Source organism: Streptomyces sp. NPDC007205, from assembly GCF_040634095.1.
Classification (GTDB): domain Bacteria; phylum Actinomycetota; class Actinomycetes; order Streptomycetales; family Streptomycetaceae; genus Streptomyces.
Genome location: NZ_JBEYEW010000016.1, coordinates 95,510 through 152,710, shown reverse-complemented (window position 1 = coordinate 152,710; position 57,201 = coordinate 95,510). Strand labels below are relative to the sequence as shown.

Annotated in this window: 51 protein-coding genes, 2 pseudogenes and 1 riboswitch; of the genes and pseudogenes, 30 read left to right on the top strand and 23 right to left on the bottom strand. The window is 72.3% G+C overall.

The annotated features are described in order from the left end of the window. Positions 1–97: 97 nt before the first annotated feature. Genes ABZ624_RS25565 through ABZ624_RS25545 form a run of 5 tightly spaced genes read right to left on the bottom strand, consistent with a single transcriptional unit; the run spans position 98 to position 5,061 of the window. Entirely contained in the window at positions 98–808 is a 711-nt protein-coding gene (locus ABZ624_RS25565) for a VIT family protein (protein WP_360093322.1), read from the bottom strand. 25 nt (positions 809–833) lie between these two features. Beyond that, the gene (locus ABZ624_RS25560; protein WP_360093319.1) at positions 834–2,063 is read right to left on the bottom strand and encodes an amidohydrolase family protein; all 1,230 of its coding nucleotides are present in this window, start codon (positions 2,061–2,063) and stop codon (positions 834–836) included. After that, positions 2,060–3,346, bottom strand: coding sequence for an amidohydrolase family protein (locus tag ABZ624_RS25555; RefSeq protein ID WP_360093316.1), 1,287 nt, complete (start codon positions 3,344–3,346; stop codon positions 2,060–2,062). Before ABZ624_RS25555 ends, ABZ624_RS25560 begins: the two co-directional genes overlap by 4 nt. 12 nt (positions 3,347–3,358) lie before the next feature. Next, complete coding sequence (locus tag ABZ624_RS25550) at positions 3,359–4,243, bottom strand: SDR family NAD(P)-dependent oxidoreductase (RefSeq protein ID WP_360093313.1); 885 nt, start codon at positions 4,241–4,243, stop codon at positions 3,359–3,361. Between the two features lie 5 nt (positions 4,244–4,248). Beyond that, complete coding sequence (locus ABZ624_RS25545) at positions 4,249–5,061, bottom strand: acetoacetate decarboxylase family protein (RefSeq protein ID WP_360093310.1); 813 nt, start codon at positions 5,059–5,061, stop codon at positions 4,249–4,251. A 114-nt stretch (positions 5,062–5,175) separates the two neighbouring features. On the opposite strand from ABZ624_RS25545, the gene ABZ624_RS25540 reads away from it, so the two are divergent. The 6 genes from ABZ624_RS25540 to ABZ624_RS25515 all read left to right on the top strand — a co-directional run bounded on the left by ABZ624_RS25540 (position 5,176) and on the right by ABZ624_RS25515 (position 10,770). Beyond that, positions 5,176–5,835, top strand: a complete 660-nt coding sequence (locus ABZ624_RS25540; protein ID WP_360093307.1) for a TetR family transcriptional regulator — start codon at positions 5,176–5,178, stop codon at positions 5,833–5,835. A gap of 157 nt (positions 5,836–5,992) precedes the next feature. Continuing rightward, a complete protein-coding gene (locus ABZ624_RS25535; RefSeq protein ID WP_360093304.1) occupies positions 5,993–6,985 on the top strand; it encodes a DEDDh family exonuclease in 993 nt (330 codons plus the stop codon). 79 nt (positions 6,986–7,064) lie between these two features. Beyond that, positions 7,065–7,298, top strand: coding sequence for a hypothetical protein (locus tag ABZ624_RS25530; RefSeq protein ID WP_360093301.1), 234 nt, complete (start codon positions 7,065–7,067; stop codon positions 7,296–7,298). 49 nt (positions 7,299–7,347) lie between these two features. Beyond that, complete coding sequence (locus tag ABZ624_RS25525; RefSeq protein ID WP_360093299.1) at positions 7,348–8,145, top strand: SURF1 family protein; 798 nt, start codon at positions 7,348–7,350, stop codon at positions 8,143–8,145. 79 nt (positions 8,146–8,224) lie between these two features. Further along, positions 8,225–10,009, top strand: coding sequence for a glycoside hydrolase family 15 protein (locus tag ABZ624_RS25520; protein WP_360093296.1), 1,785 nt, complete (start codon positions 8,225–8,227; stop codon positions 10,007–10,009). Between the two features lie 5 nt (positions 10,010–10,014). Beyond that, positions 10,015–10,770: an SDR family oxidoreductase gene (locus ABZ624_RS25515; RefSeq protein WP_360093294.1), complete on the top strand. Its 756-nt coding sequence runs from the start codon at positions 10,015–10,017 to the stop codon at positions 10,768–10,770. A gap of 354 nt (positions 10,771–11,124) precedes the next feature. Here ABZ624_RS25515 and ABZ624_RS25510 read toward each other — a convergent pair. After that, positions 11,125–11,403, bottom strand: a pseudogene (locus tag ABZ624_RS25510) (Asp23/Gls24 family envelope stress response protein); the annotation flags it as partial. A gap of 54 nt (positions 11,404–11,457) precedes the next feature. Here ABZ624_RS25510 and ABZ624_RS25505 point away from each other — a divergent pair. Then, a complete protein-coding gene (locus ABZ624_RS25505; RefSeq protein WP_360093291.1) occupies positions 11,458–11,589 on the top strand; it encodes a hypothetical protein in 132 nt (43 codons plus the stop codon). Between the two features lies 1 nt (position 11,590). Here the strand turns inward: ABZ624_RS25505 and ABZ624_RS25500 are convergent, their stop codons facing one another. The 3 genes from ABZ624_RS25500 to ABZ624_RS25490 form a co-directional block, all read right to left on the bottom strand. Beyond that, complete coding sequence (locus ABZ624_RS25500; RefSeq protein WP_360093288.1) at positions 11,591–12,394, bottom strand: enoyl-CoA hydratase/isomerase family protein; 804 nt, start codon at positions 12,392–12,394, stop codon at positions 11,591–11,593. 129 nt (positions 12,395–12,523) lie between these two features. Then, complete coding sequence (locus ABZ624_RS25495) at positions 12,524–12,745, bottom strand: helix-turn-helix domain-containing protein (RefSeq protein ID WP_004002281.1); 222 nt, start codon at positions 12,743–12,745, stop codon at positions 12,524–12,526. A gap of 323 nt (positions 12,746–13,068) precedes the next feature. Then, positions 13,069–14,667 carry an ABC-F family ATP-binding cassette domain-containing protein gene (locus tag ABZ624_RS25490; protein WP_360093285.1) on the bottom strand — a complete coding sequence of 533 codons (1,599 nt, stop codon included), beginning with the start codon at positions 14,665–14,667 and terminating at the stop codon, positions 13,069–13,071. A 592-nt stretch (positions 14,668–15,259) separates the two neighbouring features. Here ABZ624_RS25490 and ABZ624_RS25485 point away from each other — a divergent pair. Next, positions 15,260–15,673, top strand: coding sequence for a VOC family protein (locus tag ABZ624_RS25485; protein WP_360093282.1), 414 nt, complete (start codon positions 15,260–15,262; stop codon positions 15,671–15,673). 13 nt (positions 15,674–15,686) lie between these two features. On the opposite strand, the gene ABZ624_RS25480 is transcribed toward ABZ624_RS25485, so the two are convergent. From ABZ624_RS25480 to ABZ624_RS25470, 3 genes are all read right to left on the bottom strand, one after another. Then, entirely contained in the window at positions 15,687–17,039 is a 1,353-nt protein-coding gene (locus ABZ624_RS25480; RefSeq protein ID WP_360093279.1) for a hypothetical protein, read from the bottom strand. A 329-nt stretch (positions 17,040–17,368) separates the two neighbouring features. Continuing rightward, a complete protein-coding gene (locus ABZ624_RS25475; RefSeq protein WP_360093436.1) occupies positions 17,369–18,496 on the bottom strand; it encodes an alpha/beta fold hydrolase in 1,128 nt (375 codons plus the stop codon). A 157-nt stretch (positions 18,497–18,653) separates the two neighbouring features. Continuing rightward, positions 18,654–19,316 (bottom strand): class II aldolase/adducin family protein, encoded by a 663-nt coding sequence (locus ABZ624_RS25470; protein ID WP_360093276.1) that lies wholly within the window; start codon positions 19,314–19,316, stop codon positions 18,654–18,656. A gap of 189 nt (positions 19,317–19,505) precedes the next feature. On the opposite strand from ABZ624_RS25470, the gene ABZ624_RS25465 reads away from it, so the two are divergent. The 10 genes from ABZ624_RS25465 to cobI all read left to right on the top strand — a co-directional run bounded on the left by ABZ624_RS25465 (position 19,506) and on the right by cobI (position 33,130). Next, a complete protein-coding gene (locus ABZ624_RS25465; protein WP_360093273.1) occupies positions 19,506–20,258 on the top strand; it encodes a lysozyme in 753 nt (250 codons plus the stop codon). A 143-nt stretch (positions 20,259–20,401) separates the two neighbouring features. Next, positions 20,402–21,652, top strand: coding sequence for an inorganic phosphate transporter (locus ABZ624_RS25460; protein ID WP_360093270.1), 1,251 nt, complete (start codon positions 20,402–20,404; stop codon positions 21,650–21,652). A 30-nt stretch (positions 21,653–21,682) separates the two neighbouring features. After that, entirely contained in the window at positions 21,683–21,910 is a 228-nt protein-coding gene (locus tag ABZ624_RS25455; RefSeq protein ID WP_360093267.1) for a hypothetical protein, read from the top strand. A 121-nt stretch (positions 21,911–22,031) separates the two neighbouring features. Continuing rightward, positions 22,032–22,173, top strand: a riboswitch (cobalamin riboswitch). Between the two features lie 103 nt (positions 22,174–22,276). Continuing rightward, positions 22,277–23,242: a cobalamin biosynthesis protein gene (locus ABZ624_RS25450; RefSeq protein WP_360093264.1), complete on the top strand. Its 966-nt coding sequence runs from the start codon at positions 22,277–22,279 to the stop codon at positions 23,240–23,242. Then, positions 23,239–24,771: a cobyric acid synthase gene (locus ABZ624_RS25445; RefSeq protein ID WP_360093261.1), complete on the top strand. Its 1,533-nt coding sequence runs from the start codon at positions 23,239–23,241 to the stop codon at positions 24,769–24,771. The genes ABZ624_RS25450 and ABZ624_RS25445 overlap by 4 nt, the downstream gene beginning before the upstream one ends. Next, positions 24,768–28,421: a cobaltochelatase subunit CobN gene (gene cobN, locus ABZ624_RS25440; protein WP_360093258.1), complete on the top strand. Its 3,654-nt coding sequence runs from the start codon at positions 24,768–24,770 to the stop codon at positions 28,419–28,421. Before ABZ624_RS25445 ends, cobN begins: the two co-directional genes overlap by 4 nt. Further along, entirely contained in the window at positions 28,418–30,421 is a 2,004-nt protein-coding gene (locus tag ABZ624_RS25435) for a putative cobaltochelatase (RefSeq protein ID WP_360093255.1), read from the top strand. The genes cobN and ABZ624_RS25435 overlap by 4 nt, the downstream gene beginning before the upstream one ends. Further along, positions 30,421–31,029, top strand: coding sequence for a cob(I)yrinic acid a,c-diamide adenosyltransferase (gene cobO, locus ABZ624_RS25430; RefSeq protein ID WP_360093252.1), 609 nt, complete (start codon positions 30,421–30,423; stop codon positions 31,027–31,029). Before ABZ624_RS25435 ends, cobO begins: the two co-directional genes overlap by 1 nt. Next, positions 31,026–32,402, top strand: a complete 1,377-nt coding sequence (locus ABZ624_RS25425; RefSeq protein ID WP_360093249.1) for a cobyrinate a,c-diamide synthase — start codon at positions 31,026–31,028, stop codon at positions 32,400–32,402. The genes cobO and ABZ624_RS25425 overlap by 4 nt, the downstream gene beginning before the upstream one ends. Continuing rightward, positions 32,399–33,130, top strand: a complete 732-nt coding sequence (cobI, locus tag ABZ624_RS25420) for a precorrin-2 C(20)-methyltransferase (RefSeq protein ID WP_360093246.1) — start codon at positions 32,399–32,401, stop codon at positions 33,128–33,130. Before ABZ624_RS25425 ends, cobI begins: the two co-directional genes overlap by 4 nt. A gap of 23 nt (positions 33,131–33,153) precedes the next feature. On the opposite strand, the gene ABZ624_RS25415 is transcribed toward cobI, so the two are convergent. Further along, the gene (locus ABZ624_RS25415) at positions 33,154–33,888 is read right to left on the bottom strand and encodes a ZIP family metal transporter (RefSeq protein ID WP_360093243.1); all 735 of its coding nucleotides are present in this window, start codon (positions 33,886–33,888) and stop codon (positions 33,154–33,156) included. Positions 33,889–34,005: 117 nt separating this feature from the next. On the opposite strand from ABZ624_RS25415, the gene cobM reads away from it, so the two are divergent. From cobM to cobC, 6 genes are read left to right on the top strand one after another with little or no spacing between them, the layout of a single operon-like run. Further along, the gene (gene cobM / locus ABZ624_RS25410; RefSeq protein WP_360093240.1) at positions 34,006–34,824 is read left to right on the top strand and encodes a precorrin-4 C(11)-methyltransferase; all 819 of its coding nucleotides are present in this window, start codon (positions 34,006–34,008) and stop codon (positions 34,822–34,824) included. Beyond that, positions 34,821–36,476, top strand: a complete 1,656-nt coding sequence (gene cbiE, locus ABZ624_RS25405) for a precorrin-6y C5,15-methyltransferase (decarboxylating) subunit CbiE (RefSeq protein ID WP_360093237.1) — start codon at positions 34,821–34,823, stop codon at positions 36,474–36,476. The genes cobM and cbiE overlap by 4 nt, the downstream gene beginning before the upstream one ends. Then, on the top strand, positions 36,473–38,155 hold the full coding sequence (cobJ, locus tag ABZ624_RS25400; RefSeq protein WP_360093234.1) for a precorrin-3B C(17)-methyltransferase: 1,683 nt from the start codon (positions 36,473–36,475) through the stop codon (positions 38,153–38,155). The genes cbiE and cobJ overlap by 4 nt, the downstream gene beginning before the upstream one ends. Next, entirely contained in the window at positions 38,152–38,748 is a 597-nt protein-coding gene (locus tag ABZ624_RS25395; protein ID WP_360093231.1) for a precorrin-8X methylmutase, read from the top strand. Before cobJ ends, ABZ624_RS25395 begins: the two co-directional genes overlap by 4 nt. After that, on the top strand, positions 38,745–39,668 hold the full coding sequence (locus tag ABZ624_RS25390; RefSeq protein WP_360093228.1) for a sirohydrochlorin chelatase: 924 nt from the start codon (positions 38,745–38,747) through the stop codon (positions 39,666–39,668). The genes ABZ624_RS25395 and ABZ624_RS25390 overlap by 4 nt, the downstream gene beginning before the upstream one ends. Next, on the top strand, positions 39,658–40,722 hold the full coding sequence (cobC, locus tag ABZ624_RS25385; RefSeq protein ID WP_360093225.1) for an Rv2231c family pyridoxal phosphate-dependent protein CobC: 1,065 nt from the start codon (positions 39,658–39,660) through the stop codon (positions 40,720–40,722). Before ABZ624_RS25390 ends, cobC begins: the two co-directional genes overlap by 11 nt. A 50-nt stretch (positions 40,723–40,772) precedes the next feature. Here cobC and ABZ624_RS25380 read toward each other — a convergent pair whose 3' ends face one another. From ABZ624_RS25380 to ABZ624_RS25360, 5 genes are all read right to left on the bottom strand, one after another. Next, complete coding sequence (locus ABZ624_RS25380) at positions 40,773–41,666, bottom strand: SCO1860 family LAETG-anchored protein (protein WP_360093222.1); 894 nt, start codon at positions 41,664–41,666, stop codon at positions 40,773–40,775. 143 nt (positions 41,667–41,809) lie between these two features. Then, positions 41,810–42,901: an amidohydrolase family protein gene (locus ABZ624_RS25375; RefSeq protein ID WP_360093219.1), complete on the bottom strand. Its 1,092-nt coding sequence runs from the start codon at positions 42,899–42,901 to the stop codon at positions 41,810–41,812. 18 nt (positions 42,902–42,919) lie between these two features. Further along, complete coding sequence (locus ABZ624_RS25370; RefSeq protein WP_360093216.1) at positions 42,920–43,714, bottom strand: amino acid ABC transporter ATP-binding protein; 795 nt, start codon at positions 43,712–43,714, stop codon at positions 42,920–42,922. Next, on the bottom strand, positions 43,711–44,544 hold the full coding sequence (locus tag ABZ624_RS25365; protein ID WP_360093213.1) for an amino acid ABC transporter permease: 834 nt from the start codon (positions 44,542–44,544) through the stop codon (positions 43,711–43,713). Before ABZ624_RS25365 ends, ABZ624_RS25370 begins: the two co-directional genes overlap by 4 nt. Beyond that, positions 44,541–45,389, bottom strand: a complete 849-nt coding sequence (locus ABZ624_RS25360) for a transporter substrate-binding domain-containing protein (RefSeq protein ID WP_360093210.1) — start codon at positions 45,387–45,389, stop codon at positions 44,541–44,543. The genes ABZ624_RS25365 and ABZ624_RS25360 overlap by 4 nt, the downstream gene beginning before the upstream one ends. A 139-nt stretch (positions 45,390–45,528) precedes the next feature. On the opposite strand from ABZ624_RS25360, the gene ABZ624_RS25355 reads away from it, so the two are divergent. The 6 genes from ABZ624_RS25355 to thpD all read left to right on the top strand — a co-directional run bounded on the left by ABZ624_RS25355 (position 45,529) and on the right by thpD (position 50,602). Further along, positions 45,529–46,578 carry an aminotransferase class V-fold PLP-dependent enzyme gene (locus ABZ624_RS25355; protein WP_360093433.1) on the top strand — a complete coding sequence of 350 codons (1,050 nt, stop codon included), beginning with the start codon at positions 45,529–45,531 and terminating at the stop codon, positions 46,576–46,578. Between the two features lie 72 nt (positions 46,579–46,650). Continuing rightward, complete coding sequence (locus ABZ624_RS25350; RefSeq protein ID WP_360093207.1) at positions 46,651–47,199, top strand: DinB family protein; 549 nt, start codon at positions 46,651–46,653, stop codon at positions 47,197–47,199. Between the two features lie 255 nt (positions 47,200–47,454). Then, positions 47,455–47,973 carry a diaminobutyrate acetyltransferase gene (gene ectA / locus ABZ624_RS25345; RefSeq protein ID WP_360093204.1) on the top strand — a complete coding sequence of 173 codons (519 nt, stop codon included), beginning with the start codon at positions 47,455–47,457 and terminating at the stop codon, positions 47,971–47,973. Between the two features lie 13 nt (positions 47,974–47,986). Beyond that, the gene (ectB, locus tag ABZ624_RS25340; protein WP_360093201.1) at positions 47,987–49,258 is read left to right on the top strand and encodes a diaminobutyrate--2-oxoglutarate transaminase; all 1,272 of its coding nucleotides are present in this window, start codon (positions 47,987–47,989) and stop codon (positions 49,256–49,258) included. Between the two features lie 39 nt (positions 49,259–49,297). Continuing rightward, positions 49,298–49,702: an ectoine synthase gene (locus ABZ624_RS25335; RefSeq protein WP_360093198.1), complete on the top strand. Its 405-nt coding sequence runs from the start codon at positions 49,298–49,300 to the stop codon at positions 49,700–49,702. Positions 49,703–49,708: 6 nt separating this feature from the next. After that, positions 49,709–50,602 (top strand): ectoine hydroxylase, encoded by an 894-nt coding sequence (gene thpD, locus ABZ624_RS25330; protein ID WP_360093195.1) that lies wholly within the window; start codon positions 49,709–49,711, stop codon positions 50,600–50,602. Between the two features lie 145 nt (positions 50,603–50,747). On the opposite strand, the gene ABZ624_RS25325 is transcribed toward thpD, so the two are convergent. The 5 genes and pseudogenes from ABZ624_RS25325 to ABZ624_RS25305 form a co-directional block, all read right to left on the bottom strand. Then, positions 50,748–51,788 (bottom strand): ketoacyl-ACP synthase III family protein, encoded by a 1,041-nt coding sequence (locus ABZ624_RS25325; RefSeq protein ID WP_360093192.1) that lies wholly within the window; start codon positions 51,786–51,788, stop codon positions 50,748–50,750. 194 nt (positions 51,789–51,982) lie between these two features. Continuing rightward, a complete protein-coding gene (locus ABZ624_RS25320; RefSeq protein ID WP_360093189.1) occupies positions 51,983–53,362 on the bottom strand; it encodes a cytochrome P450 in 1,380 nt (459 codons plus the stop codon). 76 nt (positions 53,363–53,438) lie between these two features. Next, positions 53,439–54,211, bottom strand: a pseudogene (locus ABZ624_RS25315) (alpha/beta fold hydrolase). A gap of 70 nt (positions 54,212–54,281) precedes the next feature. Continuing rightward, complete coding sequence (locus ABZ624_RS25310; RefSeq protein WP_360093186.1) at positions 54,282–55,361, bottom strand: alpha/beta fold hydrolase; 1,080 nt, start codon at positions 55,359–55,361, stop codon at positions 54,282–54,284. After that, positions 55,361–57,201 (bottom strand): thioester reductase domain-containing protein (locus ABZ624_RS25305; protein ID WP_360093183.1); only part of this gene is annotated, 1,841 nt, incomplete at its 5' end. The genes ABZ624_RS25310 and ABZ624_RS25305, both read right to left, overlap by 1 nt.

Here is a 57,201-nt window from a genome sequence, read left to right as displayed (position 1 = left end):
TCTCGTGCGGGATCGTGCGGTGCGCCCAGGGGGTGGTCGAGCGCACCTCACGGTACGCCGTCGCCGCCGCGGGCCGCGCGGCCAGGGTGCCGGACCGCTACACCCCCGCCGCCCCCAGCAGGGTCCCCGCCGCGTACGTCACCCCCATCGCGAGCGCCCCGCCCAGCACGTTCCGGAGCACCGCGCGCCTGGGGGCGGCCGCTCCCAGCCGGGCGCTGCTCCACCCGGTGAGGACCAGCGCGGCCAGTACGGACGCCACGGTGACCGGGAGCCGCCAGGCGGCCGGGGGCAGCACGATGGCGAGCAGGGGCAGCAGCGCGCCCACGGTGAAGGCGAGGAAACTCGCCCAGGCCGCGTGCCACGGGTTGGCCAGCTCGTCCGGGTCGATACCGAGCTCCACGCGCGCGTGGGCCCTCAGCGCGTCCCGCGCGGTGAGCTGCTCGGCGGCTTCCCGGGCGACCTCCTGGGACAGCCCGCGCTGCCGAAGCAGCTCGGTCAGCTCCTCCAGCTCCAGTTCGGGCTGCTCGCGCAGCTCACGCCGCTCCACGGCCAGCGCGGCCATCTCCGAGTCCCGCTGGCTCGACACGGACACGTACTCCCCCGCCGCCATCGACATGGACCCGGCGAGCAGGCCGGACAGACCGGCCGTGAGCAGGGCGGCGCGGGAGTCCGTCGCACCGGCCACGCCGACGACGAGTCCGGCGGTGGACACGATGCCGTCGTTCGCCCCGAGGACGGCCGCCCGCAGCCAGTTCAGGCGGGAGCCCAGCGCACCGCCGTGCGCCTCGTCATGGGTTGGTTCCGTCACAGCAGGGAGGATCGCACCCCTGCCCTCACCACACCCGCACCGACGCCCCCCTCGCGAACACCGGACTGGTCGCGTCCGCCGGGGGTTCCGTCAGCGGTTCGGCGATCTCCGCCACCGTCGGGCCGACCTTGGCCGCGACCGAGTCCAGCAGGTCGAGGTCGAAGCCGTAGACGCGGGCTGCGTTGCCGCCGAGCATGGCGGCGAGCTCGTCGTGGGGGACGCCCGCGCAGGCGAAGCGGAGGGCCTCGCGGGTGTAGGGGTGGGTGCCCTCGTCGTGCGGGTAGTCGCTGCCCCACATGATCTTGTCGACGCCGATGCGGTCGCGCAGGAGCACCTCGTGCGGGCGCATGAAGCTGGCGCCGACGAAGCAGTTGTCCCGCCAGACCCGGGAGGGCGGCGCGCCCATGCCGTCGGCGAGTCCGGTGCCGAACTTGGCCTCCGCCGTGTCCGCCTGCGCGGACGCGGCGACCAGGCGGCCGTGGTAGTAGTCCAGCATGCCGAGCACTCCGGGGATCCAGCCGGACCCCTGTTCGGTGAGGACGAGTCTCAGGTCCGGGTGACGGCGGAAGGCGCCGCCGAACACCAGGTGCCACAGGGCGCGGTGGGAGAACCACGTCGTCTCCACCATGAACACCGCGCGGGCGGCCGGTTCCTCGCCGAGCGGCGGGGAGGCCGAGCCGGCGTGGTGGTTGACGGGGACGCCGAGTTCCGCGCAGGTGGCCCAGATCGGGTCGTAGGTGCGCGAGTACAGCTCGGGCAGTCCGGAGCCGGGCGGGGTTCCGGGCAGCATCAGGCCGCCCTTGAGGCCCGCCGACGCGGCCCACCGGATCTCCTTGACGGCCTCCTCGACGTCCCCGAGCAGGATCTGGAAGACGCCGGCCCGGCGGCCCGGCGTGGCCGCGCAGAAGTCCGCGAGCCAGCGGTTGTGGGCGCGCAGTCCGGCCCAGCGCCGCGCGAAGTCCTCGGCGCCCGGCGGCGGGGCCATGAGCGAGCCGGACGGGAAGAACGGCGGGATGGTGTTGGGGAAGATCACCTCCGCCACGATCCCGTCCGCCTCCAGCTCCGCGAGGCGACGCTCGGAGTTCCAGTTGCGGTCGGCGGAGTCGGCGAGCAGGTCCTCGTAAGGATTGACGTAGGTGGCCGCCCAGACGTCGAAGTCGTCGTGGTGGCGCTTCTCCAGATACGGCTTGTAGTCCAGGAGGTCGGCTCCCGCGTGGCAGTCGGCGGAGATCACCGTGTAGCGGTCGTCGTTCACCGGGTCACCCCCAGAACCGGGAAGTCCTCGTCGGTCAGCCAGTGCCGGCCCGTCTCGCGCGAGCGCGCCCAGGACGCCTCCACGGACGCCTGGTCGGCCGGCTGGCCGAGTTCGGCGGGGGTCGGGCCGATGCGTCGGGCGAGCGGCGTCAGCTTCTCGACGTCGAAGCCGAAGACGTCAGCCGCCGCGAGGCCCAGCATCCGGCGGGTCTCGCCCACCGGGATGTCGTGGAAGGTACGGCGCAGCCACGCGCGCGTGTCGGGCCAGGTGCCCTCGGGGTGCGGGAAGTCGCTGCCCCAGAGGATGTTGTCGACGCCGATCTCGTACCGCTGGGCCAGCTCGCGCCGCTTGGTGTTGGTGGCGCAGACGAACACCTGCCGGTCGAGGTACTCGTGCGGCGGGCGCTTCAGCCCCTCGAACGGGGAGAGCTTCTTGCCGCCGTGCGCACCGAGGTAGAGGCGGTCCATGAACCACAGCAGGTTCGGCAGCCACCAGCAGCCGGACTCGGCGACGCCGAAGCGCAGGCCCGGGTGGCGTTCGAAGACGCCGGACCAGAGCAGGAACCACAGCGGCCGGGCCGGCCACCAGGTCACCTCGCTCACAAAGATGCCCAGGTGGTCGCCGTACTCCTCGCGGGGGGCGGCGCCGGAGTGGGTGAGCACCGGCATCCGGCACTCGGCGGCGGCCGCCCACACCGGGTCATAACGGCGGTCGTGGTACGGCTCCTTGCCGGCCCACATCGCCGGGATCATCAGCGCGCCGAGGCCGGATTCCCTGGCCCGGTGGATCTCGACGACGGCCTCGGACACCTCGCCGGTGACCGGCACCAGGGCGACCCCGCAGTGCCGTTCGGGGTGCTCCGAGACGAACTCCGCGAGCCAGCGGTTGTGTGCCCGCGCGCCCGCCATGCCCAGTTCGGGGTCCTGGTCGCCGGTCAGGCCGAGGCCCACGCCGAAGGGCGCGGCGGTGCGGCTGTCGACCGCGTCGGCGTCGGGGAAGACCACCTCCGCCACCACGCCGTCCCCGTCCAGCTCCTTCAGGCGCTGTGCGGTGTCCCAGCCGCCGCGCAGGCCCTCCTCGTTGTCGCGGAACCACTGGTCGGCGAAGGCCTCGTTGCGGATGCCGAGCCGGGTCATCTCCTCGCGGCGCCGTTCACGGCCCGCGAGGAACTCGTCGAAGTCCCGGTGGAAACGGCTCTCCAGATAGGGCCGGTACTCCTCGGTGGGGAGCCCGGCGTGGCAGTCGGAGGAGATGACCAGATAGGGGGCGTCGTCTGTGCTCACCAGGGTCTCCGCTCAGTCCAGGACGAAGCTTTCGAGGTACGACGGGTTCGCCCGGTCCAGCATCGACCGGGCCCGCGCGCGGATCCGGTCGTCGCTGTGCTCGCTCGCCGGAAGCAGCCAGAAGCGGTTGGCCCGGATGCCGGTCACGACGAGGTCGGCGACCTCCTCGACGGGCGTGAAGCGGACCTCCCGGCCGGCGGCGCGCATGGCCGCCTCCCACTGGTCGAGGCTGCGGTACGGGGTTCTGCGCGGGCGCTGCTTGGCGTAGCGGGCGGGGCGGTTGCGGTGCGACTCCCACAGACCGGTGCGCAGCATGTGCGGGCCCGGGAAGAGCACTGAGGCGCCCACGCGCGCGTGCTCGGCCTTCAGATGTGCGTACAGGGACTCGGTCAGGGTGACGACGGCCGCCTTGGTGACCGCGTACACGGAGGCCGTCGGCAGCGGTGCTATGCCGCCGTCGCTGGAGGATGTATTGACCACATGACCGGGTTGACCCGACTTGATCATCCTGGGCACGAACGCCTGGACACCGTGGAAGACTCCCCACATGTTGACGGCGAAGGCCCACCGCCAGTCGTTCGGGTCGTGTTCCCACATCCGGCCCTCGGCGCCCGAGCCGACGCCCGCGTTGTTGCACAGGACGTGCACGGCGCCGTAGGTGTCGTACGCCGCCTCGGCCAGCTCCATGACCTGGGCGCGTTCGCCGACGTCGACCACGCGCGCGTGCACGTCGGCGCCCTCGGCGCGCAGGCCGGCCGCGGCCTTGTCGAGGGCGGCCTCCTCCACGTCGGCGAGGACCACCTTCAGGCCCTCGGCGGCGAACCGGCGGGCCATGGCGAGCCCGGTCCCGCTCGCCGCCCCGGTGACGACGGCGACCTGTCCGGCGTGCAGATCCATGCGGCTCAGCTCCTTCCGGGCGGTGCGTCGAGGATCTGCAGCGGATCGTCGTAGCGCTGGTGGACGTACGGCAGCAGCGCCTGGGCGTCGACCCGTTCGACGACCCGTCCGCTCTGGTCGCTGCTCTTCTCGCCGAGGGTGATCTCGCGCAGGCGCAGCACCGGAAGGTCGGCCACGGGGTCGTACGCCGACTCGCGCAGGACGACCTCCCCGGTGACGCGCTCCAGCCTGCGCACCGTCTCGTGGCGCACGCAGTGCACCAGCACCGGGTCGGTGTCGAAGCCCGCACCGTCCACGGCGGGGAGGAACTTGAAGTAGAAGTCGGTCCGGCGGCCCGGCTCCGGCAGGGGCAGCTCGCCGCCGACCGTGCCGCGCACCTCGACGAACGCGATGCCGTGCCGGGCCAGAGCCGCCCGTACGCCCCCGCCGTCGCGCTCGACCGTCACCTCGCCGAGCTTCTTGGGCTCGCCGAAGACCTCGCGCCCGCCGGTGAGGGCACGCTCGTGGGTCATCGGCATGACCAGCGGGTACCAGCCCTCGGCCGTGCCGTGCGCGGCGGCGACCGCGAACGAGCCCGCGCCAAGGGGGTATCCCGGGAGGTCGACCTTGCTGATGGTCACCCGAACGAGTGGGCTGCCGGTGGGTTTCAGGGGTGGTGGCAGGACGGCGGCGACCGCGTCCGGGTCGGTCTCCCAGACGGCCACCACGCCGGTGGACCAGATGTCCGCAAGCCGCGCGCCCGCGCTGCGCGTCGCGGCGATCTCCCGCTCGGTCCGTGCGCCGTAGCGTACGCGTGCGTGTTCGCGTGCGCGTGCCATACGCCGTACCGCCCTTCTGCTGGCCGGTGTTTCTGACGAACCGTCACCTGTAACACAGTTACAGCAGACCCGGCGCGGGGTAAAGACACGCGGACGAACGGGAGTTGGGGGATCATGGCGAGCGGCCCGAGAGGTGCGCTGAGCCGGGAGGCGGTGCTGGACGCCGCCGCGGGGCTGGTGCGGCAGCACGGCCCGGACGCCCTGACCATGCGCAAGCTGGCCGCCGAGCTGGGCACCGCCGTGACGTCGATCTACTGGCACGTCGGCGGCCGTGAGGCGCTGGTCGACGCGCTCGTGGAGCGGACCGTGGCCGAGCTGGGCGAGATCCGCCCGTCCGGACGCACACCGGAGCAGCGCGTGGTCGGCGTCGCGTGCGCCCTGCGCCGGCAACTGCGCGACCGTCCGCATCTGGTGGCCCTGGTGCACGAGCGCGGGCTCACCGAGCGGATGTTCCTGCCCGCCCAGCAGGTCCTGGTGCGCGAGGCGCACGCCGCCGGGCTGCGCGGCGCCCGGGCCGCCGAGTTCGTGCGCGCCGTGCAGTTCCAGGTGGTCGGGCATGTGCTGGTGGAGCGCAACCGCGAGCGGGCGCCGGAGCAACGGCCCGGCGAGCAGGAGCTGTGGGGCGCCGAGGCCGCGGGGGACGACCCCGCGCTGGCGCGTGCGCTGGCCCGCCCGGTGGACACCGAGCAGTTGTTCGTGACGGCCGTGAGCGCGCTGGTACGGTCACTGCTGGCACCCGGTGTGCGCACCCGGCCGCCCGACCCGGTCGGCTGAGAGGCACAGGAGCTTTCCAGCGGTCCGGGACCGGACGGGCGCGAGGGCAGGGTGCACGCACGCGCGTGCGAGGGCCGAGCGGCTGGGCGGGGACCCGGCGGCGCCACCGGCACCTGTGGGACCCCGCTGTCAGTCGTGGCCCGTATCCTCATTGACCATGCTCGAAGACCGTGCGACCGCAGTGTCCTCCCCCACCCAGTGGCCGGCCGCGTATCCGAAGGGATACGCGGTCGTTGACGTGGAGACCACCGGCCTGGCCCGGGACGACCGAATCATCTCGGCGGCCGTCTACCGGCTGGACCAGAGCGGCGAGGTCGAGGACCACTGGTACACGCTGGTCAACCCGGAGCGCGATCCGGGACCCGTGTGGATACACGGTCTGACGAGCGAGGTGCTCGAAGGGGCGCCGCTCTTCGCGGACATCGCCGAGGAGTTCGCGGCCCGGCTGGACGGCCGGGTGCTGGTCGCGCACAACGCCGTCTTCGACTGGCAGATGATCGCGCGCGAGTACGCGCGCGCGGAGCGGGAGGCACCGGTGCGTCAGCGGCTGTGCACCATCGCGCTTTCGAAGGAGCTGGGGCTGCCGCTGCCCAACTTCAAGCTGGAGTCGCTGGCGGCGCACTACGGGGTCGTACAGCAGCGGGCGCACCACGCGCTGGACGACGCGCGTGTGCTGGCGGAGGCCTTCCGGCCCAGTCTGCGGGCCGCGGCGGCGGGCGGCGTACGGTTGCCGCTGCTGGAGTGCCGCCCGCTGACGGAGTGGTCGGACCGTCCGGTGCCCCGGCAGTCGTCCGGCGGATACGGGGGCTACGGCGGTTCCCGGTCCGCCAGTTGGCGCCCCACCCGCAAAAGGCCCGCATGCCCCTATCCCAACCCAGGGCGCTACGAAGACGGCAAACGCCTCAAACAGGGCATGCGGGTGGCGTTCTCCGGAGACACGTCCGTCGAGCGGGACCTGCTGGAGGACCGGGCCACCGAGGCCGGTCTGCACGTGGCGTCCAGCATCTCCCGGCTGACCAGCCTGCTGGTGACCAACGATCCCGACTCGGGCACGTCCAAGGTGGTCAAGGCGCGCCAGTTCGGCACGCCGATCGTCGACGAGGCCGCGTTCGGGCAGCTGCTGCGGGATGTCGAACCCGCCGACGGGTGATCGTACGGATGAGTGATTGGCACACGACTCACCCGGGACCCGCTCGCCCTGGCCGCGGCGACGACTCACTCTGTGGCGCATGGCGAAATGTGAAGTCTGCGGCAATGACTACGGCATGACCTTCGAGGTCCACGCACAGGGATCAGTGCATGTGTTCGACTGCTTCTCCTGTGCCATCCATCGCATGGCTCCCCTCTGCGAGCACTGCCGGGTGCAGATCATCGGCCAGGGTGTGGAGGCCGACGGCAAGTGGTACTGCGGCGCGCACTGTGCCAGGGCCGAGGGGAAGACGGGCATCGTCGACCGGGTGTGACCCGGTACCCGCCTGATTGCACCCCACGGCTCGGAGGTACCGTCGTGGGGTGCACCGCTACCGCTTCCTGTTGTCCCGCCAGTGGGTCATCCTCACGCTCGTCGCGATCGCGCTGATCCCGACGATGATCAGGCTGGGCTTCTGGCAGCAGCACCGGTACCAGGAGCGCACCGCGCGGAACAACCTGGTGTCCTCGGCGCTGCATGCCAGGCCGGTCCCGGTCGAGCGGCTGACCTCCCCCGGGCACACCGTGACCCGCACCGAGAGGTACCGCACGGTCACCGCGACCGGCACCTTCGACACCTCCAGGGAGGTCGTGGTCCGGCGCCGGACCAGCTCCGACGGCGAGGTCGGCTTCCATGTGCTCACCCCGTTCGTCCTGACCGACGGCAAGGTGCTGCTCGTCAACCGCGGCTGGATCCCCGCCACCGGAGTCCAGACCGCCTTCCCGAAGATCCCCGCCCCGCCGTCCGGCCGTACCACCGTCACCGGACGGCTGATGGCCGACGAGACGACCGCGGCCAGCGGCATCAAGAACGTCAAGGGCCTCCCCGACCGGCAGATCATGCTGATCAACAGCGCGGAGGAGGCGCACCGGCTCGGCGCGCAGGTGCTCGGCGGCTATGTCGAGCAGACGGCGCCCACCGCCAAGGGCGGCTCCCCGGAGCAGATCTCCGACCCCGGCAGCGAGGACGCCCCACTGAACTACGCGTACATGCTCCAGTGGTGGCTGTTCGCCGCGGCCGTCCCATTCGGCTGGTGGTCCTTGGTCCGGCGGGAGATCCGCGACCAGGAGGAGGCCTCGGCGGAGGCGAAGCCGGAGGAGACGGAACCGGCCGCGGTGTGACTCCGGCTTCCGCAGGACGGCTTCACTCCCCCGGCGCACCCCCTGATTGGCTCCCTGGCCCGCCGGGAAGCCGCATCCCGTGGACGCGCGCATCGAGGACTACGCCCTCATCGGGGACGAGCAGACCGCCGCGCTGGTCGGCAGGAACGGCTCGATCGACTGGCTGTGCCTGCCCCGCTTCGACTCCGGCGCCTGCTTCGCGAAACTGCTGGGCGACGAGAACCACGGCTGCTGGCGGATCGCCCCCGTGGGAGCGGACACCTGCACGCGCCGCGCCTACCGCTCCGACACCCTCGTCCTCGACACCGAGTGGGAGACCGCCGACGGCACGGTCCGCGTCACCGACCTGATGCCCCAGCGCGACCGCGCCCCGGACGTCGTACGCATCGTCGAGGGGGTCAGCGGCCGGGTCACCGTCCGCAGCACCCTCCGCCTGCGCTTCGACTACGGCTCGATCACACCGTGGGTGCGCCGCTCGGACGGACACCGGGTGGCCGTCGCCGGGCCGGACTCCGCCTGGCTGCGCTCCGAGCCGGCCGTACGCACCTGGGGCGAGGACTACGGCACCCATTCCGAGTGCGCGGTCGGTGAGGGCGACCGGGTCGCGTTCGTGCTCACCTGGCACCCCTCGCACGAGCGCCGGCCGCCGCTAGTCGACCCCTACGAGGCGCTGAAGAGCAGCGTCACCGACTGGCGGCGCTGGGCCCGGCAGTGCCGTTACGACGGCCCCTACCGGGATCTGGTCGTCCGGTCCCTGATCACTCTGAAGGCCCTCACCTACGCCCCGACCGGCGGGATCGTCGCCGCGGCCACCACCTCACTGCCCGAGCAGCCCGGCGGCGTGCGCAACTGGGACTACCGGTACTGCTGGCTGCGCGACTCCACCCTCACCCTCGGCGCGCTGCTCACCGCCGGCTACCACCAGGAGGCCGAGGCCTGGCGCAACTGGCTGCTGCGCGCGGTCGCGGGCGACCCGGCCGACCTGCAGATCATGTACGGCGTCGCGGGCGAGCGGCGGCTGCCGGAGACGGAACTGCCCTGGCTGCCCGGCCTGGCCGGCTCCTCTCCCGTACGCATCGGCAACGGCGCCGTCGACCAGCTCCAGCTCGACGTGTACGGCGAGGTGATGGACTCGCTGTCGCTGGCCCGCGCGTCGGGCCTGCCGACCCGCCCGCACATGTGGGCCATACAGCGCTCGCTGATGCAGTTCCTGGAGTCGGCGTGGCGGCAGCCGGACGAGGGCCTGTGGGAGGTGCGTGGCGGCCGGCGCCAGTTCGTGCACTCCAAGGTGATGGTGTGGGTGGCCGCCGACCGGGCCGTGAAGACGCTGGAGCGGCACAAGGAGCTGGACGGCGACCTGGACGGCTGGCGCAGACTCCGCGACGAGGTCCACCGTGAGGTGTGCGAGAGGGGCTTCGACCCCGAGCGCACCACCTTCACGCAGTACTACGGCTCCCGCGAACTCGACGCGGCGCTGCTGCTCATCCCGCGGGTCGGCTTCCTGCCGGCCGACGACCCGCGGGTGGTCGGCACGGTCGACGCGATCCGCGACGACCTCGGGCACGGCGGCTTCCTGCGCCGTTACGACACCGAGGACTCGACGGTCGACGGGCTGCCGAGCGGCGAGGGCGCCTTCCTGGCCTGCTCGTTCTGGCTGGCCGACGCACTGCACATGACCGGCCGGACGAAGGAGGCACGGGAGCTGTTCGACCGGCTGGTGGGCCTGGTCAACGACGTGGGGCTGCTGGCCGAGGAGTACGACCCCGTCCACGGCTGCCAGCTGGGCAACTTCCCGCAGGCCTTCAGCCACATCGGGCTGGTGAACACCGCGCTCACGCTGTTCGGCGACGACCGGGCAGGATAGGGACCATGGATCTTGGACTGAAGGACCGGGTGTACGTCGTCACCGGGGCGACCCGCGGGCTGGGCAATGCCGTCGCGCGGGAACTCGTCGCCGACGGGGCGAAGGTCGTGATCAGCGGCCGGGACGAGAAGCGGGTGGCCGACGCCGCCGCCGAACTGGGCCCGAACGCGGTCGGCGTGGCCGTGGGCAACGCCGACCCGCAGGCTCCGGAGCGGCTGATCGAGGCCGCCCGTGAGCACTTCGGCGCGTTCCACGGCGTGCTGGTGAGCGTGGGCGGGCCGGCACCGGGCTTCGTCGCGGACAACACCGACGAGCAGTGGCGGGACGCGTTCGAGTCGGTGTTCCTCGGTGCGGTGCGGCTGGCTCGCGCGGCGTCAGCGGAACTGGAGCCGGGCGGGGTCATCGGGTTCGTGCTGTCGGCGTCGGTGCACGAGCCCATTCCGGGGCTGACCATCTCCAACGGGCTGCGGCCGGGGCTCGCCGGGTTCGCCAAGTCGCTTGCCGACGAGCTGGGGCCGCGGGGGATCCGGGTGCTGGGGCTGCTGCCGTCGCGTATCGACACGGATCGCGTGCGGGAGCTTGACGCACTGTCTGCCGACCCTGAGGCCACGCGGGCCGCGAACGAGTCCCGGATCCCGTTGCGGCGGTACGGGGCGCCGGAGGAGTTCGGGCGGGTGGCGGCGTTTGTGCTGTCCCCGGCCGCGTCCTACTTGAGTGGGATCATGTTGCCGGTGGACGGGGGCATGCGGCACGGGTTCTGAGGAGCCCGGTGGTCAAGTGACCCGCTCCGCACGGTGCTTGGCCGCCCTCAGTCGTACCTCGGCCGGAAGCGACGCCAGGCCCGCTGAACGGCGTGCGCGGGTCAGCGCCCGGGTCGCGAACCCGGTCAGGACCGCCGCCGGATCCGCCCCCGGCTCCAGCTGGAGCCAGATCCTCGCCGTGGGTCTCGTGCGGCGGCCCCGTAGCCGGATCCCGGCGTGGGCCACGCCCTCCTGTCGGACGGCCTCCTGGGCCAGGGCCGATTCCAGGGCCGTGCCCCGCGGGAGGGCGGAGTCGCCGTCGCCGGCGCCGATCAGGATCTCGGTCAGCCGGCGGCGGCGCAGGACCGCCGTGACCAGCGCGGTCTGCACCTCGCCGACCTCGGCCTTGACGCCCCGCGTCGCCGGCTTGGAGCCGCCCGGCACCCGGTCGCGCACCGCGCCGAACGTGCGGGCCAGGCCGCTGCCCATGGTGTGGACGCCGAGCACGTCCCGGGCCGCGAGACCCGTGATCTTCTCCACGACGCCGTCGGCGATGGTCGTCCGTCCGCGCGCCGCCGGATCGCCGCCACCGCGCCGGGTGGCCTTACGGGTCGTCACCTGCGGTTCGTGGTCGTCCTCGGGGGTCGTCGTCATGCCGGTCTGAAGCAGCGCACGACCGGTACGGCGCTATCGCACCGGCACGCCCGCGTGGAGCTGACGACCAGCGGGGACCACCGGGCCGTGGACGCCGTGGACGTGGCCCGGCGGGTCCGCGAGGTCGTACGGGACGTGCTGGAGGACCGCCCGGCGGTAGCGGTGCTGGTGACGGCGGTCGACTAGGTCATTCGCCTACGCCGGCCAGGTCCCGCAGCCGTCGAGCCTGAGCAGCCCGCTCCGCCGCGCGCTGCTCGTCGTACGTGCGGTCCACGGCGCCACGGAGCAGCGCCTTGGTCTCCACGACGGCGTCCCGCGGCGCAGCCAGCAGAGCGGCGGCCAAGTCCCGCACGGTCTCTTCCAGTTGCCCACCGGGCACGGCGACATTGGCCAGCCCCGACGCCACCGCCTCCTCCGCACCGACGAACCGCCCGGTCGCGCAGATCTCCAGCGCGCGGGCATACCCGACGAGACCGACCAGCGGATGCGTGCCGGTCAGGTCGGGTACGAGGCCGAGGCTGGTCTCGCGCATGGCGAACTGCACGTCGTCGGCGACGACCCGCAGATCGCAGGCGAGCGCGAGCTGGAAGCCGGCCCCGATGGCGTGCCCCTGGACGGCGGCGATGGACACGATGTCGTTCCGCCGCCACCAGGTGAAGGCCTGCTGGAACTCGGCGATGCTCGCGTCGAGCCCGGCGTCGTCACGACGCGCGAGTTCGATGAAGGACGGCTCGCCCGGGATCCCCTCCGGGGTGAACATCTGCCGGTCAAGACCGGCGGAGAAGGACCTGCCCTCGCCCCGCAGCACGACGACACGGACGGAGCCCGGCAGCAGCCGCCCGGCCTCGGTGAGCGCCCGCCACAGGGCGGGGCTCTGCGCGTTGCGCTTGGCCGGGTTGGTCAGCGTCACCGTGGCGAGCGCGTCGTCGACGGTGAGCCGTACGCCGTCCTTGTCGAGTACAGGAGCGAGGTCCTGGTCGGGCGAAGCCATGGGGCGCCTCCGATGGGTGCGGTCATCACGCAGTGCCGTTACGGCATGCTAAGTGACTGCACAGTAACCACCCGGCCGACCAGAATGCCGACCGGGTGGCCACCATCGAAGCCGGTGGACCGCCCGGAGTCAGGACGAAGCGGCCTTCTTGCCCCGGGTCGCTCCGCCACGCCCACGGAGCGTGACGCCCGACTCACTGAGCATCCGGTGTACGAAGCCATACGAGCGGCCGGTCTCCTCGGCCAGCGCCCGGATGCTCGCACCGGAGTCGTACTTCTTCTTCAGGTCTGCCGCGAGCTTGTCGCGCGCGGCGCCGGTCACCCGGCTGCCCTTCTTCAGAGTCTCGGCCACCCGTGCCTCCTCATGGGAAGTGCGCTCTGGTCTCCTCATGATCACCCCTCTTGGGCGTGATGGCCACCCATTCGGCAAGGTCCGTGAGACATCGTTGTGACGACAGGAGCCGATCCCCACAAGCGGAACACGCGATTCCAAGGGGTGGTGTCCATGGAGCCGAACGGGTGGATTCGCGAAGTACCAGGTCAGCGACGCGAAGCGGCCGATCCCTTGGTGCGCGGGGGATCGGCCGCGAAATCCGTGTACGACACACCCCGATATGAGGAGATCTCACACAGATGATGGATCACGGATCGGCCGAATGATCCATACGCAGTGGATCACGCCAGGGCGACGAGGTCCGCGTAGTCGGAGCCCCACAGATCCTCGACGCCGTCCGGCAGCAGGATGATCCGCTCGGGCTGGAGCGCCTCGACGGCGCCCTCGTCGTGGGTGACGAGGACGACGGCGCCCTTGTAGGTGCGCAGGGCGCCGAGGATCTCCTCGCGGCTCGCCGGGTCGAGGTTGTTGGTGGGCTCGTCGAGGAGGAGCACGTTCGCCGAGGAGACGACCAGGGTCGCCAGGGCGAGACGGGTCTTCTCGCCACCCGAGAGGACGCCGGCCGGCTTGTCGACGTCGTCGCCGGAGAACAGGAACGACCCCAGCACCTTGCGGACCTCGACCAGGTCCATGTCGGGGGCGGCCGAGCGCATGTTCTCCAGGACCGTGCGGTCGGCGTCGAGGGTCTCGTGCTCCTGGGCGTAGTAGCCGAGCTTGAGGCCGTGGCCGGGGACGACCTGGCCGGTGTCCGGCTTCTCGACTCCGGCGAGGAGGCGCAGGAGCGTGGTCTTGCCGGCGCCGTTGAGGCCGAGGATGACGACCCGCGAGCCCTTGTCGATGGCGAGGTCGACGTCGGTGAAGATCTCCAGCGAGCCGTACGACTTCGACAGGCCTTCGGCCGTCAGCGGGGTCTTGCCGCAGGGCGCGGGCTCCGGGAAGCGCAGCTTGGCGACCTTGTCCGACATCCGGACCGCCTCCAGGCCGGAGAGCAGCTTGTCGGCGCGGCGGGCCATGTTCTGCGCGGCGACCGTCTTGGTGGCCTTGGCGCGCATCTTGTCGGCCTGCGAGTGCAGGGCGGCGGCCTTCTTCTCGGCGTTGGCCCGCTCGCGCTTGCGGCGCTTCTCGTCGGCCTCGCGCTGCTGCTGGTAGAGCTTCCAGCCCATGTTGTAGATGTCGATCTGAGAGCGGTTGGCGTCCAGGTAGAACACCTTGTTGACGACCGTCTCGACCAGGTCGACGTCGTGGGAGATCACGATGAAGCCGCCGCGGTACGTCTTCAGGTAGTCCCGCAGCCAGATGATCGAGTCGGCGTCGAGGTGGTTGGTCGGCTCGTCGAGGAGCAGGGTGTCCGCGTCGGAGAACAGGATGCGGGCCAGCTCGATACGGCGGCGCTGACCGCCGGAGAGGGTGTGCAGCGGCTGGCCGAGGACCCGGTCGGGCAGGTTCAGCGCGGCGGCGATGGTGGCGGCCTCGGCCTCGGCGGAGTACCCGCCCTTGGTGAGGAACTCCGTCTCCTGGCGCTCGTACTGCTTGAGAGCCTTCTCGCGGGTGGTGCCCTTGCCGTTGGCGATGCGCTCCTCGTTCTCGCGCATCTTGCGGATGAGCGCGTCCAGCCCGCGCGCGGACAGCACCCGGTCCCGGGCGAGGACGTCCAGGTCGCCGGTACGGGGGTCCTGCGGGAGGTAGCCGACCTCGCCGGAGCGGGTGATCTGGCCGGCGGCCGGGATGCCCTCACCCGCGAGGCACTTGGTGAGGGTGGTCTTGCCGGCGCCGTTGCGGCCGACGAGGCCGATGCGGTCGCCCTTGGCGACACGGAAGGTGGCGTTCTCGATGAGGACGCGCGCACCGGCGCGCAGCTCGATACCGGAGGCGGAGATCAAGGACAGACTCCAGGGCGTACAGGGATTGGCGGGTGGGCGGCTGAGGACGTTCCCGCCGTCTAATGCGCGAGGAGAATGGCCATGCGATAAGTCTAACGGGACCGTGCAAGCGGTTTTTCTACGTCCGCGCGTTCGGACCGGGCCGCGGAAGATCGTTGCCGAGGGGCGCGCGGTCCCGGGTGATCCGCCCGAGGTCGTCCAGGGCCATGAGCTGCCCGGTCCGGGCGCCGCGCGCACCGGGCTGGGCGATCAGCAGGGCCGCACCGCGCCGTACCGCGCCCTCGGGCCGGAACGTGCCGGCAGCGCAGGACGCCGGTGCCGCCCCGGGCCGGGGGTCACTCGGCGGCGTCGGGCAGCGCGCGGTGCCGGCGCACTGAGCGGCCGTCGGTGCCGGTGAGCAGCCTGTCCGCGCACAGCGCGATCACCTCCTCGCCCGCGGTAGCACGGCGACCGGACGGTGCCCCACGCGCGCGTACCGCCGGCGCGGCCGCGGATCAGGCGCAGCGCGTGGTCGCGGGCAGCAGGCGTTGTCAGTGGCGGCTGCGAGACTGGACGAGGTGCCACGGAACCGACGCACGAAGGAGTGATCGGCATGGCAGGTACGGGCGGCGGACGGCCGAGCCTCTACCCCACGGTGCTGTACGCGGACGCCCAGGCGGCGATACGGCAGCTGACGGAGGCCCTCGGCTTCACCGAACTGTCGGTGTACGAGACGCAGGACGGCAAGGTGATGCACGCCGAGCTGGTCCAGGGCAACGGCGCGGTGATGATCGGCTCCAAGGGCCGGGGCGGCCTGTTCGACACGGCGATGAAGGACGCGGGCCCCGCCGGGGTGTACGTCGTCGTGGACGACGTGGACGCCCACCACCAGCGGGCCCTGGAGCACGGAGTGGAGATCCTGATGCCCCCGACCGACCAGGACTACGGCTCGCGTGACTACATGGCCCGCGACACCGAGGGCAACATCTGGAGCTTCGGGACGTACGCCCCGGAGCTCGGCGTCTGACCTCCGGGCCGGCTCACCCTCCGGTGTGCACCTGGAAAGCGGCCCGGCGCACGGCCTTGGCGAGGGCCGGGTCGGGGTGTGCGGCGGCGAGCGCGACCAGGACCTGCACGGTGCGGGGGTGACCGACGGCGCGGACCTCGTCGAGCAGCCGGGGGACCGTCGGCTGCACCGCGGACTCCAGATGCCGGACCAGCATCGGCGCCTCACCGTGGTCGGCGACGGCCGCGGCGGTGTCCACCCACAGCCAGGTCGCCTCCTCACGGGTCAGCACCTCATGGGCGTCCTCCGGGTCGGCCCCGTCGTGCTCGGCGAGCCACAGCAGGGCGTACGGCCGGACGGCGGGCTCGTCCACGACGGCGCGCACGTCGGGCTCGGCGGGGGCGCCGACGACGCGCAGCGCCTCGAAGGCCAGGCCGCGCAGCAGGGCGTCCTCGCCGCGTGCGGCCTGGATGAGCTCGGTGACGGCGCTGCCGACGGGGCGGGCGGCGAGCCAGGCGCGGTATTCGGCGCGGGCGGCGTTGGGGCGCAGCTGGGCGCAGCCGCGGAGCATGTCCTCGGCGGACTGCTCGATGTTGCCGGCCGGGCTCTGCGCGGCCACGCAGATCTGCTCCAGCTTGACCCAGACCGCCCAGTTGCCCAGCGGGGTGAGGGTGGCCTGGCCGTCGCCGTAGGTCAGCGCGCCCACAGCGGCGAGGGCCCGCAGCGCCCAGTCGAGGAGCGGGGCGAGCGGGGTGTCGACGGCGGGTGCGGGAGCGGCCGGACTCGCGGCCGCCACCGGCTCCCCGGGCCCGGTCGGCTGTTTCGGTGCCGGCCCGGCCGGCTGTCGCGGCACGGTCGGGCGCGCCGGGCCGGAGCCGGTGGGGTGGTCGGTGCCGGGCTCGTAGGGGACCTCGCAGCGCTCGGTGCGCAGTTCGGTGACCCGTTGCTGGAGCAGGTCGAGCAGCTGCTCGACCGGGACGGGACCGGCGGACAGCTGGAGGAAGGAGAGCACCTGCGGCATGGCCGAGACGACCTCGGCGACGGCGGCCGGCTCGTGCTCCTCGGGTTCCGGGGAGGCGAGCGACCAGGCGTCGAAGAGGGCGACCCAGCCGCGCAGTACGGCGCTGTCGTCGCGGTCCCACGCGCGCAGCCGCCAGCCGGGTCGCGCGCTGTCGCCGTGCACCTCGACGAGTCCGGCGAGGCGGGCGGTGTCCCAGTCGGCGCAGACCTGAGCGGCACTCAGGCCCAGGTCGGCGGCGGCGCGCTCGGCGGTGACGGCGGAGAGGGTGGCCTTGCCGTCGGCGGTGGCGCCGTCGCTGCCGGGGCCGAGCGCGGCGTCGGCCCAGCGGGCCACGCGGACCGGGCCGGCCAGCCCGGTGCGTGCCATTCTCGCCAGTTCGGCCGGGGCGGGCGTGCCCTCCGGCGGCCGGGGTGCGGGGCGGCGCGGGCGCCGCTGGTTCACAGCTCTGGGGGCGGCGGCCAGGGGTCGCGGTCGGACGAGTCGGAGCCTGGAGTCGCGCGGGATACGGGACGTCACGGGTGCAGTCTTCCGGTTGACGGTCCGAAAACCCAAACGGAATGTCACGGGGGGCGACGGGGCTGGCCAAGGCACGGGGTTCGGTGCGGGGCGAGGAGGGGTGATCAAGCCAGTCGTACGGCCTTAAACGGAATGCCCCGCACCGGACGGGCCGGTGATCCGAACCGTGGCCGGGGGCCTCACATCAAAGGGGTCAGGAAGCGGCGCAGCCGCTCCTCGTACTCCTTCGGGTCGGCGTTCCACATCGCCGCGTGCGGGGCCCTGGCCACGGTGTGCAGGGCGACCAGATCGGCGCGGCGGTGGGCGAGCCGGCGGGAGAACTCCCAGGGCGCCACCCGGTCGTCGGGGCCGTGGAAGATCAGGGCCGGGACGGTGAGCCGGTCGGGGTCGGTGATCTCGGCGACCCGGTCCGCGTGCAGGCCGGCCCGGCCCTGTGCGGCCCGCACGGCGAGCGGCAGCAGCGGCTGCGGGGTGTGGCGGGCCCGGGCGAGGGCGCGCAGGGTGGCCTCCCAGCTGAGCACCGGCGAGTCGAGGACCAGTCCGGCGATGCGTTCGCGCACCGCGGAGTGCTCGGCGGCGCGCAGGGCCATGGTGGCGCCGGTGGACCAGCCGAGCAGGACGACCCGGCGGGCGCCGTGGCGGACGGCGTAGCGGATGGCCGCGTCCAGGTCCCGCCACTCGGTCTCGCCGAGGTGGTTCAGGCCGTCCGGCGGGCGCGGGGCGCCCAGGTCGCCCCGGTAGGCGAGGGCGAGGACCGGGAGCCGGCGGCCGTGCAGGAAGCCCATGAGGTTCATGGCCTGTTCCCGGGTGGCGCCCAGCCCGTGCACGGCGATCACCCAGGTGTCCCGCTGGCCGGGTACGAACCAGGCGGGCAGCCCGCCGAGTTCGCCGGGCACGTCGACGTCGGCGTGGTCGAGGCCGAGGGCGGCGGACGGATTGCCGATGTACAGGTTCGGGGTGAGCCACACCGCGTCACCGGGGGCGAACGTGCCGTGCGTGACGCGTTCCAGGCGGCGTACGACGGTGTCGGCCGCGTGCCGGGCCGCCTCCAGGACGGGGCCGACGACCGCGTGGGAGCCGTCGCCGGAGAGGCCGTAGGTGCCCGGGCGCAGCGCGGCCAGGTCGCGGGTGAGCGTGATCTGGCCGGCGGCCGTGCCGTGCACGGTGAGGCGGGGCTCGGTGGGCAGCGGACGGCCCGCGGGCGCCTTCAGCGCGGCGTCGCTGGCGAGCCGGCCGACGGCCACGGAGGCCATGCCGGCGGCCAGTGCCGCGGTGAGCGCGGCGGCGGTCGCTTTGACGGGGCGCACGCGTCCAGTGTCGTGGGGGTTGCCGTCACCGGCCAGCGGAAGGACGGGGCCGGGCGAGGGGCGTCGGGCGGGTGGGTCCGACGCCTCCCCCACTGCCTTGAGGGCGTGGGCGAGACGATCGGCGAAGCGCGGGAGCAGGGGACTGCGCGGCAAGGGGTCACCTCCGTTGGCCATACCCCTTCAAGCGTTCCCCGGCCTCGCTCAGTTGTGCCTCGGTCAGCAGGGACGGGGTCAGACCCGGCACGGAGGACGCCGTCAGCCACAGGCGGCACATCCATTCCAGCTGGGCGGTGCGGTCGTAGGCCTGGTCGAGGCCGGCGCCGTAGGTGATCGTGCCGTGATTCTGCAGCAGGCAGCCGGAGCGGCCCGCCAGGGCGCGGAGCATGTTCTCGGCCAGTTCATCGGTGCCGTAGGTGGCGTACGGGGCGACGCGGACGGGGCCGCCGAGGGCGGCGGCCATGTAGTGGACCAGCGGCAGCTCGGGCACGAGCGTGGAGACCGCCGTCGCGTGCACGGCGTGGGTGTGGACGATCGCGCGGGCGTCGGTGGTGCGGTAGACGGCGAGGTGCAGGGGCAGCTCGCTGGTCGGCACCAGGGTGCCGAGCACCTGGCGTCCGGTGAGGTCGACGCCGGTGATGTCGTCCGGGGTGAGCCGGTCGTAGGGCACGCCCGACGGGGTGACGAGCACGAGGTCGCCGACGCGTGCCGAGACGTTCCCCGAGGTGCCGACCACCAGTCCGTCGGTTACGGTCCGCCGCGCCGTCGCGACCAGTTCCGCCCAGATACGTTCGCGTTCCGCGTCCCGCCGCTGTTCAGCCATGCCGCGATCCTGCCAGCCGGGCCCGCGGACGGGAGGTGGCAGTGGCTCCCGGCCGCAAGCGCGCGCCCCCGAATGGGTGGAAATCGGGGGGAATCGCCGCGCATGAGGCGCTGATTCGATGATCGCCGGGCCTTCAATGGTCTGCCTTGCCCGCCGGACTATCCCTCGTCCGCCGACCCGGGGAGACACATGGCCCGTGAACGCACTCGCCTCCGTCGCCGCGCCGGGGTCCTCGTGGCGGCCACGGCGGCACTCGCCCTCGTGGGCACCGCGCCCGCGGCGGCCGGACCCGGCGCTCCGGCCGCGGCCAAGCCTCGCGGACACGACGTCTCGTCGCACCAGAAGCGCGTCGACTGGCCGGCCGCCCGGTCCAAGGGCGCGCGGTTCGTCTACGTCAAGGCGACCGAGTCCACGAACTACCGCAATCCCTACTTCTCCCAGCAGTACAACGGCGCACGCAAGGCCGGCCTGGTCCGGGGCGCCTACCACTTCGCCCGGCCGGACAAGTCCTCCGGCGCCAAGCAGGCCGCGTACTTCGTGCGGCACGGCGGCGGCTGGCGGGCGGACGGCTGGACGCTGCCGCCCGCGCTCGACATCGAGTACAACCCGTACAACAAGAAGCACAAGTGCTACGGGATGGGCAAGAAGCGGATGGTCCGCTGGATCCGGTCCTTCAGCAACGAGGTCAAGCGGAAGACCGGGCGCCGCCCGGTGATCTACACGACGACCCAGTGGTGGAAGCTGTGCACCGGCAACAGCCGCGCGTTCACCGGCAACCCTCTGTGGATCGCCCGTCACGGCACCTCGCGGCCGGGGAAGCTGCCGGGCGGATGGCAGTACTGGACGATCTGGCAGTACGGCACCAAGGGCCGGCTGCCGGGTGACCAGAATCTCTTCAACGGGTCCACGAGCCGGCTGCGCACCCTCGCGCGGGGCCGGTAGCCATGGGACACCTGGGCCGCGGGGGCCGAACGGAACACCACTCCCTCTCTACGGACACCGCTGCGCCCGCCTCAGTTCATCTTCCGTTCACCCAGGTTGCCTACGTTCGTCCAGCCAATGACCTCGAACGATTGCCTGGGTAAATGGAAAGCTTCTCGCTGATCCTCGCGATTGTGGTGGTAACCGCACTCGCGTTCGATTTCACGAACGGTTTCCACGACACCGCGAACGCGATGGCCACCACCATCTCCACAGGCGCCCTGAAGCCGAAGATCGCGGTAACCATGTCCGCCGCCCTCAATCTGGTCGGCGCCTTCCTCTCCGTGGAGGTCGCGAACACGATCTCCAAGGGTCTCGTCGACGAGACCGGCATCCGTCCCGAGGTCATCTTCGCCGCCCTGGTCGGCGCGATCCTCTGGAATCTGCTGACCTGGCTGGTGGGCCTGCCGTCCAGTTCCTCGCACGCCCTGATGGGCGGTCTGATCGGCGCCACCGTCGCCTCCGCCGGCTCCGGTGCCGTGCACGGCGGCGTGCTGGTCACCAAGGTGCTGCTGCCGGCGGTCGCCGCACCGGTCGTGGCGGGCATCGCCTCGATGCTGGCCACCCGCTTCTCCTACGGCATCGGCGGCAAGGCCGAGGGCGAGGCCACCCGCAAGGGCTACCGCGCCGGCCAGATCGCCTCCGCGGGCCTGGTCTCCCTCGCCCACGGCACCAACGACGCCCAGAAGACGATGGGCATCATCACCCTCGCGCTGATCGCGGGCGGCGTCATCGCCCCGGGCTCCAACCCTCCCACCTGGGTCATCCTCTCCGCCGGCCTGGCCATCGCGCTCGGCACCTACATCGGCGGCTGGCGCATCATCCGCACCATGGGCACGGGCCTGACCGAACTGGAGCCGCGCCAGGGCTTCGCCGCCCAGACCAGTGCCGCGACCGCCATCCTGGCCTCGGCCCACCTGGGCTTCTCCCTGTCCACCACGCACGTCGTCTCCGGTTCGGTGATGGGCGCGGGCCTCGGCCGCAAGGGCGGGGTGGTCCGCTGGTCCACCGCGACCCGGATGGCCATCGCCTGGGTGCTCACCCTCCCGGCCGCCGCGCTGGTCGGCGCGGGCGCCGAGTCCGTCACGGACCTCGGTGACTGGGGCACCGCCGCGGTCGCCGTCTTCCTGGTCGCCTCGAGCGCCGCGATCTGGAAGATCTCGCGCCGTGAGGTCGTCGACCACTCCAACGTCGTCGTCGGCACCGAGGAGCCGGCCGGCGTGGTGACCACCGCCATCGCCGCGGTGACACCGCCCCCCGCGGGCACGATCACCGAGAACCTGACGGCCACGATCGCCTCCCCGGCGGCCGCCGAGCCCGTGACCCCGGCCGCCCCGCCGGCCGCCACCGTCTGATCCGGCCACCCCGGTTACGAAGGAAGCATCATGAAGATCGACTGGGCGGCCATCGGCTCCGTCTTCGGCGTCAGCCTCGCCTTCGCGGTGGGCCTGGTGGCCCTTTTCACCCTCGGCATCAACGGCCTGGCCCGGCGCGAGAAGGCCACGGCCCAGGGCGGCTCCGCCGGCCTCGCCGTCACCGGTGCCTACGTCTGCTTCGCCGCGTGCGCGGCGGCGGTGGCGTACGGCATCTACCTGATCGTGGCCAAGCACTGACCACACCCTCTGAAGGCTCCCCTCCCCCGTCACGCGGAAGGGGAGCCTTTCCCATGCCCGCACGCCCCGCGGTGTGGGGATCGGCACACTCTCCCCCCGCAGGTCAACGGCAAGTTGACGGCCGTTCCGGGTGCGTGGTGGACTGCCCAGGCCATGAACGGCGGCAAGAGAGGAAGCCGGTGCGAATCCGGCGCGGTCCCGCCACTGTGACCGGGGAAGAACCCCGGAAGCCAGGAACTCTCACCGCCGAATCTCGTCGAACCAGGGCGCGGACACCCTGAGTGAGGACACGGATCGCCATGCTCGGCTGCCGAAGGACCAGGACCCGAACCAGGCCCGCTCCTGTACCCACGGCCGGCTGAGCCGATGGGTGCCGATCGCACGTACGCGTACGGCGCCGCCGCCGGCCTTCTCGGTGACCTGCTCCTCGGCGATCCGCGCCACGGGCATCCGGTCGCCGCGTTCGGACGGGCGGCCGCTGCCGTGGACCGCGCGTTGTGGCACGACCACCGCGGCTGGGGCGCCCTGCACACCGCTGTGTGCGCCGGAGGCGCCGCCGCACTCGGCGCGGTGGCCGCACGCGCCGTACGCCCCTCTCCGGCCGCCTCCCTCGCCCTGACCGCCGCCGCCACCTGGGCGGTCGTCGGCGGCACGTCGCTCGCCCGCGAGGCCCGCACGATCGGGCGCGCCCTGGAACGCGGAGACGTCGAGGCGGCGCGGGCGCGGCTGCCGCATCTGTGCGGCCGGGACCCGCAGGCACTGGACGCCGACGGGATCGCCCGGGCGGTGGTCGAGTCGGTCGCCGAGAACACCTCCGACGCCGTCGTGGGGGCACTGGTGTGGGGGGCCGTGGCCGGGGTTCCGGGCCTGCTCGGGTTCCGGGCGGTCAACACCCTGGACGCGATGGTCGGTCACAAGTCCTCCCGCTACCGGCGCTACGGCTGGGCTTCCGCCCGGCTCGACGACCTGGCCGGCTGGCCGGGAGCCCGGCTGACCGCCGTACTCGCCGCCGCGGCCGGCCCCGACCCCCGCGGTGCCCTGCGCGCCTGGCAGGCCGACGCCCGCAGGCACCCGAGCCCCAACGCCGGGCCCGTCGAGGCCTCCTTCGCCGGAGCCCTCGGCGTACGCCTGGGCGGCACGCTCTCCTACGGCGGCCGGGTCGAGCACCGGCCCGTGCTGAACGGGGACACCGGACGGGCGGTCCGGGTCACCGACATCGACCGGGCCGTACGGCTCTCCGGCCGCGTCGGCCTGCTCGCGCTCGGCACCACGGTCGCCGTGCGCCACCTCGCCAAAGGTCTCGCCAAGGGTCTGAAGGGACGTGGGAAGTGAACGGGGGACTCCTCGTCGCCGGCACCACCTCCGACGCCGGCAAGAGCGTCGTGACGGCCGGGATCTGCCGGTGGCTGGTGCGTCAGGGCGTGAAGGTCGCGCCGTTCAAGGCGCAGAACATGTCGCTCAACTCCTTCGTGACCCGTCAGGGCGCGGAGATCGGGCGGGCCCAGGCCATGCAGGCCCAGGCGTGCCGGATCGAGCCGACCGCGCTGATGAACCCGGTGCTGCTCAAGCCGGGCGGCGAGCAGAGCAGCCAGGTGGTGCTGCTGGGCAAGCCGGTGGGCGAGCTGAGCGCGCGCGGGTACCACGGGGGGCGTCAGCAGAAGCTCCTCGGCACCGTGCTGGACTGTCTGGCCGAGTTGCGGGGCACGTATGACGCGGTGATCTGTGAGGGTGCGGGCAGCCCGGCCGAGATCAATCTGCGCCGGACCGACATCGTGAACATGGGGATCGCGCGGGGTGCGCGGCTTCCTGTGCTGGTGGTGGGCGACATCGACCGCGGCGGCGTCTTCGCGTCCTTCTTCGGCACCGTCGCCCTGCTGTCGCCCGAGGACCAGGAGCTGGTCGCCGGATTCCTGGTGAACAAGTTCCGGGGGGATGTCAGCCTGCTGGAACCCGGGCTGGAGATGCTCCAGGGCCTCACCGGGCGGCGCACGTACGGCGTGCTCCCGTTCCGGCACGGGCTCGGCATCGACGAGGAGGACGGACTGCGGGTGTCGCTGCGCGGCACAGTCCGCGAGTCCACCGTGACCCCGCCCGTGGGCGAGGACGTGCTGCGGGTCGCCGTGTGCGCGATCCCGCTGATGTCCAACTTCACCGACGTGGACGCGCTGGCCGCCGAACCCGGGGTCGTGGTGCGGTTCGTGGACCGTCCGGAGGAGCTGGCGGACGCCGACCTGGTCGTCGTTCCGGGCACGCGCGGGACCGTACGGGCGCTCCAGTGGCTGCGGGAACGGGGGCTCGCGGACGCGCTGGTCCGGCGGGCCGCCGAAGGGCGCCCGGTCCTCGGTGTCTGCGGTGGCTTCCAGATCCTCGGCGAGCACATCGAGGACGAGGTCGAGTCGCGGGCCGGCGCGGTCGACGGGCTCGGCGTGCTGCCGGTGCGGGTGCGGTTCGCCCGCGAGAAGACCCTGACCCGCCCGGCCGGAGAGGCCCTCGGCGAGCGGGTCGAGGGGTACGAGATCCACCACGGCGTCGCCGACGTCCTCGGCGGCGAGGCGTTCATCTCCGACGGCAGAGGACACGGCCTCGACGGCTGCCGGGTCGGCCACACCTGGGGTACGCACTGGCACGGCTCGCTGGAGTCGGACGGTTTCCGGCGGGCCTTCCTGCGCGAGGTGGCCGCCGCCGCGGGCCGCCGCTTCGTGCCGGCGCCCGGCACCTCCTTCGCCGCGCTGCGCGAGGAGCAGCTCGACCGGCTCGGCGACCTGATCGAACAGCACGCGGACACGGACGCGCTCTGGCGGCTCATCGAGTCGGGCGCGCCACAAGGACTGCCTTTCATTCCACCGGGAGCGCCCGCATGAGCACAGTGTTGTTGTTGTCGACCGCCGACACGGATCTGCTGGCGGCCCGGGCCTCCGGCGCGGACTACCGGATCGGCAACCCGACCCGGGTGGACGTCCGTGAGGAGCTGCCGCATCTGCTCGACGGCGCCGACCTGGCCGTCGTGCGGCTGCTGGGCGGCAAGCGCGCCTGGGAGGAGGGGCTCGCCGCGCTGAAGGCGGCCGGGATCCCTACCGTGCTGCTGGGCGGCGAGGCCGTGCCCGACGCCGAGCTGATGGCCGAGTCGTCGGTGCCGGCCGGTGTGGTGGCGGAGGCGCTGAAGTACCTGGTCGAGGGCGGCCCCGCGAACCTGCTGGAACTGTCCCGGTTCCTGTCGGACACCGTGCTGCTGACCGGTGAGGGCTTCGAGGAGCCGCGGAAGATGCCGGAGTACGGCGTCCACGGCTCGTACCAGGTCCGCGACGGCCGGCCGACCGTGGGCGTGCTCTTCTACCGGGCGCACGAACTGAGCGGCAACACCGCCTTCGTCGACACCCTGTGCGAGGCGATCGAGGCGAAGGGGGCCAGCGCCCTGCCCGTCTACTGCGGTTCGCTGCGCGGCGCCGACGCCGGACTGTACGAACTGCTGGCGAAGGCCGACGTACTGGTCGCCACGGTGCTCGCGGCCGGCGGCACCCACGCCTCGCAGGCGTCGGCGGGCGGCGACGAGGAGTCCTGGGACATCGGCGCCCTCGCGGATCTGAACATCCCGGTGCTGCAGGGCCTGTGCCTCACCTCCTCGCGGGCCGCGTGGGAGGAGTCCGACGCCGCCCTGTCCCCCATGGACGCCGCGATGCAGGTCGCGATCCCGGAGTTCGACGGACGGCTGATCACCGTGCCGTTCTCCTTCAAGGAGCAGGGCCCGGACGAGGTCCCGGTGTACCTCGCCGACCCGGAACGGGCCGCGCGGGTGGCCGGGATCGCCCTGCGCCACGCCCGGTTGAAGCACAAGCCGAACGCCGAGAAGAAGGTCGCGCTGGTCTTCACGGCGTACCCGACCAAGCACTCCCGGGTCGGCAACGCGGTCGGACTGGACACACCGGCGTCGGCGGTGCGGGTGCTGGACGCGCTCCGGGACGCCGGGTACGCCCTCACCGAGTACCCCTCCGACGGCGACGAGCTGATCCACCGGCTGATCGCGGCCGGCGGCCATGACGTGGAGTGGCTCACGGAGGAACAGCTGGCGGCGGCCCCCGCGCGCGTGCCGCTGGCCGACTACCGGGCCTGGTTCGAGAAGCTGGACCCGGAGCTGCGGGACGCGATGACGGAGGCGTGGGGCGAGCCGCCGGGCAGCCTCTACGTCGACGGCGACGACATCGTGCTGGCGTCGCTCCAGTTCGGCAACGTCGTCGTGATGATCCAGCCGCCGCGCGGCTTCGGCGAGAACCCGATCGCGATCTACCACGACCCCGACATGCCGCCCTCGCACCACTACATGGCCGCCTACCGCTGGCTGGAGAACAGCTTCGGCGCCGACGCGATCGTGCACATGGGCAAGCACGGCACGATGGAGTGGCTGCCGGGCAAGGGGCTCGGCCTCAGCGCGGGCTGCGCTCCGGACGCGGTACTCGGCGACCTGCCGCTGATCTACCCGTTCATCGTCAACGACCCCGGCGAGGGCACCCAGGCCAAGCGGCGCGGGCACGCCACGGTGGTCGACCACCTGGTGCCGCCGATGGCCCGCGCCGACACCTACGGCGACCTGGCCAAGCTGGAGCAGCTGCTGGACGAGTACGCGCTCGTCTCCGACCTGGACCCGGCGAAGGCCCCGGCCGTACGAGCCCAGATCTGGACGCTGGTCAAGGCGGCCGAGCTGCACCACGACCTGCATGTGAACGAGCAGCCGGACGACGACGAGTTCGACGAGTTCGTCATGCACATCGACGGCTATCTGTGCGAGATCAAGGACGTGCAGATCCGCGACGGTCTGCACATCCTGGGCGGCGGCCCGTTCGGCGAGCCACGTGTGAACCTGGTGCTCGCCGTGCTGCGGGCGTCCCAGGTGTGGGGCGGCCAGGCCAACGCGCTGCCAGGCCTGCGGTCGTCCCTCGCGGCTCATTTCGGGCTCGACGAGAAGGAGCTGCTGGCCGAGCCCGGTGCGCCGGTGAAGGTGCCGGTGGAGCTGACGGACCGCGTGGAAGGTCCGGCACGCACCGCGTCCGACGCGATCGACCTGCTGGAGCAGCTGTGCCGCCGGATCGCGGAGGGCATGGAGGCACGGGCGTGGGACCGTACGGTCGTCCCGGCCGTTCTGCGGGGCGTGCTCGGCACCGAACTCCCGGACGGCATGGCCGTGCTGGAGTTCGCGTGCGACGAGGTCGTACCGCGGCTGGCGAAGACCACGGACGAGATCGGGCACATCCTGCGGGCACTGGACGGCGGTTACGTCCCGGCGGGTCCCTCGGGTTCCCCGACCCGCGGCCTGGTCAACGTCCTGCCGACCGGCCGGAACTTCTACTCGGTCGACCCGAAGGCCATTCCGTCCAGGCTGAGCTGGGAGGTCGGCCAGTCGCTGGCCGACTCGCTGGTGCAGAGGTACCTGCAGGACACGGGCGCGTACCCGAAGTCCGTCGGCCTCACGGTCTGGGGCACGTCCGCGATGCGCACCCAGGGCGACGACATCGCCGAGATCCTGGCGCTGCTGGGCTGCCGCCCGGTGTGGGACGACGCCTCGCGCCGGGTCACGGGCTTCGCGATCGTGCCTCCGGAGGAGCTGGGCCGGCCGCGCATCGATGTCACGGTCCGTATCTCCGGCTTCTTCCGGGATGCGTTTCCGCACGTCGTCGGCCTGATCGACGACGCCGTACGGGCCGTGGCCGAGCTGGACGAGCCCGCCTCGGAGAACTATGTGAAGGCGCACGCCGACGAGGACACCGCCGAGCACGGCGACCGGCGGCGCGCCACGGCCCGAGTCTTCGGCTCGAAGCCGGGGGCCTACGGCGCCGGTCTGCTCCCGCTGATCGACGCCCGCAACTGGCGCAGCGACGCGGATCTGGCCGAGGTGTACGCCGTCTGGGGCGGGTACGCGTACGGGCGCGGGCTCGACGGGCGGGCGGCGCGCGGGGACATGGAGACGGCGTTCCGGCGGATCGCGGTGGCGGCGAAGAACGTCGACACCCGCGAACACGACCTGGTCGACGCCGACGACTACTTCCAGTACCACGGCGGCATGGTCGCCATGGTCCGGCATCTGACCGGCGCCAACCCCGAGGCGTACGTGGGCGACAGCGCCGTACCGGACCAGGTGAAGACCCGCACGCTGGGCGAGGAGACGCACCGCGTCTTCCGGGCCCGGGTGGTGAACCCGCGCTGGATGGCGGCCATGCGCCGGCACGGCTACAAGGGCGCCTTCGAGATGGCGGCGACCGTGGACTATCTGTTCGGCTACGACGCCACGGCGGGCGTGGTCGACGACTGGATGTACGAGAAGCTCAGCGCGGAGTACGTCTTCGACCCGGAGAACCGGGACTTCATGAAGAAGTCCAACCCGTGGGCGCTGCGCGGCATCACCGAACGGCTGCTGGAGGCGGCCGACCGGGGCCTGTGGGCGGAGCCGGACGCGGACACGCTGGAGCGGCTGCGCGCCACCTACCTGGAACTGGAAGGCGACTTGGAGGGCGACGACCAGTGACAACCCCCTTCCCCTTTACGGCCGTCGTCGGTCAGGACGACCTACGGCTGGCGCTGCTGCTGAACGCCGTGTCCCCGGCGGTCGGCGGGGTGCTGGTGCGCGGCGAGAAGGGCACGGCCAAGTCGACGGCCGTGCGTGCTCTGTCGGCGCTGCTGCCGGAGGTGGCCGTCGTCCCCGGGTGCCGGTTCTCCTGTGATCCGGCGGCACCGGATCCGTCGTGCCCGGACGGCCCGCACGAGCCCGGCGCCGGTACGGCCCGTCCTGCCCGGATGGTCGAGCTTCCCGTCGGCGCCTCCGAGGACCGGCTGGTCGGGGCGCTCGACATCGAGCGGGCCCTCGCGGAGGGCGTGAAGGCGTTCGAGCCGGGCCTGCTGGCCGACGCTCACCGCGGGATCCTGTACGTCGACGAGGTCAACCTGCTCCACGACCACCTGGTCGACCTGCTGCTGGACGCGGCTGCGATGGGTGCGTCGTACGTGGAGCGCGAGGGTGTGTCCGTACGGCACGCGGCCCGGTTCCTGCTCGTGGGCACCATGAACCCCGAAGAGGGCGAGCTGCGGCCCCAGCTTCTGGACCGGTTCGGGCTGACCGTGGAGGTCGCGGCCTCGCGGGAGCCGGAGCAGCGGGTCGAGGTGGTGCGGCGCCGGCTGGCGTACGACGACGATCCGGCCGGTTTCGCCGCGCGGTGGGCCGAGGAGGAAGCCGCCGTACGGCAACGGGTCGTCGCGGCACGGGAGTTGCTGCCGCAGGTGCGGCTGGGCGACGGAGCGCTGCGGCAGATCGCGGCGACCTGCGCGGCCTTCGAGGTGGACGGTATGCGCGCCGACATCGTGATGGCGCGTACGGCGACGGCGCTGGCCGCGTGGGCCGGGCGGACGGACGTCCTCGCGGAGGACGTCCGGCAGGCGGCGCTGCTGGCGCTGCCGCACCGCAGGCGCCGTAACCCCTTTGACGCACCGGGCCTGGACGAGGACAAGCTGGACGACACGCTGGAGCAGTTCGCCGGGGACGACGGGAGCGGCGACGACGACCCCGATCCGGACGGCCCCGGCGGGGGCGGCGGTCAGCCGCAGCCCGATTCCGGACCGGAGGGCGGCGGGGACGCCGCCGCGCGACCGGAGGCCGGTGAGGGCGGGGAACCGCAGGCGTCCGGCGCGCGGGAGCAGTCGGCCGTACGGGCCGCCGAGCCGTTCCGGACCAAGGTGCTGAGCGTGCCCGGGATCGGCGAGGGTGCGTCCGGGCGGCGGTCGCGGGCGCGGACCGAGCACGGGCGGACGACCGGGGCCCGGCGGCCCCGGGGCGCGCTGACCAAGCTGCACCTGGCGGCGACCGTGCAGGCGGCGGCCCCGCACCAGCGGGCGCGCGGCCGGTCCGGGCCGGGGCTGGTGATCCGCCGGGACGATCTGCGGCAGGCGGCCCGGGAGGGCCGCGAGGGCAACCTCGTGCTGTTCGTGGTGGACGCCTCCGGGTCGATGGCGGCCCGGCAGCGGATGAGCGCCGTGAAGGGTGCCGTGCTGTCGCTGCTCCTCGACGCCTATCAGCGGCGGGACAAGGTCGGGCTGGTGACCTTCCGGGGTTCCGGTGCGGACGTGGCACTGCCGCCGACCTCGTCCGTGGATGCCGCCGCCGCCCGGCTGGAGTCGCTGCCGACGGGCGGCCGTACGCCGCTGGCCGCTGGCCTGCTCAAGGCCCATGAGGTGCTGCGGGTGGAGCGGCTGCGGGATCCGGCGCGGCGGGCGCTCGTGGTCGTGGTGACCGACGGGCGGGCCACCGGCGGCCCGGAGCCGGTCGCCCTCGCCGGGCGGGCGGCGCGGCTGTTCGCGGCCGACGGGGTCGCCTCGGTGGTCGTGGACTGCGAGTCGGGGCCGGTGCGGCTGGGGCTCGCCGGGCAGCTCGCGGGTGAGCTGGGCGGTACGGCCGTCACGCTGGACGAGCTGCGGGCCGACTCGATCGCCGGGCTGGTCAGGGATGTGCAGGGGACGTCGAGGAGGGCCGCGTAATGCCGCAGGGACAGCCGAGTGTCGTACCCGCCGACGGGCTGACGACCCGTCAGCGCCGTAACCGTCCGCTGGTCGTCGTGCACACGGGCGTCGGCAAGGGCAAGTCCACCGCCGCGTTCGGGCTCGCGCTGCGTGCCTGGAACCAGGGATGGCCCATCGGGGTTTTCCAGTTCGTGAAGTCGGCCAAGTGGAAGGTCGGCGAGGAGAACGCGCTGCGCGTGCTCGGTGCCTCCGGCGAGGGCGGGACCGTGGACTGGCACAAGATGGGCGAGGGCTGGTCCTGGGTCCAGCGGGACATCCAGGGTGACAACGCGACCAACGAGGAGAAGGCCCGGGAGGGCTGGGAGCAGGTCAAGCGGGACCTGGCCGCCGAGCGGTACCGGCTGTACGTGCTGGACGAGTTCGCCTACCCGATGCACTGGGGGTGGGTGGACACGGACGAGGTCGTGGAGGTGCTGCGGAACCGGCCGGGCAGCCAGCACGTGGTGATCACGGGCCGTAACGCGCCCGGGAAGCTGGTGGAGTTCGCGGATCTCGTGACCGACATGTCCAAGGTCAAGCACCCCATGGACGTGGGGCAGAAGGGCCAGAAGGGCATCGAGTGGTGACATCGTCGGTGCCTCGGCTGGTCATCGCCGCGCCCTCCTCGGGCAGCGGCAAGACCACCGTCGCCACGGGACTGATGGCCGCGTTCGCCGCGCGGGGGCTCACCGTGTCCCCGCACAAGGTCGGGCCGGACTACATCGACCCCGGGTACCACGCGCTCGCGACCGGGCGGGTGGGGCGCAACCTGGACGCGTACCTGTGCGGGCCGGAACTGGTCGCTCCGCTGTTCCTGCACGGGGCACGGGGGTGTGACATCGCCGTCGTCGAGGGCGTGATGGGGCTGTACGACGGAGCGGCGGGCGAGGGGGAACTCGCGTCCACCGCGCATGTCGCCAAGCTGCTGCGGGCGCCGGTGGTGCTGGTGGTCGACGCGTCGTCGCAGTCGCGGTCGGTGGCGGCGCTGGTGCACGGGTTCGCTTCCTGGGATCCGGAGGTGCGGGTCGGGGGCGTGATCCTCAACAAGGTGGGCTCCGACCGGCATGAGTCGCTGCTGCGGGAGGCGTTGGACTCGGCGGGGGTGCCGGTGCTGGGCGCCTTGCGGCGGGCTCAGCAGGTGGACACGCCGTCTCGGCACCTTGGGCTGGTGCCGGCCGCCGAACGCCGCTCCGCTGCGGTCGGCTCCGTCGGGGCCATGGCGGCGCTGGTGTCCCAGGGGTGTGATCTGGACGCCCTCGAAGCACTTGCCCGTGCTGCAGGTTCCCTCCCAGCGGGCTCCACCCCGTGGACCCCCGCCCCGCCCGCCCACCACCCGACTCGGTCGGCTGACAAGCGGGCGCCGCGTGTCGCTGTTGCCGGTGGGTCGGCGTTCACCTTCTCCTATGCCGAACACACCGAGCTGCTCACCGCAGCCGGTGCCGAAGTCGTCACCTTCGACCCCCTGCGAGACGAGCAACTGCCCGAAGAGACGGCCGGGTTGGTGATCGGGGGCGGTTTCCCCGAGGTGTACGCGGCCGAGCTGTCCGCCAACGAGCCGCTGCGGAAGGCCGTTGCCGAGCTGGCGTTGAGCGGTGCCCCCGTCGCCGCCGAATGCGCCGGGCTGCTCTACCTCTGCCGGGAGCTGGACGGGCAGCCCATGTGCGGGGTGCTCCCTGCCACCGCGCGCATGACAGAACGGCTCACCCTCGGCTACCGGGACGCCGTGGCCGTCGGCGACAGTGTGCTGGCCGTCGCCGGGACCCGGATGCGGGGGCACGAGTTCCATCGCACGGTCGTCGAGCCCGGCGCCGGTGCGGCTCCCGCCTGGGGCGTGCGGGCGCCCGTACGGCGGGTCGAAGGTTTCGTAGAGCAGGGCGTGCACGCGAGTTACCTGCACACGCACTGGGCGTCCGAGCCCGGTGTCGCCCGTCGGTTCGTGGAGAGGTGCCGGACGTCATGAGCAGCAGGCTGGTCGGAGTCGGGGTCGGTCCGGGTGACCCGGAGCTGGTGACCGTCAAGGGGGTCAACGCGCTGCGGGCCGCCGATGTCGTCGTCGTCCCCGTCATGGACACCGGGGAGCCGGGGCGGGCCGAGGCGACCGTGCTGCACTACGTGCCCGCGGAGAAGGTCGTCCGGGTGGTGTTCGCGCTGAACGAGCGGACCGACCGGGCGCGCCGGGAGGCCGCCTGGGACGCGGCGGGCGGGCGGGTCGCCGAGCTCCTCGAAGCGCAGGGCTCCGTCGCCTTCGCCACCATCGGCGATCCGAACGTGTACTCCACGTTCACGTATCTCGCGCAGACCATCGTCGGGCTGGTGCCGGACGTGGTCGTGGAGACCGTGCCCGGGATCACCGCCATGCAGGATCTGGCGGCACGGTCCGGTGCGGTGCTGACCGAGGGCACCGAGCCGCTGACCCTCGTGCCGGTCACCGCCGGGTCCGCCGCGCTCAAGGAGGCGCTGGCCGGACCCGGGACCGTCGTGGCGTACAAGTTCGGGCGGCAGGCCGCCGAGGTCGCCGAGGCGCTGCGGGAGAACGGGCGGCTCCAGGACGCCGTGTGGGGTTCGGCGCTGGGGCTGCCGGAGGAGTCGGTACGGCCGGCCGGTGAGCTGGACGGGACGCCGTTGCCGTATCTGTCGACGCTGATCGCGCCTCCGCGGCGGGACGGCGGGCGGGGCGGGAAGCTGTGAGGCGGCCGGGGCGGCCGGTCGGCTCAGCCGCCGGAGAGGCCGACCACCAGCCAGATGAAGGCCGCGCCCGCCACCGTGCACAGCAGGGTGGAGCGGGCCGGGTGCTGGTGGTGGGCCTCGGGGAGGATCTCGGCGGCGGCGAGGTAGAGCAGTACGCCGCCGAAGAGGCCGAGATAGCCGCCGAGCACCGGCTCGGGGATGTGGAAGAAGACGGTCGACACCGCGCCGAGCAGGGGTGCGCACGCGTCGGCGACCAGCATGGCGATCGCGCGGCGGCGGGCGTTGCCGTACAGGCTCGTGATGGTGAAGGTGTTGAAGCCGTCCGCGAAGTCGTGCGCGATCACGGCGAGCGCGACGGCCGCGCCCATGCCGCCGCCCACCTGGAAGGCCGCGCCGATCGCCACGCCGTCCATGGCGCTGTGCCCCACCATGGCGCCGGCCGCCACCAGGCCCACCTCGGGCGCCCGGTGGTCGTGCCCCTCGGCGCCGCCGTGCGCGGCCTGCCGGGCGGCCAGCGTGCGCTCCACCAGGTGGGCCAGCAGGAAGCCGGTCACGAACAGCAGCAGGGCGGCGGGTACGCCGAAGACCTCGCGGTGGGCCGCGTGCAGCGCCTCCGGCAGCAGGTCCAGGCCGACCACGCCCAGCATCAGACCGCCGGCCAGTCCCAGGACCAGGTGCCGACGGTCGGTCACGCGCTGTGCCGTCCAGCCGCCGGCCAGCGTCATCAGGAACGCGCCGAGCGCGACGAAGACCGCCATAGGCCCTTGCTATCCGATGAAGGCGCCTTCGCGCACATCCGGCCACGCCCACATCGTCGCAGAACCTGATATTTCCCCCGCTTTTCATTCGTGACCCCGTACGAGAGGACCCCTCCCATGGCCGATGCCCCCACCGGCAAGGTGACGTTCGTCGGTGCCGGCCCCGGCGCCGCCGATCTGCTGACGTTCCGTGCCGCGCGCGCGATCGCGGAGGCGGACGTGGTGATCTGGGCGGCGAGCCTGGTCCAGGCGGAGGTCCTGGCGCACGCGCGCGAGGATGCGCAGGTCCTCGACTCGGCGGCCATGTCCCTGGAGGACGTCGTCGCCGTCTACCGGCGCGCCCGTGCCGAGGGCCTGAAGGTGGCCCGGATCCACTCCGGCGACCCGGCGCTGTGGGGCGGCACGCAGGAGCAGCTGGACCGGTGCGCGGAGATCGGCATCGCAACGGAGGTCGTCCCGGGCGTCTCCTCCTTCTCCGCCGTCGCCGCACTCGCGCAGCGTGAGCTGACCATCCCCGAGGTCGCGCAGTCCGTCGTCCTCACCCGGCTGGGCGGCGGCAAGACGCCGATGCCGCCCGGCGAGGAGGTGCGCGAGTTCGCCCGGCACGGCACCACCATGGCGGTCTTCCTGTCGGCGGCGCGCAGCGGGCAGCTGGTGCGCGAGCTGCTGGAGGGCGGCTATCCGACGGACACACCGGTGGTCGTCGCCTACCAGGCGACCTGGCCCGAGGAGCTGATCGTGAAGTGCACGATCGGCACGCTGGAGGAGACGGTCAAGGAGCACAAGCTCTGGAAGCACACGCTCTTCCTGGTCGGCCCGGCGCTGGACGCGCACGGCACCCGCTCGCACCTGTACCACCCCGGGCACTTCCACGGATACCGCAAGGCCGACCCGGAGGCCCGGCGGGCCCTGCGCGAGCAGAGGGCGAAGAGTTGATCACGGTCGTCGGCACGGGGACGGGCGCGCCGGTCGCCGAGGGCGTCCTCGCGGGCGCCGCGCTGGTGGTCGGCGGGCGCCGGCACCTGGACTCGGTACGGCTGCCCGACGGCGCCGATCGGGTCGTGCTGGGGCCGCTGGCGCCGGCGCTGGACGTCATCGGGCGGCATCTGGAGAAGGAGGGCCGGGTCGTCGTCCTGGCCTCCGGTGACCCGGGGTTCTTCGGGATCGTGCGGGTGCTGGCCGAGCGGTTCGGGTCGCGGCGGCTGGATGTGCGGCCCGGCGTCTCGTCCGTCGCCGCCGCGTTCGCGCGGGTGGGACTGCCGTGGGACGACGCCGTGGTCGTCAGCGCGCACGGCCGGGATCTTCGTACGGCGGTCAACGTGTGCCGCGCGCGGCCGAAGGTGGCGGTGCTGACGGGACCGGGCGCGGGGCCGGCGGAACTGGGGGCGGCACTGCTGCACGACCCGCGGTTGCCGGCGAGCCCGCCCCCCGAACCGGCGACCACGCCCACCACAGGGCCCGCCGAACCCGGAGCCGCACCCACCGTAGAGCGCGCCGAACCCGGAGCCGCACCCGTCACTCAGCCCGCCGAACCGGCGATCGCGTCCGCACCGGAGCCCGCCGAACCGGGAGCCACGCCCGCCGCAGAGCCCGTCGAGTCGGCGACCACCCCCACCACAGACCCCGCCGAACCGGGAGCCGCACCCGTCACTCAGCCCGCCGAGTCGGCGATCGCGTCCGCACCGGAGTCCGCCGAACCGGGAGCCACGCCCACCACCGAGCCCGTCGAGTCGGGGACCACGCCCACCGTAGAGCCCGCCGAACCGGCGATCGCGTCCGCATCGGTGTCCGACGCGCCCGGGAGCGCGTCGGCGTACGTGTCCCGCGGGCGCGTCCTCGTGGTCGCCTCCGCCCTCGGCTCCGCGGAGGAGCGCGTCGAGCGGGTCACGCCCGCCGAGGCCGCCGCCCGGGACTGGGGCTCGGACGTCAGCGTGGTGCTGTGCCTCGACGAGACACGCACCCTCGGCGGAGTGCGTACGGTCGCCGGGGCGCCGGCCGGACCCGGCCGATGGGCGCTGGAGGAGGGTGAGTTCGCCCACCGCGACTCGATGATCACCAAGTTCGAGGTACGGGCGCTGGCGCTGGCCCGGCTGGGGCCGCGGCTGGGCGACCTGGTGTGGGACGTGGGCGCCGGCTCGGGCTCGGTGGCGGTGGAGTGCGCGCGGCTCGGCGCGGCCGTCGTCGCCGTGGAGAAGGCGGCGGACGGGGTGGAGCGGGTCCGCGCCAACGCGCACGCCCATGGGGTCGACGTGGACGTGGTGCACGGCTCGGCCCCCGAGTGCCTGGACGCGCTCGACGATCCCGACGCGGTGTTCGTCGGCGGTGGCGGCCGGGAACTGCCCGCCGTCGTCGGCGCGTGCGCGCGGCGGGCCCGGCGGACCGTGGTCGTGGCCATGGCCGCGCTGGACCGCGTACCGGCCGCCCGTGAGGCGCTCACGGCCGCCGGGTTCACCTGCGACGGGGTGCTGCTGCAGTCCTCGCGGCTGGCGCCGCTGCCCGGGGACGTGACCCGGCTCGCGGCGACCAATCCTGTGTTTCTGCTCTGGGGCGAGAGAACCCCGGTATCGAGTGAGGGAGTTGTCCAGTGATCGGCCTGATTTCCGCCACCGCGGCGGGGGCGGTGGCGCGGGACCGGCTGGCCGCGGCCTGGCCGGACCGTACGCGCGTGTACGAGGGTCCCGTCGGGGAGGCGGTACGGGTCGCGTTCGCGGAGTGCGAGCAGCTGGTGTGCTTCCTGGCGACGGGCGCGACGGTACGACTGCTCGCGCCGCTGCTCGGCGACAAGACGGCCGACCCGGGTGTGGTGTGCGTGGACGAGGGCGGCCGGTTCGCGGTGTCGCTGGTCGGCGGGCACGGCGGCGGCGCCAACGAACTCGCCCGCGCGGTCGGCGCGTTGCTGGGAGCGGAGCCGGTGGTGACGACCGCGACGGACTCCGTGGGGCTGGCGGGCCTGGACACGCTCGGGCTGCCGTACGAGGGCTCGGTCGCCCTGGTCTCCCGCGCCCTGCTGGACGGTGAACCGGTCGCCCTGGAGGCGGAGGTGCCATGGCCGCTGCCGCCGCTGCCGGTCTCGGCGCAGGGCTCGTACACGGTGCGGCTCACCGACCGTGATGTCGCACCGGGCGAGCGTGAGGTGCTGTTGCGTCCGCCGTCCCTGGTGGTCGGGGTCGGCGCGTCCAAGGGCGCGCCGGTGGACGAGGTCCTCGGGCTGGTCGGGGACGCGCTGCGGGAGGCGGGGCTCACGCCGAAGTCCCTGGCCGAACTCGCCACCGTGGACGCCAAGTCGGAGGAGCCGGGTCTCCTGGCCGCCGCCGAACGGCTGGGGGTGCCCCTGGTGACGTACTCCGCCGAGGAACTGGCGGCGGTCGAGGTGCCCAACCCGTCGGACGCGCCGCTCGCGGCCGTCGGCACGCCGTCGGTGGCGGAGGCGGCGGCTCTGCTGCGCGGGGGCGAACTCCTCGTGCCCAAGCGGAAGTCGACGGCGCAGCCCGCGATGGCGACCTGCGCGGTCGTACGGCGCCCGGCACGCGGGCGGCTCGCGGTGGTCGGGCTCGGGCCGGGCGCCCGGGACCTGCTCACCCCGCGCGCGGCGGCCGAGCTGCGCCGGGCCTCGGTGCTGGTCGGGCTGGACCAGTACGTGGACCAGATCCGCGACCTGCTGCGGCCGGGCACCCGGGTGCTGGAGTCGGGGCTCGGCGCCGAGGAGGAGCGGGCCCGTACGGCGGTCGCGGAGGCCCGCAGGGGGCATGCGGTGGCGCTGATCGGCAGCGGGGACGCGGGCGTGTACGCCATGGCCTCCCCGGCGCTCGCCGAGGCGTCGGACGACATCGACGTGGTCGGGGTGCCCGGGGTGACGGCCGCGCTGGCCGCCGGGGCGGTCCTGGGCGCGCCGCTGGGCCACGACCACGTCTCCATCAGCCTGTCCGACCTGCACACACCGTGGGAGGTCATCGAACGGCGGGTGCGGGCGGCGGCCGAGGCGGACCTCGTCGTGACCTTCTACAACCCGCGTTCCCGGGGCCGCGACTGGCAGCTGCCCAAGGCGCTCGCGATCCTGGCCGGGCACCGGGAGCCGACGACACCGGTGGGCGTTGTACGGAACGCCTCGCGGCCGGACGAGTCGAGCCGGGTGACCACGCTCGCCGGGCTGGACCCGGCGACGGTCGACATGATGACGGTCGTCACCGTGGGCAACACCGCGACCCGCACCGTCGCGGGCCGCATGGTGACCCCGCGCGGCTACCGCTGGCAGGAGGGCGCCCGGTGAACCCTGCGACCCGTGTGGTCCATCCGATCGAGCAGGAGTCCTTCCGGCGGCTGCGCGCCCGACTGGACACCTCGCACGTCCCGCCGCTGACCCGGGCGGTGGTGGAGCGGGTCATCCACTCCGCCGCCGACCTGGAGTACGCGACCGACCTCGTCATGGCCGAGCACGATCTGGTCACGGCGCATGCGGCGCTGCACGCCGGGGCGCCGGTTGTCGTGGACGTGGAGATGGTCGCGGCCGGCATCACCCGGCGGGAGACCGTGTGCCGGCTCAAGGACGCCACGTCCGGACCCGGGCTGACGCGTTCGGCCCATGCGATCCGGCTGGCGTACGAGGAGGTCGGACCCGGGGCCCTGTGGGTGATCGGCTGTGCGCCGACCGCCCTGGAGGAGCTGCTCACCCTGGATGCCTCCCCCGCACTCGTCATCGGCCTTCCCGTCGGCTTCGTCGGCGCGGCCGAGTCCAAGGCCGCGTTGCGCGAGAGCGGGCTGCCCGCCGTGAGCAACGTGTCCGAGAAGGGCGGTTCGGCGGTCGCCGCCGCCGCGCTCAACGCCCTGCTGTACCACCCCGTTTCGTCTGAGGAGACCTCGTGACCACCCCGCCCGCCCTGCTGATCGCCGGACACGGCACCCGTGACGACGCCGGAGCCGAGGCGTTCCGTGACTTCGTCCGCGAGCTGGGGCGCCGCCACCCCGAGCTGCCCGTCGCGGGCGGCTTCATCGAGCTGTCCCCGCCGCCGCTCGGCGAGGCCGTCACCGAGCTGGTCGAGCGGGGCGTACGCCGGTTCGCCGCCGTGCCGCTGATGCTGGTGTCGGCCGGGCACGCCAAGGGCGACATCCCGGCCGCGCTGGCCCGCGAGAAGGAACGGCACCCGGGTATCTCGTACACCTACGGCCGCCCGCTGGGCCCGCATCCGGCGCTGCTGGACGTGCTGGAGCGGCGGCTGGACGAGGTACTGGGCGACACGGACCGCGCGGAGGTGACCGTGCTGCTGGTCGGGCGCGGGTCGACCGACCCGGACGCCAATGCCGAGGTGTTCAAGGCGGCGCGGCTGCTGTGGGAGGGCCGCGGGTACGCCGGGGTGGAGACGGCGTTCGTGTCGCTGGCGGCGCCGGACGTGCCGAGCGGCCTGGACCGGTGTACGAAGCTGGGGGCCCGGCGGATCGTCGTCCTGCCGTACTTCCTGTTCACCGGGATCCTGCCGGACCGGGTGCGGCAGCAGACCGAGGAGTGGGCGGCCGGGCACCCCGGGGCCGACGTGCGCTCGGCGGACGTCATCGGGCCCGAGCCGGAGCTGCTGGACCTGGTGATGGAGCGGTACGAGGAGGCCGTCAAGGGTGATCTGCGGATGAACTGCGACTCGTGCGTGTACCGGATCGCGCTGCCGGGCTTCGAGGACAAGGTGGGGCTCCCGCAGCAGCCGCACTTCCACCCGGACGACGACGACCACCACCACGGGCACGGCCATGGGCACCACCATCACGGCGGGCACTCGCACAGCCATGCGCACTGACGGCACCGGCGGGTCCGGGCACGATCTGCGGCATCACGGGGACGCCGAAGTGCGGGACGACGGGGCCGCGTTGGTCGACCTCGCCGTCAACGTCCGCGCGGACACGCCCCCGCCGTGGCTGCGGGAGGAGATCGCCGCCTCGCTGTCGTCCCTCGCGGCCTATCCGGACGGGCGGGCCGCGCGGGCGGCGGTGGCGGCCCGGCACGGGCTGCCGGTGGAACGGGTGCTGCTGACGGCGGGCGCGGCGGAGGCGTTCGTGCTGCTGGCGCGGGCGCTGAAGGTACGGCGCCCGGTCGTGGTGCATCCGCAGTTCACCGAGCCGGAGGCGGCGCTCAGGGACGCGGGGCACACCGTGGAGCGGGTGCTGCTGCGGGAGGCGGACGGGTTCCGGCTGGATCCGGCGGCGGTGCCGGAGGAGGCCGACCTGGTCGTGATCGGGAACCCGACCAACCCCACGTCTGTGCTGCATCCGGCCGGGATGATCGCCCGACTGGCCCGTCCCGGGCGGGTGTTGGTGGTCGACGAGGCGTTCATGGACGCGGTGCCGGGTGAGCGGGAGGCGCTGGCCGGGCGGACGGATGTGCCGGGTCTCGTGGTGCTGCGGAGCCTGACCAAGACCTGGGGGCTGGCCGGGCTGCGGATCGGGTACGTGCTGGCTCCTTCGGAGATCGTCGCCGAACTGGGGCGGGCTCAACCGCTGTGGCCGGTGTCGACTCCCGCGCTTGCCGCGGCCGAGGCGTGTGTGACACCGCGGGCGCTGGCGGAGGCGGGGCACGCGGCGCATCGCATCGCGGCGGACCGGGCCCATCTGGTGGCGGGGCTGGCCGGGTTCGCTTCGCGGGGCGTGCGGGTGGTGGGGCCTGCGGAGGGGCCGTTCGTGCTGGTGGGCATGGAGGGGGCTGCCGTGGTACGACACCGGTTGCGTGAGCGTGGTCATGCCGTGCGGCGGGGCGACACGTTTCCGGGGCTCGGTGCGGAGTGGGTACGGGTTGCCGTGCGGGACCGGGCCACGGTGAACGGATTCCTGGAGGCGCTGTCGGCCGCCCTGCCGTGACCGGGGCCCCGCCCCTCCCCCACCGGCCCCGGACGGAGGCCGGCCGGCCCTCAGCTCTTGCGGCGCCGGGCCACCACCACCGCTCCCCCGCCGACCAGGACCAGCGCCAGCGCGCCGCCCCCGATGTACGGGGTCGTGGAACTGCCGCCGGTTTCCGCGAGGTCGGTCCGGGCTCCCTGGGGCGTGACGTCGGCGGCCGGGTCGTGGCCCGGCACCGGATGCCCGGCCGGCGGGGTCTCGCAGGTCGCCTCGGCGAGCGTGACCGTGCCCTCGACGTCGGCCACGTTGAGCTTCAAGGGGTTGACGGAGACCTTGAGTTCGAGGGCGGTGGCGGCGGCGGTGCGGGTGGTGGTGCGCCGCTGGGCGAGGTCGAGGCGGACCTCGCCGACGCCGGGCACCTTCACCTCGGTCGGGCCGCCGGCGGTGAGCGTGAGGCGCTTGCCGAGGACGGTGACGCCGCCGAGGACGTTCGCCGAGGCGGCCGGTGCCCGGCCGGTCTCGCAGGTCGCCTTGGCGGTGACCGTGCCGAGCTCGATCAGGGACAGCAGGGGCAGGCCGGGGACGTGCAGCCGGGCGTCGACGAGCCGGACCGAACCCTCGGCGCGCTGCGCGGTCGCGGTGGCCTTCGCCGAGGCGACGTCGGCGCCGAGGACCGTGAACGGTTTGCCGCCGGCCACACCGTCGAGGCGGGCGGACAGCGCGGTCCTGTCGGCGCTCCGCGGTGCCCGGACCTCGTTGAGGGAGACCGCGAGCGGGACGTCGACGGTCTTGTTCAGCAGGGACACGTCGAGCCCGGTGCGCAGGACGACGGCGGAGGCGCGACCGTGGCCGGTGGTCGCGTGCGCGGCGCCCGCGCCCAGGACCGCGGGACCGGCGGCCAGGGCGGTGACCGTGGCGACAGTCGCGAGACGGCGTGCGGACATGCGGATGTTGTTGCTGTTCAAGGCGGTGGGACCCCCAGAGGAATCGTGCTTGGGACCCGTCAACCTTGTACGCCCTGCGGGTGAACGGTCAGCGTTCTCGCGCTGCTTCACCCGAACGTGGATACCCCGGACACCTCTTCGAATCACCGGGCACAGGCGTTCCCCTACTGCACGATCCGCCCGTTCAGCACCACGCGGCGCGGCGCCGCCAGCACCCGTACGTCCGCGCGCGGATCGCCCTCGTACACCACCAGGTCGGCCGGTGCGCCCTCCTCCAGACCGGGGCGGCCGAGCCAGGCGCGGGCGCCCCAGCTCGTCGCCGACACGGCGTCCACGGCCGGGATGCCGGCGGTGACCAGCTCCGCCACCTCGGCCGCGACCAGTCCGTGGGCCAGCGAGCCGCCGGCGTCCGTGCCGACGTACACCGGGATACCGGCGTCGTAGGCGCCGCGCACGGTGTCGTAGCGGCGCTCGTGCAGCCGGCGCATGTGCGCCGACCAGCGCGGGAACCGGGTGTCGCCGCCGGCCGCGAGCTGCGGGAAGGTGGCGATGTTGACGAGGGTCGGGACGATCGCGACGCCGCGCTCGGCGAAGAGGGGGATCAGGTCGTCGGTCAGGCCGGTCGCGTGCTCGATGCAGTCGATGCCCGCCTCGACCAGGTCCCGCAGGGAGCTTTCGGCGAAGCAGTGCGCGGTGACGCGGGCGCCGAGCCGGTGGGCCTCGGTGATGGCGGCCTGAACCGCCTCGCGCGGCCAGCACGGGGAGAGGTCGCCGAGGTCGCGGTCGATCCAGTCGCCGACCAGCTTGACCCAGCCGTCGCCGCGCCGGGCCTCCTGGGCGACGTACCCGACCAGGTCGTCCGGTTCGACCTCCCAGGCGTAGTTGCGGATGTAGCGGCGGGTACGGGCGATGTGCCGGCCGGCCCGGATGATCTTCGGCAGGTCCTCGCGGTCGTCGACCCAGCGGGTGTCGGAGGGCGAGCCGGCGTCCCGGAGCAGCAGGGCGCCCGCCTCGCGGTCGGTGAGCGCCTGCTTCTCGGCGGTGTCCGCGTCGACCGGGCCGTCCGCGCCGAGGCCCACGTGGCAGTGGGCGTCGACCAGGCCGGGCAGCACCCAGCCCTCGACGGTACGGATGTCCCGTGCCCCGGCGGGGCGGTCGTAGGAGACCCGGCCTCCGACCACCCACAGCTCGTCACGGACGTCGTCCGGCCCGGCCAGAACCCGGCCCTTCACGTGCAGCACCGCGCCATCGCTCATGCACCGCACCCTAACGGCCTACGGCCGGCCCTTCCCCACCTGGTCGGAGGTCTCCTCCTCGACCTCGGCCATCGCCGGGTCGAGCAGGCGGGAGAGGAAGTGACGGGTGCGCTCGTGCTGTGGATCGCCGATGACCTGCTCGGGGCCGCCGTCCTCGACGATCACGCCGCCGTCCATGAAGACGACCCGGTCGGCGACCTCGCGGGCGAAGGTCATCTCATGGGTGACGACCATCATCGTCATGCCCTCCTCGGCGAGCCTGCGCATCACCGCGAGGACGTCGCCGACCAGCTCGGGGTCGAGCGCCGAGGTCGGCTCGTCGAAGAGCATGACCTCCGGGCCCATCGCCAGCGCCCGGGCGATGGCCACGCGCTGCTGCTGGCCGCCGGAGAGGGAGGAGGGATACGCCTCAGCCTTCTCGGCCAGGCCGACCCGGGCGAGGTTCTCGGCGGCGATCCTCGCTGCCTGCGCCTTGTCCCGCTTGAGGACCCTGCGCTGCGGGAGCGTGAGGTTCTCGGTGACGCTCAGGTGCGGGAAGAGGTTGAACTGCTGGAAGACCATGCCGATGCGGCGGCGTACGGCGTCGATGTCGACGTCGGGGTCCGTCAGCTCGGTGCCGCCGACGAAGACCTGGCCCTGGGTGGGCTCCTCCAGCAGGTTCACACAGCGCAGCAGCGTGGACTTGCCCGAGCCCGAGGGGCCGATGACGCAGACGACCTCGCCCTGGTGGATCTCCAGGTCGATGCCGCGCAGGACGTGGTTGTCGCCGAAGGACTTGTGCAGGTCCCGTACCTGAATCTCGGGGCGGCTCACCGGATCGCCTCCTGGGCCTTGGACTCCATACGCCTGACGACATAGCTGAGCGGGATGGTGATCAGCAGGTAGCACAGGCCCGCGACCAGGATCGGTGTGGAGTTGGCGGTCGTGCTGGCGAGGTCGCGCCCGAACTTGGACAGCTCCCGCTGCTCCAGGGTGACGCCGAGGAACAGCACCAGCGAGGAGTCCTTGAACAGCAGGACGAGTTCGTTGGTGAGCGGCGGCAGGATGATCCGGAAGGCCTGCGGGACGATGACGGAGATCATGGCCTTGGCCGGTGAGAAGCCGAGCGAACGGGCCGCCTCCGTCTGCCCCTTGGGCACGGCCTGGATGCCGGCGCGGATGGTCTCCGCCATGTACGCGGCCGAGACCAGGCCGAGCGCGATCGCGACCTGGCCGTAGGTGCCGCCGGGGATCTCCGTGCCGGGGAAGGCCAGCGGGACGGCCACGCCGACGAAGATGAAGATCAGCAGCGCGGGCAGGCCCCGGAAGATCTCGATGTAGATGCCCGCCAGCCAGCGGTACGGGCCCACGGAGGACAGCCGCATCAGCGCGATGACCATGCCGAGCACGAGTCCGACGACAAAGCCGGACAGCGTGTAGAGCACGGTGTTCCTCAGCGCCAGCGTGATGACGTCCGGGAACATCTGCCGGGCGATGCCGGCCTGGGCGAACTGGTTCTGCAGCCGTCCCCAGTCCGCCGTGACCGCGAAGGCGACCACGGCGGCGACGAACACGACGTACTGTGCGCCCCGGGACAGACGCCGCTTCTGACGCCGCGTCAGCCCCTTTTTCTTCGGCTGGAGTCGTACGTCCGTGTCGGTCATGAGGCGGCGGGAGAGGCCACGGAGGCGTGGTACGGGCCGATCCACTGCTCGTAGAGCTTCTTGTAGGTGCCGTCGGCCTTGGCGTCCTTGAGGGCCTTGTCGATGGCCTCGCGCAGCGCCGTGTTGCCCTTCTTGACCGTGAAGCCGTACTGCTCGCCGGTCTTGAGGTTGTCGACGACCTTGAACTTGTCCGCGGTGGCCTTGTCCTTCAGCCAGCCCTGGACGACCGGGTAGTCGATGACGACGGCCTGGACCTGGCCGGTGCGCAGGCCGTTGAGGACCGCGTCGGAGGACTCGAAGGAGATCGGGTCGTAGCCCTTGCTCTTGACGTAGTCCTCGCCGGTGGTCTGCGCCTGGGCACCGAGCTTCTTGCCCTTGGCCTTGACGTCCGCGAGGGAGTTGACACCGCTGCTCTTGTCGACCAGGACGGCCTGGGTGGCCTCGAAGTACGGGTCGGAGAAGTCGACGTTCTTCTTGCGCTCGGCGGTGATGGTCATGCCGGCGGCGGCCAGGTCGCACTTGCCGGAGTTGAGGAAGGCGCCGGTCTTGAAGTTCTCGAACGGTGTGTCGACGATCTGCTGCTTGACGCCGAGGTTCTTGGCGACGAGGTCGATGAGGGAGACGTCGAAGCCCTGCACCTTGCCGTTGATCTCCGACTGGAACGGCGGGTACGGCAGGTGGGTGCAGGTGGTCAGCTGACCGGCCTTGACGACGTGGACCCCCTTCACGGTGGCGCCGCCGTTCCCCCCGCTGGACGAGGAGCAGCCGGCCACGACGAGGACCAGCCCGGCGGTGGCGGTGGTGGCAGCCAGGAGGCGGGTCCGGCGTCCGAGGAGCGTTTTCATGGGGGATCTCCCTGTGGGGGAACTGAGTGCTCCGATTATAAGGAAGAGTTTGAGTCTCTCAAATCAAACCGAGGGTTACGGGGCCTTTGCACCTAAGATCAGGGGAGTCCCGATGCCCGTGAACGAAGAGAGCGCCGCCGTGAGCCACCCCTTCCTCGATCTGCCCCCGCTGAGTGCCGAGCGCTTCGCCGCCATCGAGGACGCCGTCGCCCGGCTGCTGGACACCCGGCAGGACGTGCTGATCACTCAGGGTGAGGCGCTGCTGCCGCTGGAGGGCGCGATCCGCGCGGCGGCCGGGCCGGGCACGGTGGCTCTGAACGTGATCACCGGCCCGTACGGGCAGACGTTCGGGAACTGGCTCAGGGACTGCGGCGCGACGGTGTACGACCTCTCGGTCCCCTTCCACACGGCCGTGACCGCCGAGCAGATCCGGGAGGCGTTCGCCGACCACCCGGAGATCGACTTCGTCTCGCTGGTGCACGCGGAGGCGGCGACCGGCAACACCAACCCGGTCGCGGAGATCGGCGAGGCGGTACGGGAGCAGGGCGCGCTGTTCTACCTGGACGCGGTCGCCTCCGTGGGCGCGGAGCCGGTGCTGCCGGACGCGTGGGGTGTGGACCTGTGTGTGATCGGCGCGCAGAAGGCGATGGGCGGTCCGGCGGGGGTGTCGGCGATCTCGGTGAGCGAGCGGGCGTGGGCCCGGATGGCGGCCAACCCGAACGCTCCGCGCCGCTCCTATCTGTCCCTGCTGGACTGGAAGGAGCGCTGGATCGACGCCGGGCGAGCGGTGCTGCCGCATGCTCCGGCGCAGCTGGAGATGCTGGCGCTGGAGGCGTGTATGGAGCGGATCGAGTCGGTGGGGCTGGATGCGGTGATGGACCGGCACCGGGCCGCCGCGCTGGCGACGCGGGCGGGCGCGGTGGCGTTGGGCGGGGGGCTTGAGCCATATGTGTACGAGGAGAAGGACGCGGCGCCGGTGGCGACGACGCTTCGGGTGCCGTCGGGGGTGAGGGCATCGGAGGTGGTGACGCGGGCCCTGACCGGCGACCCGACACTGCCGGTCGCCGCCGGAGGGGGTGCGCTGGCCAAGGAGATGATCCGGGTCAACCACTACGGGGCGGACGCCTCTCCGGAGACCGTGGAAAGGTGTCTGGCGGCGCTCGGGACGGCACTCGGCGTTCGGCGCTAGGCCGGTCGGAAGGGCGCCCCTTCGTGGATGCGCGGCCGTGGTGATGTCAGTACCCCGTGCGATCCTCCCGGCATGACCACGCCGCAGACACCCCGGAGCCCCGGTATCCCCGAGACCCTTCCCGACGGCCGCCCGATCCCCCTGCTGACCGGCCCCGAGCTGCCCATGCTGGAGAGCTGGCTGGACTTTCACCGGGCCACCCTGGAGTTGAAGTGCCGGGGGCTGGACGACACGCAGGTGCGGCTGCCCTCCGCGGAGCCGTCGTCGCTGACGCTGCTCGGGCTCGTCCAGCACCTCGCCGAGGTCGAACGGAACTGGTGCCGGCGGGTGGTGGCCGGGCTGGACGCGCCGCTGGTGTTCGACGAGGAGACGGGGTACGCCCTCGATCCCGGGCGGGGCCTCGAAGAGGCGCTGGACGTGTGGCGGCGGGAGATCGCGCGCGGCCGGGAGCTGCTTGCCGGACGGGCGCTGGAGGACACCGGGCGGATCGCCGACGGACCGATGGCCGGCGTCGAGGTGAGCGTGCGCTGGGTGCTGATCCACCTCATCGAGGAGTACGCCCGGCACAACGGACACGCCGACATTCTGCGTGAACGAATCGACGGCACCGCCGGAGTCTGAATTCAATTGAGCTTCACAATTCACGCCAATTTCCCGGGTGACAGCTTCCCGTCTTCTTCTGCCCGCTTTTTGCAAGGCTAAACAGGCAAGTTTCCTGGCGGTTTTCTGACGGTTTCCGTGCTGTGACACACTCCACAGTGCGGTACTTTTGTCCCGCTTTGACGGGGGTTAATTCGGGCATTTCGCCGAGGCGTCTGCGTGGCACAGTGGTGACGGCCGTGCATTTCCTAATTCGCCTCGCTAAATTCGTGCCGCATGACTGCCGCACCCGCAGACCTGTTCATCGACCAGCCGGCGGTGACCGACGGAGCCGCGCTCTGGCGTCTCGCCAAGGACTCGAAAACCCTCGACCTGAACTCCTCGTACAGCTATCTGCTGTGGTGCCGGGACTTCGCCGGCACCTCGGCGGTGGCGCGCGGTGCGGACGGGGAGCCGGTCGGCTTCGTCACCGGCTATGTGCGGCCGGACCACCCCCGCACCCTGCTCGTCTGGCAGGTGGCCGTCGACGCCGCATACCGGGGTCACGGCATCGCCGCCCGGCTGCTGGACGGGCTGACCGCACGGCTCGCCGCCGAGCACGGCATCACCGACGTGGAGACCACCATCACGCCCGGCAACACCGCCTCCGAGCGGCTGTTCACCTCGTTCGCCGCCCGGCACGGGGCGCACCTGGAGCGTGCGGTGCTGTTTCCCGCGGAGCTGTTCCCGGACGGCCCGCACGACCCCGAAGTCCTCTATCGCATCGGTCCGCTGACCGACTTCACCGCCCACTGAGGAGCGATTCACCGTGACCATCACCCAGCCCGACCTCAGCGTCTTCGAGACCCTCGAGTCCGAGGTGCGCAGCTACTGCCGCGGCTGGCCCACCGTCTTCGACCGCGCGCAGGGCAGCCGGATGTACGACGAGGACGGTCATGCGTACCTCGACTTCTTCGCCGGTGCCGGCTCACTCAACTACGGCCACAACAACGCCGTGCTCAAACGGGCGTTGATCGACTACCTGTCCCGGGACGGGGTGACCCACGGCCTGGACATGTCGACCACGGCCAAGCGGTCCTTCCTGCAGACCTTCCAGGATCTGGTGCTGCGCCCGCGGGACCTGCCGTACAAGGTCATGTTCCCGGGGCCGACCGGCACCAACGCCGTGGAGTCGGCGCTGAAGCTGGCCCGTAAGGTGAAGGGGCGGGAGGCGATCGTGTCGTTCACGAACGCCTTCCACGGGATGTCCCTGGGCTCCCTCGCCGTCACCGGGAACGCCTTCAAGCGGGCCGGTGCCGGCATCCCGCTGGTGCACGGCACGCCGATGCCGTTCGACAACTACTTCGACGGCACGGTCCCGGACTTCCTGTGGTTCGAGCGGCTGCTGGAGGACCAGGGCTCCGGGCTCAACAAGCCGGCCGCCGTGATCGTGGAGACCGTGCAGGGCGAGGGCGGCATCAACGTCGCCCGGCCCGAATGGCTGCGCGCGCTCAAGGAGTTGTGCGAGCGGCAGGACATGCTGCTCATCGTCGACGACATCCAGATGGGGTGCGGCCGTACCGGCGCCTTCTTCTCCTTCGAGGAGGCGGGGATCACCCCCGACATCGTCACGGTGTCCAAGTCGATCAGCGGTTACGGGCTGCCGATGTCGCTGTGCCTGTTCAAGCCCGAGCTGGACGTCTGGGAGCCCGGCGAGCACAACGGCACCTTCCGGGGCAACAACCCCGCGTTCGTCACGGCGACGGCGGCCCTGGAGGCGTACTGGACCGACGGCTCGGCCATGGAGAAGCAGACCCGCTCCCGTGGGGAGCAGGTCGAGCAGGCGCTGATCTCCATCACCGAGGAGAACCTCGCCGACGTCAAGGAGTACCGCGGGCGCGGGCTGGTGTGGGGTCTGGAGTTCGAGGACAAGGCGCGCGCCTCACGGGTCGCCCGGCGGGCCTTCGAGCTGGGGCTGCTGATCGAGACGTCCGGCCCCGAGGGCGAGGTCGTCAAGCTGCTGCCCGCGCTCACCATCACCCCCGACGAGCTGGACGAGGGCTTGAGCGTCCTCGCCCGTGCCGTCCGGGAAACCGCCTGACCAGGCGTCTTTCGTACAGCTAGGAGGAAGAACAGCACCGTGATCGTCCGATCGTTCAAGGACATCGAGAACACCGACCGGCACGTCAGGGCGAAGTCCGGCACCTGGGAGAGCAAGCGGATCGTCCTCGCCAAGGAGCGGGTCGGCTTCTCCCTGCACGAGACCGTCCTGTACGCCGGGACCGAGACGTCGATGTGGTACGCCAACCACATCGAGGCCGTCGTCTGCACCAAGGGCGAGGCCGAACTCACCGACCACGAGGCCGGGAAGACGTACACGATCACCCCCGGCACCATGTACCTCCTCGACGGGCACGAGCGGCACACCCTGCGCGTCAAGGAGGACTTCCACTGCCTCTGTGTGTTCAACCCGCCCGTGACCGGACGGGAGGACCACGACGAGAACGGCGTCTACCCGCTGCTCACCGAGCCCGAGGAGGTGTGAGAACCCATGACCACTGCCCCCGTGAAGGATCTCTACCCGACCCGCGGCACCACCGAGGTGACCGTCCCGCGCCAGGACCCGGTCGTCTGGGGCTCCCCGGACACGCCGGGCCCGATCCCGACGGCCGACCTGCAGGCGTACGAGCGCGACGGCTTCCTGGCCGTCGACCAGCTGATCACGCCGGACGAGGTCGAGGTCTACAAGCGTGAGCTGGACCGGCTGGTCACCGACCCGGCGATCCGCGCCGACGAGCGTTCCATCGTCGAGCCGAAGTCCAAGGAGATCCGCTCGGTCTTCGAGGTGCACCGGATCAGCGAGGTGTTCGCGAACCTGGTGCGCGACCCGCGGGTGGTCGGCCGCGCCCGGCAGATCCTCGGCTCGGACGTGTACGTCCACCAGTCGCGGATCAACGTCAAGCCCGGCTTCGGTGCGAGCGGCTTCTACTGGCACTCGGACTTCGAGACCTGGCACGCCGAGGACGGCCTGCCGAACATGCGCACGGTGTCCGTCTCGATCGCGCTGACCGAGAACCACGACACCAACGGCGGCCTGATGATCATGCCGGGCTCGCACCGGACGTTCCTGGGCTGCGCCGGCGCCACCCCCAAGGACAACTACAAGAAGTCGCTGCAGATGCAGGACGCGGGCACGCCGTCCGACGAGGCGCTGACCGCGCTGGCGGGCGAGCACGGCATCCGGCTGTTCACCGGCAGGGCCGGTTCGGCCACCTGGTTCGACTGCAACTGCATGCACGGCTCCGGCGACAACATCACCCCGTTCCCGCGCAGCAATGTGTTCATCGTGTTCAACAGCGTGGAGAACACGGCGGTGGAGCCGTTCGCCGCGCCGGTGCGCCGGCCGGACTTCATCGGGGCCCGGGACTTCACCCCCGTGCGGTGAGCCCGCACCGCCGTGTCCGCCGCCGATCCAGCGGTGGAGCGGTGCGGCGACGGCGCCCTCCCCCAGGCGGGCATGCCCCGACCGGTGTCTGCCGGTCGGGGCATCGCGCAGTTGGGGTGGCCGGGAGCGGGGGCTCGGTGCGGGGTCATCCCCAGGCCGGGACGTCCAGGATCTCCAGCACCGCCGCGCTCCAGGTGAAGCCGATACCGACCCCGAAGACCAGCACGAGATCACCGGCAGCCAGCCGGCCGCTCTCGACGAGGTGGTTCAGGTTGACCAGCTGGTCGGCGGCGCCGATGTGCCCGATGTCGCGCCCCCACTCGTAGACGGTCTTCGTGTCGTCGATGCCGAGCAGCTTGTAGAAGCCGTTCTCCACCAGGCGCGCGCCGGTGTTGGCGTGCAGCACGTACGCGATGTCGGCGAGCTCGACGTCGGCGTCCCGCAGCGCGGTCTCGACCATGGCGAGCAGATTGCCGCCCATCCGCGCGATGATCCTGCCTTCCGCCCCCTCCTCCACCGTGGCGGCATAGGCGAGCTTCCGCTCCCGCAGGTCCACCGGCCGGCCGTCCAGGAACGGTCCCACCGACCAGCCCGCCGTGCCCCGGTAGATCGGCTCCAGCGTGGCGTCGGAGAGCGTGGCGGTGGAGCGCACCCGGGCGAAGCCCGTACTGGAGGTGAGCACCACGGCGCCCGCGCCGTCGCCGAAGACCTGGGAGTCGTCGCTGGTCCAGCGGTCGAAGTACGGCAGGTGGAAGGAGTCCCCCGCCGTCACCAGCGCGGCGCTGCCCGGGCGGGCGGTCACCCAGGAGGCCGCCAGCTCGAAGGCGATCAGCGAGCCGTTGGACCCCTGGCGCACCTCGGCCACCGCACCGGTGCCGCCCACCGAGTTGTCCTGGACGTATGAGGCCGGCTGCCAGAACTCCTGCCCCTGGTAGCCGAAGCAGGCGTGCACCACCAGCCCGAACTGCGCCTCCTCGCACCCCGAGCGGGCCACCGCCTGGCGCGCCGCCGCGGCCGCCATCACCGGCGGTGCCTCGTCCGCCCGGGCGACCCGGACCGCGCGAATTCCGTTCGCTTCCGCCGCGTCGGCGGCGTACAGACCGGCGGCGACGGCGGTTTCCGCCTTGTCGACTGCTGCGGGCAGGTACGCGCCGACTCCGGCGATGTAAAGCTGCTCCCAACGCATGGGCACCTCTGATCGTGCTAGATGGTGGGTGGTCGACTCCACCTCGGGTGGAGTGCGGCCGCTCCCGCGAGACCGTCAGGCGCGGCGATCTCGCGGGCCGGGCCGGGTACCGCTACCGGCCTGCCCGACGGACGTCCGGTCGGCCGGTCCGTACGCGCCCGGACCTCGGACACGCGCACGGACGGGAACCCGCGCTACGCGGGACGCAGCCGGCAGCGGACGGGGGTCTCCGTGCGCAGAGTGACCCCGTAGGTGACGGGAACGTGTTCGTCCACCGCGTCCAGTTCGTACTGCCGCAGGATCAGCGCAAGGGCCATCACCGACTCCAGCATGGACAGATGCCTGCCGATGCATGCCCGCGGGCCGCCGCCGAAGGGGAACCAGGCATAGCGGTGCCGGGCCTTCTCGCGCTCCGGTGTGAACCGCTCGGGGTCGAAGCGTTCCGGCTCGTCCCAGTAGCGCGGGTGCCGCTGCGTCACCCAGGGCGAGACCAGCACCTCCGCTCCCGCGGGAATCGTGTAGCCGTCGATCTCGGTGGCGGCGACCGCGTTGCGCGTGACGAAGGCCCCAGCCGGGTAGAGGCGCATCGCCTCCTTGAACACCCAGCTGAGATAGGGGAGTTCGTCCAGATCGGAGGAGACGGGCGCACGGGTCCCCAGCACGCGCCGGACTTCCTCGCGGGCGCGCTCCTGTGCCTCGGGGTGCCGAGCCAGCAGGTGCAACGCCATGGCGAGCGAGGTCGACGTCGTCTCGGTGCCGGCGAGCAGGAACACCAGTGCCTGGTCGCGGACCTCCGATGCGTCCAGCTTGCCGTCCTCCGCGTTCTGCGCTTGGACCAGCAGGGTGATCATGTCCTCCGCCGCCGACGCGTCCGCCTGCGCCCGCCGCTTCTCTATGACCCGGTCGCACACCGAGTACAGCTCTTCCGTGGCAGCGGCGGCCCTGCGGTTCATGGGCGTCGGCCAGGTGCGCGGCACACTGACGAACGAGTAGCTCCGACGCTGGATGTAGTCGCCGACGACCGGAAAGCAGCGTGCCACGACATCGAGGGCGGCCTCGAAGTCCGCGCCGAAGAGGATGCGGACCGTGATGCGCTGGGTCAGCCGCGACATGTCCTCGACCAGTTCCACCGTGTCGTCCGGCGCGTTGCGCCAGGCGGTGAGCAGTGCCTGGGTCTCCTCGGCGATCTCCGCGGCGTAGCTGTCGACCCGGCGCCGCGTGAACAGCGGCTGCAGCAGCCGACGCTGCCGCTGGTATACAGCGTCCTGACTGGTCAGCAGGTTGTTGCCCGCCGTGGCCCGGACCTCCTGGTAGAAGCGGCTGTCCTTGCGGAAGTTGGTCGCCTCGGTCGCCAGGACCTGCTGGGCGCCCTCGGCGGAGAAGACCGCGTAGATCTCCTTGCGCAGCCCGGGCGGCCCTGCGGTGAAGCGGACCACGTCGCCGTAGTCGCGTCGCGCGTCCAGGAAGAGATCGAGAGCACCGCGCCTGAGTTCGAGCATCGAGCCGAGCAGCGGCGACCCCGCGGGGCCGGGTATCGCCGCGGACGTCTTGCCGGGCGGAACGGTCGTGGACATGAGAGTGCACTCCTAGTGGGGGAGGAACGGTCGCGCCGGATGTCGCGCACGCTCGGGATGCTGGGTGAGGCGGGCGCTACGGGGTGACGGGTGCGCCGGCCGTAAGGAACCGGTCGATCGCCGACGTCACCGCGGCGGGTCTCTCCATCCGCAGTTCGTGACGGCGTCGACGAGCCGGACCACCGCGTCCGGGTAGGCCGTGGCCATCCGCGGCATCCGGGACACCGGCAGTTGGTTGGCATGACGTCCGTGCGGCAGCAGGACGGGCACCTTGATGGCGCCGACTGCGCCGAGCACGTCGAAGGACCGCGTCGCCGCGTAACCGCTCATGACCACGTCCCGGGGTGTGGACGCGGACGCATGGACGTACCGTCGGATCTGCGCGCGAGGGTGCAGGGGCCCGAAGGCGCGGTGGGTGTTGCCCGCGACGAAGCCCCAAAGGGGCAGCCGACAGCCTCATCAGGAGCCCGCGGCCGGGGCTGTACTCCATCCGGCTGATCGAGTTCACCAGCCCCCTCCGCTCGATCCGCTCCGGACTGCTGAGGGCCGGCGTCTGACTGATCACCCCGCCCATCGAAGGGCCGATCCACGAAGCGGTTGACTCCCAGGTGGTCGAGGAGGGCCATGACGTCAGCTGCCGTCTCTTCGATCGTGTGCCCCGCCGTCGCTTTCGCCGTGCCCGCGCACAGCCGGCCGGATCAGCCGTCGCTGCACGGCGAAGTGAGCCGTCCGGTGGTCCCGGCGGTGTCGGTCGGCCGTCCTGCCGTGGCTGAACACCGGCGGGACACCCTCGCGGCGGCACCCGTCGCCGAACGTCAACCGGGCGCGTCCGACTGCGAATCGAGCCATGGCGTCATGTCCTCCTGCGTCGTGATCGAGTCGGCTTGGGAGTGCGGGTCCTTCGCTCAGTCACCGACGCTCAGTCACCGACCCTGCCGAGGAAGTCGAGGACGTGTCCGAACACGTCGAGCGCCGCGCCACGACCGATGAACATGTCGAGGTGGCCGTAGCCGGGGACCTCGGTGTACGTCACATCCAGCTGCGGCTGCCTGGCGGTCAGCACCTCGTGGCAGAGCTCCTGGGAGTTCAGCCAGAGCCCGTTCTCGCTGCCGGACAGCAGCAGGACGGGGCAGTCGATACCAGATGCCTGGTCGAGGGCGTTCGCCGGCAGCGCGCGGTAGCGGTCGTCGCCGTGGTGCCAGCGCACGACGCTGCGCGCCAGCGCGATGCGGCGCAGATGCGGCCAGATCCACACAGGTGCGGGGCCCATCAGCTCAGCCAGTCGGTTGTGCGTGGCCGCCGAGAGATTCTCGTGTACGAACAGCGAAGCCCCCATGCCCCAGGCCGAGTTGTGCAGGATCTGGCAGGTGGGGTCGGGACAGGTCGCCTTACGGGAGGCCAGGGCGAACAGCAACGTGTGACGCGACCGGAAGCCCACCGTGCGGAAGTCCACGGGTACGTGATCGATGCGGGACCGCAGCAGCTCGCTGCCCAGGGTCATGCGCAGCGAGGTCCGTCCGGCCAGCTTCGGTGTCAGGAACACGCCCTGCGCCACCACGCCGGCGAGCCCGGGCACCAGGCCCGCGGTCATGCTCATCGACAGCGCGAGCGCGCCGATGCAGTGCGCCACCACGAACAGCGGCCGGGTGCCGATCCGCTGCCGGATGCGCCCAACGGCCTCGGGGATGTCGTACAGGGCGACGTCGTCATAGGTGTACCGACGCCCCGTTTCGTTGTAGGGGAGGCGGCAGCTGCCGCGCCAGTCCAGCAGCCACGGCTCGTAGCCCGCGTCCAGCAGCACCTCGACCAGGTTGCGGGTCTCGGGCAGCAGGAACATGTCGGACGAGGCGGTGTGGCCGTGCAGCAGCAGGACGGCGGGCCGGTCGGTGTCGTCGGTCGCGACCCGGGTCAGGCCGAGCCTGAACCCGTCCTTGGTGACGAACGGCATCTCTTCCACGCGCGCCTCTGCGAGGCGAGCGTACAGCGGTCGCAGAGTCATCACGGGCGCTCCGTCAGTGTCAGGTTCCGGCGTATGTCGAGTAGGTCCGCACCCACCCGGGTGAACGGGCCGAGCAGTCCGATGCCGATTTCCCGGCCGAACCAGAGCAGCCACGTCAGCTTGGCGATCCGCTGCTCCTGAGGGGACAGGCGCGGGTTCACACGGATGCCGTCGATCTGTTCGCGCAGGTAGCTCTCGGCCGGCACGACGACCTCACCCGCCAGGTGGGCGGGCTCGCCCGCACGGCCGATCGCCACGGTCAGTGCTCGCGTCTGCCGCCACAGATCACGCCGGGCGCGGGCATACTTCCGACCCTCCAGCCACCAGCGCTGCCCGTCTGCGTCGCGCAGCGTCAGCCGGTACCTGAGCAGCGGGTGGCGCAGGCCGTGCCGCTCCGGGATCCCCTCCTGCGGCCGGACCCAGAGGTCACCATGCTCCACCACGAGCGGTTCCGCATGCATCAGGGGGCAGCGGAGCTCGCCCGCGACGTCGACCCGTCGCTCGCGGATGAGCTGGTACATGCTGGCGATCGACAGGGTCAGCGACAGCGTGCAGGCACTCTCGGCGGGTTGGCCCGCGGGGCCCAGGCTCCCCTCCATCGTCTCGGGGAACCAGAGGTACGGCGTGTCGGCCCGCTCGGGCAGCCGGGCGAGACCGTCATGCGCCAGCCTCTCGAATGTCTTCAGCTGTGCCTGGGTGTCGTAGCGCGCGGCGGGTGTGAGGCCCTGCGCGGCCACGAAGGCCTCGGTGCGCCTGCCCGTGGCCGCGGGTCCCGTCAGCGTCGCTTCGCACAGCTTCAGAGCCGTTGGGCTCTGCAACACCCTTGTCAGGAAGTCGAGTTCCGGTACCGGCTCGGCCTCGAGACGGGCCAGGGTGCCGGCTCGCCACTCGTCCCAGTCCTGCACCCGGACGTTCATGCCGCCCAGGCTCATGTCCCGCACGACATCGTCGAGGGTGTTCGGTGTGCCGGTCAGGTTGTAGTTGTATCCCCAGGCGCTGGGCTCGCAGATGACGGCCACCGCGACTCGGCTCACCCAGTCCACGGGGGCGGCGTTGAGGTAGCGGAACGCGGGGACGCTGCGGAAGCGGCTGAAGGCCGAGAGCAGCCCACTGCTGAGGTCCTGGGAGTTGTAGGCGCCTGTCTTGGTGTGCCCGCCGATACCGCCCGGCCGCAGCACCGTGACCACCAGACCGTGATCACGGGCCCGCCGCAGTGCGGCCTCTGCGGCCCACTTCGACTTGTCGTAGCCGGCGACGAGGCGGTCGATGTGCGCGAGGGGGTCGTCCTCGCCCATGGAGGCGATGCCGACCTCGTTGAACACCGCGATCGACGAGATGTGGTGCAGCGGCTTGGGGCGCCCGGCCGCCGCCAGTTCCGCCAGCGCGAGCGCACCCAGCACATTGCTCTGTCGCAACGACGGGTAGCCGCGCAGGAAGTCCACCGCCGCGCCGACGCCGACGACCGCGTCCAGCTCCTGGGCCAGCTCGTTCCACCGATCGACCGTCAGGCCGAGATGCGGCTTGCGGAGGTCGCCCGGCAGGACGCTCACCCGCCTGCGGATCTCGGCGGACCACGGCAGCGAGTAGCTGGTCAGCGCCGCACCGAGGCGCTGGAGCCCTTCCGGCTCGTCCCCGGCGCGCACCAGGCAGTACACGTGCGCGTCGCTGTGCCGCAGCAGATCGAGGAGCATGTGGCCGCCGAGGAAACCTGTCGCTCCGGTCAGCAGCACGCGGCGGGGCGGGACGGGCTCCGGGGGAGCCGCCCACGGCAGGTCGTCGACGAGGGCCAGGTCGGCCAGGATGAGGTCGAGGTCGTCGTCCCCGGTACTGGCACGTACGG

Bases quoted from the DNA above. Each gene is read 5' to 3' on its own strand.
- ABZ624_RS25535 (WP_360093304.1), top strand. From the start codon at position 5,993: ATGCTCGAAGACCGTGCGACCGCAGTGTCCTCCCCCACCCAGTGGCCG.
- ectA (WP_360093204.1), top strand. From the start codon at position 47,455: ATGACTGCCGCACCCGCAGACCTGTTCATCGACCAGCCGGCGGTGACC.
- ABZ624_RS25365 (WP_360093213.1), bottom strand. From the start codon at position 44,544: ATGACCGACACGGACGTACGACTCCAGCCGAAGAAAAAGGGGCTGACG.
- cobN (WP_360093258.1), top strand. From the start codon at position 24,768: ATGAGCACAGTGTTGTTGTTGTCGACCGCCGACACGGATCTGCTGGCG.
- ABZ624_RS25455 (WP_360093267.1), top strand. From the start codon at position 21,683: ATGAAGATCGACTGGGCGGCCATCGGCTCCGTCTTCGGCGTCAGCCTC.
- ABZ624_RS25545 (WP_360093310.1), bottom strand. From the start codon at position 5,061: ATGGCACGCGCACGCGAACACGCACGCGTACGCTACGGCGCACGGACC.
- ABZ624_RS25540 (WP_360093307.1), top strand. From the start codon at position 5,176: ATGGCGAGCGGCCCGAGAGGTGCGCTGAGCCGGGAGGCGGTGCTGGAC.
- ABZ624_RS25500 (WP_360093288.1), bottom strand. From the start codon at position 12,394: ATGGCTTCGCCCGACCAGGACCTCGCTCCTGTACTCGACAAGGACGGC.
- cobI (WP_360093246.1), top strand. From the start codon at position 32,399: ATGAGCAGCAGGCTGGTCGGAGTCGGGGTCGGTCCGGGTGACCCGGAG.
- ABZ624_RS25530 (WP_360093301.1), top strand. From the start codon at position 7,065: ATGGCGAAATGTGAAGTCTGCGGCAATGACTACGGCATGACCTTCGAG.
- ABZ624_RS25485 (WP_360093282.1), top strand. From the start codon at position 15,260: ATGGCAGGTACGGGCGGCGGACGGCCGAGCCTCTACCCCACGGTGCTG.
- ABZ624_RS25460 (WP_360093270.1), top strand. From the start codon at position 20,402: ATGGAAAGCTTCTCGCTGATCCTCGCGATTGTGGTGGTAACCGCACTC.
- ABZ624_RS25515 (WP_360093294.1), top strand. From the start codon at position 10,015: ATGGATCTTGGACTGAAGGACCGGGTGTACGTCGTCACCGGGGCGACC.
- cobM (WP_360093240.1), top strand. From the start codon at position 34,006: ATGGCCGATGCCCCCACCGGCAAGGTGACGTTCGTCGGTGCCGGCCCC.
- ABZ624_RS25350 (WP_360093207.1), top strand. From the start codon at position 46,651: ATGACCACGCCGCAGACACCCCGGAGCCCCGGTATCCCCGAGACCCTT.
- ABZ624_RS25415 (WP_360093243.1), bottom strand. From the start codon at position 33,888: ATGGCGGTCTTCGTCGCGCTCGGCGCGTTCCTGATGACGCTGGCCGGC.
- ABZ624_RS25465 (WP_360093273.1), top strand. From the start codon at position 19,506: ATGGCCCGTGAACGCACTCGCCTCCGTCGCCGCGCCGGGGTCCTCGTG.
- ABZ624_RS25360 (WP_360093210.1), bottom strand. From the start codon at position 45,389: ATGAAAACGCTCCTCGGACGCCGGACCCGCCTCCTGGCTGCCACCACC.
- ABZ624_RS25480 (WP_360093279.1), bottom strand. From the start codon at position 17,039: ATGGCACGCACCGGGCTGGCCGGCCCGGTCCGCGTGGCCCGCTGGGCC.
- thpD (WP_360093195.1), top strand. From the start codon at position 49,709: ATGACCACTGCCCCCGTGAAGGATCTCTACCCGACCCGCGGCACCACC.
- ABZ624_RS25470 (WP_360093276.1), bottom strand. From the start codon at position 19,316: ATGGCTGAACAGCGGCGGGACGCGGAACGCGAACGTATCTGGGCGGAA.
- ABZ624_RS25325 (WP_360093192.1), bottom strand. From the start codon at position 51,788: ATGCGTTGGGAGCAGCTTTACATCGCCGGAGTCGGCGCGTACCTGCCC.
- cobC (WP_360093225.1), top strand. From the start codon at position 39,658: ATGCGCACTGACGGCACCGGCGGGTCCGGGCACGATCTGCGGCATCAC.
- ABZ624_RS25320 (WP_360093189.1), bottom strand. From the start codon at position 53,362: ATGTCCACGACCGTTCCGCCCGGCAAGACGTCCGCGGCGATACCCGGC.
- cobO (WP_360093252.1), top strand. From the start codon at position 30,421: ATGCCGCAGGGACAGCCGAGTGTCGTACCCGCCGACGGGCTGACGACC.
- ABZ624_RS25375 (WP_360093219.1), bottom strand. From the start codon at position 42,901: ATGAGCGATGGCGCGGTGCTGCACGTGAAGGGCCGGGTTCTGGCCGGG.
- ABZ624_RS25450 (WP_360093264.1), top strand. From the start codon at position 22,277: ATGGGTGCCGATCGCACGTACGCGTACGGCGCCGCCGCCGGCCTTCTC.
- ABZ624_RS25310 (WP_360093186.1), bottom strand. From the start codon at position 55,361: ATGACTCTGCGACCGCTGTACGCTCGCCTCGCAGAGGCGCGCGTGGAA.
- ABZ624_RS25550 (WP_360093313.1), bottom strand. From the start codon at position 4,243: ATGGATCTGCACGCCGGACAGGTCGCCGTCGTCACCGGGGCGGCGAGC.